The sequence below is a fragment of the Erythrobacter sanguineus genome (assembly GCF_900143235.1).
GTDB lineage: Bacteria > Pseudomonadota > Alphaproteobacteria > Sphingomonadales > Sphingomonadaceae > Erythrobacter > Erythrobacter sanguineus.
Genome location: NZ_FRDF01000012.1, coordinates 57,102 through 111,825 on the forward strand (window position 1 = coordinate 57,102; position 54,724 = coordinate 111,825).

A 54,724-nucleotide genomic window follows, 5' to 3' on the forward strand; every position below is an offset into this window, starting at 1 on the left:
GATCGCGGCGGGTCGCGCTGCCGCTGAACCGCTGACCGGCCGTCTTTCCGCAAAACGCCGCTGGCCCACCACCAGCGGCGTTTTCGGTTGTCAGCCGCCCGTCACCATCCGGGCGCACGGCGGCCATTGTTCCGGCCTTCCCCGATTGAAGCGCGCAGGCTGTGCTGGTAGCCTCGCAGTCATGATTTTCCTGACACTTCCCCCCGCATGACCCGCCCCGCTGTTCTGGTAACAGGCGGGGCCACCCGTATCGGCGCGGCCATCGCCCGCACCTTTGCCGCTGCGGGCTGGCACGTGGTGATCCATTACCGCACCTCCGCCGCGCAGGCCGATACCCTTGCCGCCAGCCTGCCTTCGGCCGAGACGGTAAGCTTCGACCTTGCCGATGATGATGCTGCCGTGGCGGCAATCCGCAATCTGGCCAATCGCCTTCCCGACTGGCGCTGTCTCGTCAATTCAGCCTCGGTGTTTCACTATGACCCTGTAACCGCGCTGGACCCGGCAACGTACCGGCAAGCGATGCAGGTCAATGCGCTCGCCCCGGCCCGGATGGCCCAGACCTATCTTGCCCATGCGGCAAGCGCGGCCACGCGCACGGTGATCCAGATCACCGACATGAAGCTGGCCAATCCCAACCCCGATTTCTTCAGCTATACCATGTCGAAACACGCGCTGGCCGCGACCATCGCAATGCTCGCCAAGGGCGCGAGTTCGCCGGATGACCGGGCCTATGGCCTTGCGCCGGGCGCGATCCTTGCCAGCCATGACCAGCGCGAGGAGGAAACGGATATCTCGCACCGCCTCAACCTGCTGGGCCGCAAGACCGGGGCGCAGGAAATCGCCGATGCCGCGCTGTTTCTGGCGGGCGGGTCGCTCAAAAGCGGCGAGACCCTGTTCATCGACAGCGGCCAGCACCTGCTTGACCAGCCACGCGATGTGATCTGGCTGGCGCGCGAGCTGGCCGCAGCCGGGCGCAGCGCATCATGAAACACCGGCTGTCGACCCGCCTGTGGCACTGGATGAACGCGATCGTGATCGTGGTGCTGTTCATGAGCGGGCTGAACATCTCCAATGCCCATCGCTATCTTTACTGGGGCAATTACGGTTTCGATCCGGCTGATGCCTGGGCTAGGGTGGTCCGCTTTCCCGCCTGGGCGACCATCCCGCAGCGTTACGATCTGGCCGAAGCGCGCGACTGGCACAGTCTGGCGGCATGGCCTTTTGCGCTGGGCCTGCTGCTGATCTGGGCGGCGATGCTGGCCAACGGCCATTTCCGCCAGCGCCTCAGCACCCGGCCCGCCGACTGGACGCCGCGCGCCTTCATCGCCTCGCTGCGCGCCCATGCCAGAGGGGCCGGTGATGTCGATAGCGGTTACAGCCCGGTGCAAAGGATCCTCTACGGCATGGTCCTTGGCGTGCTGCTGCCTGCCATGGTGCTGACGGGCCTTGCGATCAGCCCGGGGATCGAGCCGGCGATGCCGTGGCTGGTGGACATCCTCGGCGGTCGGCAAAGCGCGCGTTCGCTCCATTTCATCGCCGCGTGGGGCCTGTTCGGCTTTGTCGTCATCCATGTGGTGCTGGCGCTGACGGACTGGCGGCGGATCGGCGCAATGGTGACGGGCGGCCGCCGCAAGGAGGGTATCGATGGTTGAAATCGGCCGCCGCGGGCTGCTCGCCGGGCTGGCTGCGCTGGGCGCAGGCGCGTGCTCCAAAATCGCCGATAGCGAGACGGGGCGCAGCATCTTCAACGCTGCCGAGGGCTGGCACCGCGCCGCCCACCGCGCGCTGGCGGGGAAGCAGGGCCTCGCCCCCGAATATGCGCCCGAGGACCGCTCGCCCGGCTTCCGCGGCAATGGCTCGGTCACGGTCGACAGCGATTTCTACCGCGGCGAGATGGCCAGCGGCTTTCCCGCATGGCGGCTGATGATCGGCGGGCTGGTCGACCAGCCGCTTGCGCTCAGTCTGGCCGATCTGCGCGCCCTGCCCCAGCGCAGCCAGATCACCCGCCATGATTGCGTCGAAGGCTGGAGCGCGATCGGCGAATGGACCGGGCCGCAGCTTGCCACCCTGCTGGATGCAGCCAAGCTGCGCGAGGAGGCGCGCTTCATCATCTTCCGCTGCGCCGATACGCTTTATGGCAGGCCCTATTACGAGAGCATCGACATGGTCGATGCCTTCCACCCGCAGACCATCATCGCCCATGCGCTGAACGGCGAACCCCTGCCCGAGAAGAACGGCGCCCCCTTGCGCGCCCGGATCGAACGGCAGCTGGGCTACAAGCACGCCAAATACCTGACGGGGATCGATGCGGTCGCCAGCCTTGACGATATCGGCGCAGGCAAAGGCGGCTTCTGGGAGGATTTCGCCGGTTACCAGTGGTATGCGGGGATCTGATCGGCAATATCCCGCGCTTGGCCGATCCGCCCTGAAGAGGTTATGACGCACCGCAAGGAACAATTGCGACCATCAAAAGGAGCCCCATGAGCAAGGCACTCCTCGACCGCTTCCTCTCCCGCGCCGTGAAACAGGGGTGCCTCGGCGTGGTGTTCGCCGATGGCAGCGCCAGCACCTATGGCACCCCTGCCCCCGGCTTTCCCGAAATCGTGCTGCGCTTTGCCGATGACAGGGTGCCGCGCGATATCCTGCTTGATCCGCGGCTGGGTGCGGCAGAGGCCTTCATCGACGCCCGCCTGCTGATCGAGGAAGGCGACGTGATGGGCCTTGTCACCCTGCTGCGCGCCAATAATGCATGGGACAAGGGCCGCGATATCGGGCGGCCGGGGTGGTTGAAACGGCTGGTGGGCCGCGCCAGCTTCGCTGCCGAACAGGTGAACAACCGCGTCGGTTCAAAACAGAACGTCGCGCATCACTATGACATCGGCAACGAACTTTACGCGCTGATGCTGGATGAGGATCACTGGCAATATTCCTGCGCCTATTGGGATACCGAACGGTTGGGCGAGGATATGACCCTGGCCGAGGCGCAGGGCGCAAAACTGGCGCATATCGCCAAAAAGCTGGTGCTTTTGCCGGGGCAGGAGGTGCTCGATATCGGCTGCGGGTGGGGCGGCATGGCGATCCACCTTGCCCGCCATCACGATGTCCGCGTGACCGGCATCACGCTGTCCGAGGAACAGGCCGCCTTCGCCCGCGAAAGAGTCGCTGCCGCAGGGGTGGCGGACAAGGTCGATATCGTGCTGCAGGACTACCGCGACACCGCCGCTGCGGGCCGCAAGTTCGACCGGATCGTGTCGGTCGGCATGTTTGAACATGTCGGGCGGGCGCAGTTCGAAACCTTCTTCCAATCCTGCGCCGCGCTGCTGAAAAGCGACGGCGTGATGCTGCTTCACACCATCGGGCGCATGGGGCGGCCTGGCACCACCGATGCCTTTACCCGCAAATATATCTTCCCCGGCGGTTACATTCCCGCCCTGTCCGAGACGCTGGCGGCATCGGAGAAATTCCGCCTGATCGCCGCCGATGTCGAGACCCTGCGGCTGCATTACGCGAAGACCATCCGCCAGTGGTATGCCAACTGCATGGCCAACCGCGACGCGATCATCGCGCTGCATGACGAACGCTTCTTCCGGATGTGGACCTTCTATCTCGCCGGCGCGGCGACGGTGTTCGAACATGGCGGCATGTGCAATTACCAGATCCAGTACGTGCGCAGCCGCCACGCGCTTCCGATCACGCGCGATTACCTTTATGGCTGATGCCGTGTTTCCGGGGGGGCTTTACAATGACGGGAAACTGGCAGGCGGAGGCAGGCGTTTTCGCGGCGACATCTGCGGGCATGGTCCACGCGCAGGCAATCGATCCCCATCCGCGCTTCTGGCTGGAGGCCGGGGTCTATATGCCGAAGGCCGAGACTGAACTCTCGCTTTCGCTGCCCGATGCCGCCAACGGCACGCGGATCTCGCTGGAGGACGATCTCGGATTCACGACCGACGCGACCAGCTTTGACGTGACGCTGGGCGCCAAGCTCGATGATGACTTCTTCCTTGAAACGAGCCTGTTCGACATAGCCCGCACCAGCACCGCAGAGCTCGCCGGGCCAATCACCGTCGAGGACGCGACCTACGACGTGGGCGCCAGCGTGGATTCGCATTTTGCGTCGGATATCCTGCGGGTTTCGGCCGTTACCGGATCGCCGCGAAGCAGGAATGGGATCTTGCCGTGCTGATCGGCGCGCATGTCACGCAATTCGATTTCGCGATCGATGGCGAGGCACGCGTTAACGGCCAGACCGCAACCACCTTGCGCCGCGAGCGCGATGTGCTTGCGCCCCTGCCCACCATCGGCGTGCAGGCGCAATAACGCCCCGCCAGATGGCTGCAACTGCGCGCAAGGGCCGATTATTTCGAACTTGATATCGGCAAATATGACGGGCGGCTGACCAATCTCGAAGTCTCGGCGACAACGGCGGTGACGCGCAACCTCGCGCTTGGCGCGGCATGGCGTTCGACCGAATACCGGCTCGGCGTCGATGATGAGAACTATGCCGCGCAGGTTCAATACCTGCTCGACGGGGTGCGCCTGTTTGCACGCCTGACGCTTTAACGCGGCGCGACTCTCGTCCATTGCCTCGCACGGTCGGCGCTGATACGGGCGCGCGCAGTCTTACGCCTGCATTGCTCTCCAAGGATTCCTGCCCATGGCCCAGCCCCAGAAAGTCGTCCTCGCCTATTCCGGCGGGCTCGATACCAGCGTCATCGCCAAGTGGCTGAGCGTGGACCGCGGGCTGGAGGTCGTCACCTTCACCGCCGATCTTGGGCAAGGCGAGGAAATCGAACCCGCCCGCGCCAAGGCGAAAGCGATGGGCATCCCCGACAATCACATCTTCATCGAGGACCTGCGCGAGGAATTCGTGCGCGATTTCGTGTTCCCGATGATGCGCGCCAATGCCCGCTATGAAGGCGATTACCTGCTCGGCACCAGCATCGCGCGCCCGTTGATTTCCAAGCGTCTGGTCGAAATCGCGCATGAAACCGGCGCCGATTTCATCGCCCACGGCGCGACCGGCAAGGGCAATGATCAGGTGCGGTTCGAACTATCGGCCTATGCGCTTGATCCCGATATCAAGGTGATCGCCCCCTGGCGCGAATGGGATCTGACCAGCCGCACCGCCTTGATCGCCTGGGCCGAAGCGCACCAGATCAACGTGCCAAAGGACAAGCGCGGCGACAGCCCGTTTTCGACCGATGCGAACCTCTTGCACACCTCGTCAGAAGGGAAGGTGCTGGAAGACCCGTGGGAGGAAACCCCGGATTACGTCTATTCGCGCACGGTCAATCCCGAGGACGCGCCCGATGTGCCCGAATATATCACGATCGATTTCGAACGCGGCGACGGCGTAGCGCTGAATGGCGAGGCGATGAGCCCCGCCACGCTGCTGACGGCGCTCAATGAACTGGGTCGCAGGCATGGCATCGGGCGGCTCGATCTGGTCGAGAACCGCTTTGTCGGCATGAAATCGCGCGGAATGTACGAAACGCCGGGCGGGGAAATCTACGCCCGCGCGCATCGCGGGATCGAGCAGATCACGCTGGACCGCGGCGCAGCGCATCTGAAGGACGAGTTGATGCCGCGCTATGCCGAACTGATCTATAATGGCTTCTGGTTCGCTCCCGAACGCGAGATGCTGCAAGCCGCGATCGATCACAGCCAGGACAAGGTGACCGGCACGGTGCGGCTGAAGCTCTACAAGGGGCTGGCCAGCGTGGTGGGCCGCAAATCGCCCCATTCGCTCTATTCCGAAGCTCACGTCACCTTTGAAGATGACGCCGGAGCCTATGACCAGAAGGACGCAGAAGGCTTCATCAAGCTGAACGGGCTGCGGCTGCGGCTGCTGGCCCGCCGCAATCGCGACGCCTGATCCGGCTTGATCCGCGAGTCGCTGCGTCACAAGGTCATCGCATCGCCGCAGGCCTGACCATTTCGGGACGGTTTCGTTCCCGCTGAAGCACGCCAATCGCAACAAATGCGATGAAGCGTTGACTTATCCACGTCCGTCCACAGCCGATCCGGCCAAAAGTGGAAAACTCGCCGATGCGGATGTTGCCAGAAAGCGGGTTGAGGCGCACCTTCAACTTGTCTTCGGGACACAAACCAACCGGAACGGAAAGCCGCAAGGCCTTGAAGTTCTGAAGGTTTTTATCCCAAGGATGGCGGTGGCAGTTGTCCACGCCCCTGTTGAGAGACGACATGCAGGAGGCTTCGGCCAAATGCAAGTTGGCTTGTTTGAGACAGGAGCGACGCTGAGCCACCGGACAGGCCGCGACCTGGCCGGATCGGGTGATAGTGAAGGACGCAAGTCCGGAACTGCCGCAAGCCCGGATCGGTAAAGGGACACGGTCTCGGCCAAGCGACTGCGCAAGGCAGCGGCCATCGGAGACTTCGGGCTTCGGAAGGACGCAGCCGGGCAGGGACGAAAGCCGGATGCCGGTGCGAGCGCCGGTGAGCAATCCCGGTACAAAAGGTCGCCAGACCGGACGTGCAGGGGCCAGACATCGGGCGCCAAGTATGCCCCGCAGCAAACATGATGGAAGGTTCGCCGGAAGTCATGGGAGCAAAGGGTGTCCACGCGCTGGTGAAAGTGGGGTCGGCAGCAATGCCGGCCCCATTTGCTGTGCATGGCGCCCACGAGGCGTCCGGCGAGATCCCGCACCGAGTCGCAGGTGGATCGCAAACCTGGTTCCATCTTACCTCTACCCCATTCAATCTGCCCCAGCGTTTCGCCGCAAATTCAGGGCGTCTCATGCCGCAACAGCACTTTGGCGGCGACGACACGTTGCCGCCGTTTGCCTTTCGCAAGGCTGCGCACCTAGACCCAGACCCGATGCGGAGGGGAATGCGCATGATCGGTCTCAAGACCTCCAGCCTGAGCACTGCCGCGGTTGCGGCCATGCTGGGCATGGCCCCGCTGGCCGCTTCGACCGCGGCCACCCCGGACACTCCCGCCGACAGCGCCATCCCGCTCCAGACCGGCACCGCCCCGACCGAGTTCGCCGCCGAAATCATGCCAATGCCAGAGGCCTCGCTTCCCGAAGCCGCCAGCGATCCGGCTGAAGTCCAACCCGCCGCCACTCCGCTTGGCCGCGGCACCGCCTCCTATTACGGGCGCAAGTTCCACGGTCGCCGCACCGCCAGCGGGGAAGCGTTCGACATGGGCGCGCTTACCGCCGCCCACCGCACCCTGCCCTTCGGCAGCCTCGTGCGCGTCACCAACCCCGCCAATGGCCGCAGCGTCACCGTGCGCATCAATGATCGCGGCCCCTTCACCCGCGGCCGCGTGATCGACGTCAGCCGCGCCGCCGCGCAGCAGCTCGGCCTCATCACGCGCGGCCATGCCACAGTCGAACTCGAACTGATCGAGAGCTGATACCCGCCCGTTTTCCCGCCGCCTCTTGCGAAGGCGTACCGGCAGGCTAGAGGGGCTGCTGCGCCGGGACGGACCATCCGGCAAGAGCTTTCGCAACCGGGGGGCTGGTTTGACATTCACGCTCGCGCTGATCCTGCTCTATGTCCTTGCGCAGCTGCTGATCGCGGCCTGGGCCGGGCGCGGGGCCACCTCCGATGCCGACTACCTCGTCGCCGGACGCAGCCTCGGCCCCCTCGCGGTCGGGGTGAGCCTGTTCGCCACCTGGTTCGCTTCCGAAAGCCTCATCGCCACCTCCTCCGAAGTCGCCAATGACGGGCTGGCGGGCGCCCGCACCGAACCCTTTGCCTACGCGCTCGGCATCCTTGCCATCGCGCTGTTCTTTGCCCACCGGCTGCGCCGCGGCGGCCACATCACCATTGCCGACTTCCTGCGCGCCCGCTTCGGCGAGGGGACGGAGGGCCTCGCCGCCATCGTCATCGCGCTCAGCGCCACCACCTGGTCGGCCGCCCAGCTCTATGCCTTCGCCACCATCATCGCCGCCGCCTCGCCCTTCGACTTCCCCACCGCGCTGGCCGGAGCCACGCTGCTGGTGCTCACCTACACCCTGTTCGGAGGGCTCGCGGGCGATGTGCTGACCGACATGGTGCAGGGCGTCATCATGGTCGCAGGCATGCTGGTGCTGGCTGTCCTGATGTTCGATGCCCACGGCGGCATCGCCCCTGCCATCGCCAGCGTTCCGGCGCAGGCGTGGGGCTTTGCCATCCCGGACGAGAGCTGGGCCACGCGGGCAGAGCTGTGGCTGATCCCGATCGCGGGCACCATGGTCAGCCAGGAGGCGCTGGCCCGCACGCTCGCCGCCCGCTCGCCAGAGGTGGCGCGGCGCGGGGCCTTGCTGGGCGCGGGCCTGTATCTGGTCATCGGCCTGATCCCGGTCAGCTTCGGCCTGTTCGGCCCCGGCCTTGCCCCGGTGCTGGGCGTCACCTTCGGCGCGGACGAGGCCTTCCTGCCTTCGCTGGCGCAGTCGCTGTTCCCGCCGTGGCTGCACATCGTCTTCACCGGCGCGCTGCTGTCGGCGATCCTCTCCTCGGTGGACTCCGCGCTGCTGGCGGTGTCTGCCGCGGCGACCACCAGCGGGTATCGCCGGATCGACCCCAACGCCTCCCCCCGCGCCAAGCTGCGCGCCGCTCGCGGAGCGACCATCATCGCCGGGATCATCGCCGCGCTGGTCGCGGCCTCGGGCGAGTCCCTGCGCGATCTCGTGCTCGATGCCGGAGCCATCGCTGCCGTGCTGGCCGTGCCGATCATCATGGGGCTGGCCGGACGCGGCCTCCACACCCGCGCCGCGCTGGCGGCGATCATCGTGCAGATCGCGGTGCTGGGCGTGCTCGACTGGGCGCTGGGGGTGGAGGGCGCGTTCCTGTGGATGATCGCCAGCGGGCTTGTCACCTTTGCCGTGGTCGCCGCCCTGCCCCGCTGGCGGGCGGGCGCGGCGGCTGTTGGAGACACATGAGACACTGTCCAAGGGGCAAAAACCGCCCCCCGTTCAGCGCCCCCTAGCCCGCCGGATCATCGCGGTCGTCGCCCGCGCCATACTCATCCGCGCCATCCTCATCCGCGCCGCCCTCATCAGCATAGCCCCCTTCCCCATAGGCATCATCACAGCCCTCATCACCGTCCTCATCATCATCGTCATCATCATCCCAGTCGATGATCGCGGGCGGATCGAGCAAATGCGCCAGCCGCTCATCGAAATCGCGCGCGGCGATGTGGACCGCATGGGTCGCCCCCATCCGATCCAGCCGCCCGAGATGGGCGAGCAGCAGGCGGCTGTCATAGCGGGTGCGGGTGGCGACTTCCTCGCCGTGGTAGAACACCGTCTCCTGCACGCCGTTCAAGGCGCGGTCGGCGAGCACCTCCTCGACCTGCGGCCGGGCGAGCACCAGCGCGGCATCCCAAAGCTTGCGAAACTGCGGCGAGGCGCGCCGCATCCGGTAGAGATGCGCGCGGCTGACCCCGACCTGCTGCGCCGCCGCCCGGACATTGCCCCACTGCGCGAGCGTCTGGACAAAGGCGACCTGCGTGGCCGGCGTGAGATCGGCGGAGAGATTGGCCGGATCGACAACCGAGGTCTGCGCAACAGGCGCGGCGGTGGCGGTAGTGGCGGCGGGCGTGGTCAGGGCGGTTTGGGTAGTATCGTGCGACATGACGGACGCGGCTCCTTGGCGAAAGGCGAGGGAGTCGCGGGGGTTACGGGGTGTGGGGGGTGTAGGAAAGGGGGGGGGTTGCGGCTAGGGTACCATTTGATTGCCAACGACTTACAGCGGGGGAGGCTGGCGAATGCCATACGTAGGGCTGGGGATAGATGATCTTACGGTAAATCCGGCCAATGATCGGCACGGAGAGCTTGCGAATGAGACTTCTGCGATAGCCGAATTGTTCAGGTTGCGTGAGGCTCATATGAAGAAGCTCGCAACGGATATTGTCGAAGAAGGCGTAGTTTACGATCCTCCTTTGGTTCTGCGCGACGGCGACGACATGATCGTTTTCGACGGCAACCGTCGGGTTACCTGTCTCAAGTTGATCCGAAATCCGGACTTAGCTCCGAGCCAAGATCTGCAGAGGTTTTTTCGAGAACTGAGAGATCGTTGGGAGGGCACGCTACCAGACGAGATCGAGTGCCAAGTCGAAACTGACCGTGAAGTTGTCGATAGCATTATCTTTCGTCGCCATACTGGTGCCCAAGGGGGCGTTGGGCAATCAAACTGGGACGATCGAGCGAAGCACAATTTCGTCGAGCGTACTGGCCGAGGCGGAAGGATAGATGTCGCAGTGCAAATCGAGAATTTACTCCGTGAGCGCGACCGACTGCCAGATCAACAGTTGCCAAGATCAACACTCAATCGATTGCTCTCGTCCGAAGTCTTCCGCAACCGAGTCGGAGTTTCCGTACAAGATAATCAATTCACCTTCACGCATGAGCCAGACGTGACCATTGAAGGCCTGGCTCGCATAGCCGAGGACCTTGCGGAGCGCCGTGTGGTTCTAGGAGACCTCTGGAATAACACGGGAAAAACGGCCTACCTAAATCGACTGGACGTTGAGGGGCTTCTGCCTACCGAAGAGCATTTGATCGGGGTAGAGGACGAGCCTCAAACGCGCCGTCAGCCAAGACGACGAGGTCGCCCGCCAATGGAGCGGCGCTCACAGACAATCATAGATGATCAGGAAAACGAAATACCGTGGAGGTCTGATCAAGCTCGGATCCGTGCCGTTTGGCACGAACTCCAAACACTTGATGTGAACCAATTTCCCAATGCGATCTCTGCATTACTGAGGATCTTGGTCGAATTATCAACCGAGAGCCTATTACGGAATGCGGATATAGATCTAGCACAGGGACTAGCAGCCAATTTCCGAAGAGCCACGACTCATTTGAGAGACAATAATCATATCGAAGCAGCATACTTTGACGAGCTTGAGCGTATGCGGCAACACACTGAGTTGCTCTCGATCCCTAGTATGCAACGGTATGTTCATTCGCCCCAGTTCGCACCATTGCCAGACGAACTTTCGACGATTTGGATTAGATTGCGAATTTATGTGATCGCATGCCTAACACATTAGTTATTTTGAAGTTTATTTCCTGAGAACCTTCGTGCTTTCAGCTAACATAAAATTTGTACCCTTGCCCAATTCCTCCAGTACCTCCGCCAAATACCTCCTATTAAACGACCACTCCACCCTCAGCCATCCTTCGACCCCGGCCTGCGCCGGGGCAGGCAAGCTCAGCACATGCCTTCGGCTACCCCCTCCCCTGAAAGGAAAAGCCGCAATCTTGGCCTCTTGGCGGCTTGGCGCGAACCATCATGAGGCCCCCGCCTGCGCGGGGGTGCGCTTGAGAAGGGGAGCGAGATACTGCCCGGTAAACGACCGTGGCTCTTTGACGACCTGTTCCGGCGTCCCCACCGCCACAATCTCCCCGCCGCGCACGCCGCCCTCCGGCCCGAGGTCGATAATCCAGTCCGCGGTCTTGATCACGTCGAGGTTGTGCTCGATCACGACAACGGAATTGCCGCCCTCCACCAGCCGGTGCAGCACTTCCAAGAGTTTGCGCACATCCTCGAAATGCAGGCCGGTGGTCGGCTCGTCGAGGATGTAGAGCGTCTGGCCGGTGCTGCGCCGCGCGAGTTCCTTGGCGAGTTTCACCCGCTGCGCCTCGCCGCCTGACAGGGTCGTCGCCTGCTGGCCGACCTTGACGTAGCCGAGGCCGACCTCGTTCAGCATCCGCATCTTCTCGCGGATCGAGGGCACGGCCTTGAAGAACTCCTCCGCGTCCTCGATCGTCATGTCGAGCACGTCGGCGATGCTGAGGCCCTTGAACTTCACCTCCAGCGTTTCGCGGTTGTAGCGTTTGCCGCCGCATTCCTCGCAGGTCACATAGACATCGGGGAGGAAGTGCATCTCGATCTTGATGAGGCCGTCGCCCTGGCACTTCTCGCAGCGGCCGCCCTTGACGTTGAAGGAGAAGCGCCCCGGCTTGTACCCGCGCGCGAGGCTTTCAGGCAGGCCGGCGAACCAGTCGCGGATCTGGGTGAAGGCGCCGGTGTAGGTGGCGGGGTTCGATCGCGGCGTGCGGCCGATGGGGGACTGGTCGATCTCGATCACCTTGTCGCAGTACTCAAGCCCGGTGATGGCGTCATGCGCCCCGGCGATCACCCGTGCGCCGTTAAGCACCCGCGCCGCGCCGGCCTGCAAGGTGTCGATGGTGAGCGAGGATTTGCCCGAGCCGGAGACCCCGGTGATGCAGGTAAAGGTGCCGAGCGGGATCTTCGCCGTCACGCCCTTGAGGTTGTTGGCGCGCGCGTTCTTGACCGTGATGTGATGCCCGTTGCCCTTGCGGCGCTTGGCCGGAACCTCGATCTTGCGCCGCCCGGTGAGGTAATCGGCGGTGAGCGATCCCTTGGCCTTGAGGATATCCTTGAGCTTGCCCTGCGCCACGATCTCGCCGCCATGCACGCCCGCGCCGGGGCCGAGATCGACAATGTGGTCGGCAGCGCGGATCGCGTCCTCGTCATGCTCGACCACGATCACCGTGTTGCCGAGATCCCGCAGGCGCTTGAGCGTCTCCAGCAGCCGGTCATTGTCGCGCTGGTGGAGGCCGATGCTGGGTTCGTCGAGGACGTAGAGCACGCCCGACAGCCCGCTGCCGATCTGCGAGGCGAGGCGGATGCGCTGGCTTTCCCCGCCCGACAGCGTGCCGGAGGTGCGATCAAGATTGAGGTAGTCGAGGCCCACGTTGTCGAGGAAGCCGAGGCGTTCGTTGATTTCCTTGAGGATCGCCTTGGCAATCTGGCTCTGCTGCGAGGTCAATTGCGCGTCCAATGCGAGGAACCACGCCTTGGCATCCGCCACGCTCATGGCGACGGGGGTGGCGATGTCGGTGTTGGCGATGCGGACGCTCAGCGCCTTTTCGTTGAGCCGCTTGCCGCCGCACGCCTCGCAGGGCTGCGCTGTCTGGTACTTCGACAGCTCCTCGCGCATCCAGGTGCTTTCGGTCTGCATCAGCCGGCGGTTGAGGTTGCCGATCACGCCTTCGAACGCCTTGTTGACGGTGTATTCGCGGCGGCCATCCTTGAAGGTCAGCGGCACCGGCATCCCGCCTGTGCCGTGGAGGATGATCAGCTTCTGATCCGGCTCCAGATCGGCCCAAGGAGTGGTGAGGTTGAAGCCATACGCCTTGGCGAGGCTGGCGAGCACCTGCATGTAATAGGGCGACGGCGGGTTGGACTTCGCCCACGGCACCACCGCGCCCTGTTTCAGCGTCAGCGCCTCGTTCGGCACCACCAGTTGCGGATCGAACAGCTGCTTCTCGCCGATCCCATCACACGCGGCACACGCGCCTTGCGGGGCGTTGAAGGAGAACAGGCGCGGCTCGATCGCCTCCAGCGTGAAGCCGGAGACCGGGCAGGCAAATTTCTCGGAGAAGACGATGCGGTTCGGCGGGAGGCCTGCGCCCTTCATCTTTTGCCCTTGGGCTCCGCCTTGCGCCTCATCCTCGCGCCCCGGCACCACGCCATCGGCCAGATCGACATAGGCCAGCCCCTCGGCCAGCTTCAGCGCCTGTTCGAAGCTGTCGGCCAGCCGGGTTTCGATGCCCTCCTTCACCGCGATCCGGTCAACCACCACTTCGATGTCGTGCTTGTATTTCTTGTCGAGCGCGGGTGCGTCTTCGATCGGATAGATCTCTCCGTCGATCCGCACGCGGGTGAAGCCGGTGCGCTGCCATTCGGCCAGCTCCTTGCGGTATTCGCCCTTGCGCCCGCGCACCACCGGGGCAAGCAGGTAAAGGCGTGTGCCTTCGGGCAGGGCCATCACCCGGTCGACCATCTGGCTGACGGTCTGGGCAGAAATCGGCAGACCGGTCGCAGGCGAATAGGGCGTGCCCACCCGCGCCCATAACAGGCGCATATAGTCGTAAATCTCGGTCACCGTCGCCACGGTCGAACGCGGGTTGCGGCTGGTCGTCTTCTGCTCGATGCTGATCGCCGGGCTGAGGCCGTCGATATGCTCGACATCGGGCTTCTGCATCATCTCGAGGAACTGGCGCGCATAGGCCGAAAGGCTCTCGACATAGCGCCGCTGCCCCTCGGCATAGATGGTGTCGAATGCGAGGCTCGACTTGCCGCTGCCCGACAGGCCTGTGACCACGATCAGCGCATCACGCGGCAGATCAATGTCGATACCCTTGAGGTTGTGTTCGCGCGCACCGCGAACGGATATTGTGGTGAGGCTCATGGGCGTGATCTGTTCCGGAAATGTTCGTGAAGGTCAAGGCGGCGGCACGTGGTTGCGGCGCGCTGTCACCAGATGGTCGGCCGACTTGCGATTTGCAACGGGCCGGGGGCTGTCCGGGTTCCGGCGACACCGCACGAAAACCGCGCTGCGGGTGCGACAGGTTCCGGGGGGCGTGGTCCGGGAAAAGACGGGTTGTGCGCCCCGGGCTGATGGCGACACTGGCAGGCCGGGTTCGCGATCGATGCAAAAAAGGATGTTGCGCCATGTCCAGCCACCCCGCACCCGTGATGGCCGCCGCTGCCGTCGCCCTGGCCTGCCAGCCCGCACCGGGGCTTGCGGCGCAATCGGCACAATCGGGCGACCAGCCGTCGGGCAACCCCATTTCCATCCCCGTCACCCCGGCGCAGGCGCGTGCCGAGGTCGCGCTGACCCGCAGGCTCAACCGCGAACAGGCCGCCTTTGCCGAACGCCAGCTGGCCGAAAACGCAGCGGCCAAACGCGCCCGTGAAGCAGCCGTGGCAGAGCGCGCGGCGACCATTGCCCGCCAGCAATCCGAATACGAAGCGGCGCTTGCAAGCTTCGAGTCGGAACGGGCCCGGCACGCGCGCGAACATGCCGCGGCAATGGCCCAATGGCGTGCCGATGTCGAAGCCTGCAAGGCCGGTGACATCAGCCGCTGCGCGCCCATAACGCGCAGTTACAGGCCCGAAACAGGATGATTCATAAACCTTAAAATATTGATATTACAGTATTTTACTTTGACTCTGACCGACCCTACAGAAAAACTGAAGTCGCCAGACATGCGGCTTAACGGCAGATAGGAAGCCTCTTTACCAGTCTCCGGCCGGGTCCCTTGCAGGGTCGCAACCTGGCTTCCCGACGGGAAGAAGACGGGCCGGGATGCGCAGCGCTGCAAAGGCTTACCCCCAAAGCCTGCCCACAGCCTGAATGTGCATCCCGGCCTAACTCCGTCAAACCCCGCTGGCTTGGGGGTTTCCGCTGACCAGCGCCCGCGCGCCCGGCTGGCCAAGCCAATGTGCCGCCACGCCCCAGACCCGGCCGATCACATCGGGTGACAGCGCTGTGGCGGGCGGGCCATCAGCCACCACCGTGCTCTCCAGGCGCCCACCATCCCCCTTGGCGTCCAGCACCAGCACCCGGTCGGCATGGTTCATTGCCAGCGCGAGATCATGCAGCACCACCGCCACGCCCTGCCCTGCCTGCGCGCAGGTCTTGAAATGCGCGATCAGGCTGAGCTGGTGGGCCAGGTCGAGCGCGGCCAGCGGTTCATCGGCGAGGATCCAGCGCGGTTCTCCGGCCAGCACACGGGCCAGCAAGACCCGTGCGCGTTCGCCGCCTGAAAGGCGGCTCGCCGGGCGGCGGCGCAGCGGTTCAAGCGCGAGCGCGGCAATCGCGGCCTCCACCGCGGCGGTGCCGCGATCGCGCCACGGCAGGCGGCCGAGCGTAACAAGGTTCTCCACCGCCACGTCCCACGCAATATCGGGCACCTGCGGCAGATAACCGATCGCTTGCGCGCGCTGGCGCGGGGGCATGGCGGCAAGGTCGGCCCCGTCCAGCGCCGCCCGCCCGGAAGTGGGCGCAAGCAGCCCGGCAAGGGCCAGCAGCAGGCTCGATTTGCCTGCACCATTGGGGCCGACAATCGCCGTGATCTGGCCGGGAGCGAGCGTGGCAGAGATGCCGGTCACCACCTGCACCCCGCCGCGTGTCAGCGAAAGGTTTTCCGCCGCCAGCATCACAGGCTCCCCCGCCGCATCCGGATCAGCAGCCACAGGAAGAACGGCGCACCGATCAGCGACAAGGCAATGCCCAGCCGCAGCTCTGTCACCAGCGGCAGGATGCGCAGGATCGAATCGGCAGCCAGCACCAGACAGGCGCCTGCCAGCGCGCTGGGGCCGATCAGGCTGGAAGGCAGGCGGTCAGTCAGCGGGCGCACCAGATGCGGCACCACCAGCCCGACAAAGCCGATGATCCCCGCCACCGCCACGCCAGCCCCCACCGTCAGCCCGACACCCACCACCAGCAGCCCCAGCAGCCGCCCCGGATCAAGCCCCATCGAACGCGCCGCCTCCTCCCCCAGCGTCAGCGCATCCAGACTGCGCGCGGCAAGCCCCAGCACTGCAATCCCGGCAGCGACCAGCGGGGCGGCAATCGCAGCCTCGCGCCATGAACGGTCGGTCAGCGCGCCGTTGAGCCACATGACAATCTCCGACAGGGCAAAGGGATTGGGCGCGAGCGTGATGGCAAGCGCGGTAAGCGCGCCTGCAAGGCTGGCGATCATCAGCCCGGCAAGGGTGAACAGCGCAATCCCGCCACCTGCCCCGCCGCCGAACCCGCTTGCGCCGTCGCTCGACGTGCGCCCGGCGATCAGCGCGAGCGCCGCCATGCCCGTGCCCGCCCCGATCAGCGCGAGCAGCGGCAGGCTCCATCCGGCCCATGCAGGCGGGATGATGGCGCCAAGCCAGAAGCTGGCCACCGCGCCCAGCGCCGCCATCGGCGCAATCCCGAACAGGCCGGGATCGGCCAGCGGATTGCGCAGATAGCCCTGCATCGCCGCCCCCGCCGCGCCCAGCCCCGCGCCCACGACAATCGCCAGCACAGCGCGCGGCAGGCGCAGTTCGGCAAGGATCAGCGCGGCATTGGCCACCCCGCCGCCCGCAACATCAAAGGGATTGATCCACACGCGTCCGGCCAGCAAGGACAGCGGCAGCAGCACCGCCAGCAGCGCGGCAAAGACAAGGTTTGCACGGTTCACGGCAGCCGCGCCCGCAATGTCTCAAGCCGCATTCCCAGCCCGACCACGCTCCGCCCGCCGCAGAACAGCAGACGCGGGTCGAGCATCTCCACCCGCGTATCTTCCAGCCGGGCGAGCAGCGGATGGCGCTGCGCGGCGCTGTCGCCTGCCACCAGCAGCAATTCGGGCGGGTCGGCCAGCACGGTTTCAAGCGCGACGAAATCGGCCTGTCCCAGCCCCATCGCCGCGGCGTGATTGGCAAAGGATTTGGCCCGCAGCATTTGCGCCACCAGCGTTGCCTCGCCCGGCACGATGCCGCCCGGTTGCCACAGCAAGGTGGAAACCGGGCGCGCGTCGGCGACAGGTTCGGCGGCCCGGCGCATCTCCTGCACAAGCGCCTCACCCTCCGGCCCGCGGTGCATCAGCCGGGCGGCCTTGCGCACCTGCGCGATGCTTTCGTCCACCGTGGTCGGGCTGCCGAAGGTCTCGACCCTGATCCCCGCCCGTTCGAGCGCGCTGCGGGTGGTGGGCGCGATGAAGCTGGACGCCAGCACAAGATCGGGCGCCAGCGCGATCACCTCCTCCGCCGTCCCGCCGGTGACGCCGAACCGCGCGGCGGTGGCGGCGGGTATCGAACTGGAACGGGGATCACGGCTGTAATGCGACAGGGCCAGCACCTGATCGGGCGCGGCGACCTCTGCCAGGATCGCATCAAGGCAGGGGTTGAGACTGATGATGACGGGGCCTTGCGCGGCATCCCGAGGCGGGCCAGGGGACGGGGCAGTGGACGGGGCAGCGGGCGCGCAGGAGGTGAGCGCGCAGGCGGCGGCCAGCAGCGCCAGCATTGGGGCCAGCCAGCCGCCCGTGCGTGTGACGCCAGTCCTGTCCCGATCCCACAGCATGTCCAGTGACAGGCGATAGGGCCGCGCCGCCAAGCGCGCAAGCTCCGCTGCGTGGTCATATCCGAGGCTGCGGCTGTCCGGTTTCGGGACGCGGGGGTGCGGCACGCTCGCCCGGGGCAATCGGGCGCGCTAGGGCGAGGATGACGTCATGCCCCTTGCCCGCCCCCCTCTTGCGTTGATCGCCTCGCTTGCTGCCGCTGTCCCGGCAGGCAACATCTGGCGCAAGCGGCTGGCGGTGCTGGCCGCCGCCATCGCGGTGCCGGCCCTCGCCGCGCCGGGAAGCCTCGTTGCCCTGCCCGGCCCGGCGGCAGAGCCCGAAGCAGCGCTCGCCACGCGGCAGGCCGCCGCCGCGGCGCTGGCGTTTGAACGACCGGGGATGAGCTTTCCGGGATCGGCCTTCTATTACCTCGCCGATCCGCCCGGTGCCGCGCTGGTGGCCTTGCCCAGAGCCGATCCGCTGTCCCCCGGCGCAGAAGAAGGGCGCGAACTGGGCGCGCTGATCGATGTCGGCGCACCGCCCAAACCGTTCTTTTCCGCGGGCGTCGGCCTCACTCACGCCCGCGCGGTTGAATGCCTTGCGCAAGCCGTGTGGTACGAAGCCGCCAGCGAAAGCGAGGCGGGACAGCGTGCGGTGGCGCAGGTGGTGCTCAACCGTGTTGCCCACCCTTCATGGCCCGCAAGCGTGTGCGGGGTTGTCTATCAGGGGTCGGAACGCAAGACCGGCTGCCAGTTCACCTTCACCTGCGACGGCAGCCTTGCCCGGCGCCCGTCGGGCGCGACCTGGGCCGGGGCGCAAAAGGTGGCCGAACAGGCGCTGTCGGGCAGCGTCTATGCGCCCGTGGGCCATGCCACGCATTACCACACGCTCTGGGTCAATCCCTACTGGGCCGGAACGCTTGACCATATCGGCACGATCGGCGCGCACCGGTTCTACCGGCTGCGTGGCGGCGCGGGGGAAAAGACCGCGTTCTCGATGGCCTATGCCGGGCTGGAAAGCGCCCGCGCCGTGCCCGGCGCAGCCACCGCGTCGCTGACCGAGGCCAACGCTGCGCGCCCGATGATCGCCTATGATCTGGCCCCGCGGACGGACAGCAGGCCTGCCGCGGCAAAGCCTGCGGACGCGGCCTCGATGCCCGCCAGCACGCCCCCGGTCGCAGGCTATGGCGGCGCAGGACAGGTCGCGGGGCAGGTCAAGGCCGAATATGCCCGCGCCGGTCAGTGGAAAGCGCGCCCGGATATGCCCGCTTTACCCGCAGCGACGGAATAACCGGCTCCCCGCAATCGCGAAATCACGGTTAAGCTGCGCGAAACCCTGTTCGGGCACCAAGAGTTCAGGCGCGCGGCGCTATCCGGCGGCCATCGTCAGAACGGTGCGCCAGTCCCTGCTGGTCACCCACCGCAGCAGGAACCACGCCTTATGTCGATCCGCCTTGCCCCCGCCCATGATCATGCCCGCACCGCGGGACGGCACGCTGCCGGGCGCGGACTGGTGGCGCGGGTGCGGGTGATGGCGGCCAATGACAATGGCGACCAGCCCGGCCGCGATGCCCCGGGCGCCTTTGACCCGGTGCTGGTCGCGGCGCTGCATCACTTTGCCCGCCACGGGCTGGATTCGGCGCGCATGGCCCATGCCGAGGCGACCCGCGCCCGGCTGGAAGGCAACGCACCCGGCGCGGCAGAATGGATCGCGATCACCGGAATGTTCGACCGCCGCCTTGCCGCCAGCGCAAATCGCGAACCGATCCCCGCCTGACCCGTGACCGATTGCGCTACGGCGTTTCCCTGATGGCTTGGCCGGAAATCATTATTGCAATTGCAAACTGTTTGCAAAGATAGTTACGGCATCCGCCCTTTTGGCGGTTGCAATCGTGTTTTGAGCGGCCTACCGCGCCTGTTGTAACGGGTGCCTTGCCGCTTGGGACGGGGGTCGGCACCAGCCATAAGTGCATCGCTTTTCGTCCCGATGGATCAGGGAAGGAAGTTTCGAATAATGGCCCGCACCAAGATTGCGCTGATCGGCGCCGGTAACATCGGTGGCACGCTCGCCCACCTCGCCGCTATCAAAGGCCTTGGCGACATCGTGCTGTTCGACGTGGCTGAGGGCATGCCGCAAGGCAAGGCGCTCGATCTCAGCCAGTGCGGCCCGGTTGAAGGCTTCGATGCCAGCATCACCGGATCGAACGACTATGCCGACATCGCAGGCGCTGACGTGGTGATCGTCACCGCGGGCGTGGCGCGCAAGCCCGGCATGAGCCGCGATGATCTGCTCGGCATCAATCTCAAGGTGATGAAGGCGGTCGGCGAAGGCATCCGCGACAACTGCCCCGATGCTTTCGTGATCTGCATCACCAACCCGCTCGACGCGATGGTCTGGGCGCTGCGCGAGTTTTCGGGGCTTCCGGCGAACAAGGTCGTCGGCATGGCCGGCGTGCTGGATTCGGCGCGCTTCGCCACCTTCCTCGCATGGGAATTCGGCGTCAGCGTGAAGGACGTGAACGCCTTCGTGCTCGGCGGCCACGGCGATACGATGGTGCCGGTGCTGAGCTACTCGACCATCAACGGCATCCCTGTTGCGGACATGGCCAAGATCAAGGGCATCTCCGAAGACCGCTTGGGCGAAATCGTCCAGCGCACCCGTTCGGGCGGCGGCGAGATCGTTGCGCTGCTCAAGACCGGCTCGGCCTTCTATGCGCCTGCCACCAGCGCCATTTCGATGGCCGAAGCCTATCTCTACGACCAGAAGCGCATCCTGCCCTGCGCGGTTGAGGTCAACGGCAAGTACGGCGTTGACGGCCTCTATGTCGGCGTGCCGGTGGTGATCGGCGCGGGCGGCGCGGAGGAAGTGATCGAGATTTCGCTGACCGACGAAGAGAAGGCCAACCTCGGCGTCAGCGTCGATGCGGTCAAGGAACTGCTCGACGCGTGCAAGGCGCTGGATAGCTCGCTGGCGTAACTTCGATGTCAAAGTCTGTGATCTTCACTATTCACTTTGCTGCGCTGATCATAGGATCGGGACTTGGCGCATTGGGGTTGTTCGGGCTGCTGATACTGATTCCCTTCGCGCTAGCTGCCGGATTTATCGTTCTGGGGGCGAAAGCTCTGGGAATGCCGAAGCAGGACACTCCAGGTTGGATCATCTTCTTCGGTGGTCCAGTAATTGCAGCTGGCATGGGATGGTTGATCGCCGCGTTCGCCTACTACGGACGCGAAGGGATATCTGTTGTTTAATCGGCCCGCGCTCTTGATTGGAGGGTTTCTACTTCTGGCCACAGGAATAAGCTTCCTGATTGGTTCATGGGCTGGAAGTGGGACCGATCGAGCAAGTTTTGGTCCGCTTATTTGGGCAGTCTCACTAGGGCTTAGTCTTGGAGCTTTTGGCGTGATTGTGAACAATCTAGAGATGATGTCAAAGCCCCAGTCGCAACGACGAATCCGCCCCCACCCTATGTTCTTGCTCCCGCTGGCTGGCGTCTTAGCCGGAGCTCTTCACGGATATTTGAACAAAGTCTGAAAGGCATCTCGATGAGCATCCTCGTTAACAAAGACACCAAGGTTATCACGCAAGGCATGACCGGCAACACCGGCACCTTCCACACGCAGGCCGCGCTCGATTACGGAACGCAGATGGTCGGCGGTGTGACCCCCGGCAAGGGCGGCACCACCCATATCGGCCTGCCGCAGTTCAACACCGTAGCCGAAGCCAAGGCCGCGACCGGCGCGACTGCGAGCTGCATCTACGTCCCGCCGCCGTTCGCCGCTGACGCGATCTGCGAAGCGATCGATGCCGAGATCGAGCTCATCATCTGCATCACCGAAGGCATTCCGGTGCTCGACATGGTCCGCGCCAAGCGCGCGCTTTCGGGTTCCAAGTCGCGCCTGATCGGCCCCAATTGCCCCGGCGTGCTGACGCCCAACGAATGCAAGATCGGCATCATGCCGGCCAATATCTTCAAGAAGGGCAGCGTCGGCATCGTCAGCCGTTCCGGCACGCTCACCTATGAAGCCGTGCACCAGACCACGATGGCTGGCCTCGGCCAGACCACCGCTGTCGGCATCGGCGGCGATCCGGTCAACGGCACCAACTTCATCGACATGCTCGACCTGTTCCTTGATGATCCGGAAACGGAAAGCATCATCATGATCGGCGAAATCGGCGGCAGCGCCGAAGAAGAAGCCGCCGCCTTCATCAAGGCCGAACGCGCCAAGGGCCGCGCCAAGCCGATGGTGGGCTTCATCGCCGGCCTCACCGCCCCTCCGGGCCGCCGCATGGGCCACGCTGGCGCCATCGTTTCTGGCGGTCAGGGCGGCGCGCAGGACAAGATTTCCGCGATGGAAGATGCGGGCATCCGCGTCAGCCCCTCGCCTTCGGAACTCGGCACCACGCTCGCCGCGATGCTGAAAGAGATGGCCTGACAGCCGTATTGAATATCGGCCCTCCGCATTAGCGGGGGGCCATCCTTCCTCCTCCCCAGGAGTCCCCCGATGGGCAACGAACCGCAGAACTTCATTCCCGCCTTCTCCGATCAGGAAGGCCCGCAGCCCGGCCCTTCGTGGGAAAAGCGCGGCTGGCTCGATGCGATTTCGGACAGCGCGTCCGATCTTGTCGCGGCGATGGACCCGACCGAGATGAAGCTTGCGGTGGCCAAGGCGGCCAAGGATGCGGGCAAGGCGATGGACCCCAAGGCCATCGAAAAAGCCGCTGCACTCTCCATCGCGGCGATGACGCTGGTGCGCCTGTATCGTGTGCGCGGGCACATGGCCGCCGACCTCGATCCGCTGGGCCTGTCGGACCGCGAAGGGCCGGAAGACCTGACGCTGGCATGGCACGGGCTGGCCGGCAAGGAGACCGAGGATGTCTATGTCGGCGGTGTGCTCGGCATGGAATGGACCACGGTGGCCAAGCTCCACCAGCGCCTGCGCGAGGTCTATTGCGGCAAGGTCGGCCTTGAATACATGCACATCGCCGACACCGCAGAGCGCCGCTTCCTGCAGGACAAGTTCGAAAGCCCGGGCGACACGATCCAGTTTACCCCCGAAGGCAAGAAGGCGATCCTTGCCGCCGTGCTGCGCGGGGAACAATATGAGGAATTCCTCGGCAAGAAATATGTCGGCACCAAGCGGTTCGGCCTTGATGGCGGGGAATCGATGATCCCGGCGCTCGAAGCCGTGATTAAGCATGGCGGCTCGTCAGGCGTGCGCGAGATCATCTACGGCATGGCCCACCGCGGCCGGTTGAACGTGCTCGCCAATGTGATGGCCAAACCCTACCGCGTGATCTTCCACGAGTTTTCAGGCGGCTCGGCCAACCCCGATGATGTCGGCGGATCGGGCGATGTGAAATATCACCTCGGCACCAGCACCGACCGCGAATTTGACGGGATTTCGGTGCACATGAGCCTTGTGCCCAACCCCAGCCACCTTGAAGCGGTGAACCCGGTGGTGCTGGGCAAAAGCCGCGCGCAGCAGGCGATCCGCGATGATCTGGGGAACAAGGATCAGGTGCTCCCCGTGCTGATCCACGGCGATGCCGCCTTTGCGGGTCAGGGCGTGGTGTGGGAAAGCCTCTCGCTCTCGGGCGTGCCGGGTTACGATACCGGGGGCTGCATCCACTTCATCATCAACAACCAGATCGGCTTTACCACCTCGCCGAAATTCGCGCGGTCGTCGCCCTACCCCAGCGATGTCGCCAAGGGCGTGATGGCGCCGATCCTGCATGTGAACGGCGATGATCCGGAAGCGGTGACCTTCGCCTGCAAGCTCGCGGTCGAATATCGCCAGACCTTCCACCGCGACGTGGTGATCGACATGTGGTGCTATCGCCGCTTCGGCCACAACGAGGGCGACGAGCCCAAGTTCACCCAGCCGCTGATGTATGACAAGATCCGCGCCCATCCCAAGGTCTCGACAATCTACGAAGGCCGGTTGGTCGAAGAAGGCGTGGTCCAGCCCGGCACCCGCGCGGCGATGGCGGATGAATTCGTCCGCCTGCTCGAAGAGGAATTCGAGGCGGGCAAGAGCTACAAGCCCAACGAAGCCGACTGGTTCGGCGGGCGCTGGGCGGGGCTGAACAAGCCGGCCGACCCGGAAACCTCGCGCCGCAATGTCGACACCGCAATCGAAGCCAAGGCGTTCGATTCGCTCGGCCGCGTGCTGACCGAGGTTCCCGGCGATCTCGATGTGCACAAGACACTGGACCGCGTGCTCGCCGCCAAGCGCGAGATGTTCCAGACCGGCGAAGGCTTCGACTGGGCCACCGGCGAAGCGCTCGCCTTTGGTAGCCTCGTGATGGAAGGTTACGGCGTGCGCCTGTCCGGGCAGGATTCCGGGCGCGGCACCTTCAGCCAGCGCCACGCCGTGTGGGTCGACCAGAAGACAGAACGCAAGCATGTGCCGCTCAGCACCCTGCCCCACGGCAAGTTCGAAGTGCATGATTCTACCCTGTCGGAATATGCCTTGCTCGGCTTCGAATACGGGTTTGCGATGGCCGATCCGCGCACGCTGGTGCTGTGGGAAGCGCAGTTCGGCGATTTCGCCAATGGCGCGCAGATCATGATCGACCAGTTCATTGCCAGCGGCGAGGCCAAGTGGCTGCGCGCCAACGGTCTGGTGATGCTACTGCCGCATGGTTACGAAGGGCAGGGGCCGGAACATTCCTCCGCGCGGCTCGAACGCTTCCTGCAATTGTGCGCCAACGACAATATCCAGGTCTGCAACATCACCACCCCGGCCAATTATTTCCACGCCCTGCGCCGGCAGATGCTGCGGCCGTTCCGCAAGCCGCTGGTCATCATGAGCCCCAAGTCGCTGCTGCGCCACCCGCTGGCCAAGAGCGCGCGGGCCGATTTCCTCGGGGATTCGCAGTTCAAGCGGATCCTGTCGGACACCACCGAGATTGCCGATGACACGGTGCGGCGCGTGGTGCTGTGTTCGGGCAAGGTAGCCTATGACCTGATGGAAGCGCGCGACGCCGCCGGGATCAAAGACGTGTCGATCATCCGGATCGAACAGCTCTATCCCTTCCCCGGCGATCCGCTGGCGCTGCGGCTGGGCCGCATGGCCAACCTCGAAGACGTGGTCTGGTGTCAGGAAGAACCCAGGAACAATGGTTCGTGGTTCTTCGTCCAGAACCAGGTCGAGGATGCGCTGACCGCCGCCGGGCATCAGGGCAAGCGCCCGATCTATGCCGGGCGCGAAGCCGCCGCCTCGCCCGCCACCGGGCTCGCCAGCCGCCACAAGGCCCAGCAGGAAGCGCTGATCGCCGAGGCGCTGGGGCTGTAACCGGATAGCAAACCATACACCGTTCGTGTCGAGCGAAGTCGAGACACCCCGCATGAATGGTTCTCGACTTCGCTCGAACCGAACGGAATAGAATTCAGGACTCAGGAACCCGCTCACATGGCCACCGAAATCACAGTCCCCGCTCTGGGCGAATCCGTTACCGAAGGCACCATCGCCGAATGGCTCAAGCAGCCCGGCGATGCGGTCGCCGCAGACGAGCCGATTTGCAGCCTCGAAACCGACAAGGTCGCGGTTGACGTGCCATCGCCCGTCGCTGGCGTCATGTCCGAACATCGCGTCGCGGTGGGCGATAATGTCGAGGTCGGCGCGGTGATCGCCGTGATCGAGGAAGGCGCGACGGCGTCTGCGTCCTCGCCCGCCCCCGCTGCCGCCAAGGCCGACAGCGCGCCGCCTGCCGCACCTGCCGCGACCGAGGAGCTGCTCGCCGCTGCGCAGACCATGTCGCCCGCGGTGCGCCGCGCGGTGCTGGAACACGGGGTCGATCCGTCCACCATCAAGGGCACCGGCAAGGATGGCCGCCTGACCAAGGAAGATGTGCTCGCCGCCGCCGAAGCCCGGGCGAAAGGCCCCGCGACCCCGGCACCCACTCCGGCCCCCGCGCCCACCGCAGCCCCCGCACAGGCCAGCGGCGCGCGCGGCGAAGAGCGCGTCAAGATGACCCGCATGCGCCAGACCATTGCCAAGCGTTTGAAGTCTGCGCAGGACAATGCCGCCCTGCTCACCACCTTCAATGATTGCGACATGACTGAGGTCATGGAAGCGCGCGACAAGTACAAGGACCTGTTCGCAAAGAAGCACGACATCCGCCTCGGCTTCATGGGCTTCTTCGCCAAGGCTGCCTGCCTCGCACTGAAGGACGTGCCGAGCGTCAACGCCTACATCGAAGGCGATGAGATCATCTATCACGATTACGTCGATATCTCGGTCGCGGTGTCTGCGCCCAACGGCCTCGTCGTCCCCGTCATCCGCGATGCGGACAAGAAGGGCTTTGCCCGGATCGAACAGGACATCGCCGATTTCGGCAAGCGCGCCAAGGAAGGCACGCTCAAGATGGAAGACATGACCGGCGGCACCTTCACCATCTCCAACGGCGGCGTGTTCGGCTCGCTGATGTCGACACCGATCATCAACCCGCCGCAAAGCGCGGTGCTGGGCCTCCACCGCATCGAGGATCGCCCGGTTGTGCGCAACGGCGAGATCGTGATCCGCCCGATGATGTATCTCGCCCTGTCCTACGACCACCGCCTGATCGACGGACGCGAGGCGGTGACCGCGCTCAAGATCATCAAGGACGCGATCGAGGATCCCACTCGGATGCTGATTGATTTGTAAGTTTACGCAAGTGCTCGTCACCCCGGCGCCAAAGAACCTTGGGGCCGGGGCCCAGAGCGGCACATCCTGTCCCCGGAGGCCCTGGATCCCGGCCTTCGCCGGGATGACGGAGAAGAAAAATGGCTGAGAATTACGATTACGACGTCCTCATCATCGGTGCAGGCCCCGGCGGCTATGTCGCGGCGATCCGTGCGGCGCAGCTCGGGCTGAAGACCGCCTGCGTCGAGAGCCGCGCCACGCTCGGCGGCACCTGTCTCAATGTCGGGTGCATTCCATCCAAGGCGCTGCTGCACGGTTCGGAACTGTTCGACGAAGCGCAGAACGGCCACTTCGCCACCTGGGGCATCACCGCCACCCCGATGCTCGATCTGGCCAAGATGATGGCCGAAAAGACCAAGGCTGTGGGCGAGCTGACCGGCGGGATCGAATTCCTGTTCAAGAAAAACAAGGTCACCTGGCTGAAAGGCCATGCGGCTTTCGAAGACGCGCACACGGTCAAGGTCGGCGATGACACCGTCACCGCCAAGGACATCGTGATCGCCACCGGGTCGAGCGTCACCCCGCTCCCCGGTGTCACCGTCGATAATGCAGGCAAACGGATCGTGGACTCGACCGGCGCGCTCGACCTCGACGAAGTGCCCGAACATCTCGTGGTGATCGGCGGCGGGGTGATCGGGCTGGAACTCGGCTCGGTGTGGCGGCGTCTCGGCGCGAAGGTCACCGTGGTCGAATTCCTCGATCAATTGCTCCCCGGCCTCGATGGCGATGTGCGCAAGGAAGCGGGCAAGATCTTCAAGAAGCAGGGCATGAATATGATGCTCGGCCACAAGGTCACCGGCGCGAAAGTGGATGGCAAGAAAGTCACCCTGACGATCGAGAAAGCCGCAGGCGGGGACGAACAGACGCTCGACGCCAGCCACGTGCTGGTCGCCATCGGTCGCCGCCCCAACACCGAAGGGCTGGCGCTGGACAAGGCGGGGCTTAGCGTCAACGCGCGCGGGCAGGTCGAGATCGAGCATGATTTCCGCACCGCCGTGCCCAATATCTGGGGCATTGGCGACGTCGTCCCCGGCCCGATGCTCGCGCACAAGGCCGAGGATGAAGGCATCGCGGTGGCCGAAAATATCGCCGGGCAGACCGGTATCGTGAACCATGATGTGATCCCCAACGTCGTCTACACCGCGCCCGAAATCGCCGGTGTCGGCATCACCGAGGAACAGGCCAAGGAACGCGGGCTTGCCGTGAAGATCGGCAAGTTCCCGATGATGGCCAACAGCCGCGCCAAGGCCAACCGCGACACCGACGGTTTCGTCAAAGTCATTGCTGACGCAGAAACCGACCGCGTGCTGGGCGTGTGGATCATCGCCAGCCTTGCAGGCACGATGATCGCCGAAGCTTGCGTGGCGATGGAATTCGGCGCGACGTCCGAAGACATCGCCTACACCTGCCACGCCCACCCCACCCACGCCGAAGCGCTGAAGGAAGCGGCCATGGCGGTGACGGGCAAGCCGATCCATATGTGAATTGCCCCCTCTCCCGGCTTTGCCTAAAGCGCACAGCCGAGAGGGGAAATCACACATGGCCTATCCGCAACTGACCGACAAACCCGGCGCGCTCGCCACTGCGGCGGCGATTCGCGAAGGGCGGCGCAGCGTTGCCCAAACGGTCGATGCGGCGATCGTTCGGATCGAGCAGCTCGATTCCAGCGTCGATGCGCTCGCCGTTCCCGATTTCGAGCGGGCTTATGAGACCGCCAAGGCGATGGACACCGCTGGCCCCGGCCGCGACCAGCCCTTGTTCGGCGTGCCGATGACGATCAAGGAAAGCTTTGACGTTGCGGGCCTGCCGACCACTTTCGGCCACGCTGCCTATCGCGACACTCTCGCCCCGCGCGACGCGCTGCTGGTTCGGCGCCTGAAGGCGGCGGGCGCGGTGATCATCGGCAAGACCAACGTGCCGGTGGACCTCACCGACTGGCAGAGTTTCAATCCGGTCTATGGCCGCACGTCAAACCCGCATGATCCCGCGCGTTCGCCCGGTGGATCGTCGGGCGGCAGCGCGGCCGCCGTGGCAAGCGGGATGGTGGCCTGCGACTACGGCACCGACATCGGCGGATCGGTGCGCGTGCCGGCGCATTTCTGCGGCGTGTGGGGGCACAAGACGTCGCATGGCCTGATCTCCAAGCGGGGGCATGATCACCCCGCCATGTCGCGCGCGAAGGGCTTCATCGCCGCGCATGACAGCCCGCTCAGCATCGCCGGGCCGCTGGCGCGCAATGCCGCCGATCTGGCCGTGCTGACCGAGATCGGCGCAGATGTGCCGCTTCGCCGCCATGCAAAGCCGCTGAAGGACTGCCGCTTGCTGGCGATCACGCAATTGCACGGCGCACCGGTCGATGCCAGCGTGATGGAGCCAACCGAAGCCGCGCTTGCAACCCTTGCCCGCGCGGGCATCGCCATCGACCGGGCGAGCGACCTGCTGCCTGACACAGCGCAGCAATATCGCCACTATCTCAAGATGATGAACATCGTCATGGCGCGCGGTGCCCCTGCCCCCGATGGCAAGCGCGCTTCGGCGACCGACTGGTTCGACCTGCTCGACGCGCAGGCCGCAGCCATCGCCCAGTGGGACGCATTGTTCGAAACCTACGACTTCGTGCTCGCCCCGCCCGCCCCGGTGCTGGCCGTGCCGCACAGCGACAAGGCAGTGTTCCGCGGCACGATCACCATCAACGGCGTGGAGGAACCGGGCGGCAATGCGCTGGCCTGGGCCGGGATCGCGACCTTCCCGAACCTGCCCGCCACGGTCCTGCCGATTGGCAGCGGCACCTATCTTGGCAGCACCCTGCCGTGCGGAATGCAGGTGATCGGCCCGCGTCTGGCCGATCTGGATTGCATCGCGGCGGCAGAGGCGATCGGGAACATCTTGCACCGCTGACCCGGCTTCGCCATGGCGCGGAACATGGCCCGCAAACCGTTCATGCTCACGCTTGCCCGATGGCACATCTGGCTTGGCTGGCTGGTGGGCGTGCCGATCGCGGCATGGCTCGCCACCGGCCTGTTCATGACCTTGCGCCCGATCGAGGAGGTGCGGGGCGACCATCTGCGCAGCCAGACGCCAGCACAGCCGCTGGTGATCGAGGGCAGCACACTCGCCGCGCCTGACGCGGGCCTCAGGGACATGCGAGTCACCATGCAACAGGGCCGTGCCGTGGCGATCCTTACCGGGCTGGACGGCAGCGTGCGACGGGTGGATTTTGCCAGCGGCACGCCCCTCCCCCCGCTTGATGCCGCCGCCGCGCGCGCAATCGTGGCTTCCCGCATCACCGGCGGCGAGAATGTGCGCAAGCTGACGCTGTTTGCGGCTGAGGATGCCCCTTTCGATTTCCGCCGACCGCTGGCGGCATGGCAGGTCGTGCTGGAGGATGGCACCCACATCTATGTCGGGCGCGATACCGGCGAGATCGAGGCGGTGCGCACCCGCTGGTGGCGCTGGTTCGATTTCGCCTGGGGGCTGCACATCATGGACCTGTCGGAACGCGAGGATACCAGTCATCCGCTGCTGATCGGCTTCGCCGCGCTGTCGCTGATCGGCGCGCTGATCGGCTGCGTATTGATGTTCCGCCGGCGCCGTGCGCGGCCAGCCGGGCCGCCCGCGCCATGACCCCGGCTGTTCTCACCCCGATCCTCGACTGGCTCGACCTTGCCGGCATTGCGGTCTTCGCCCTGTCAGGCGCGGTGCTGGCGGCGCGGCTGCGGCAGACCTTCGTGACGATGGCCTTCTTTGCGCTGGTAACGGGTGTCGGCGGCGGAACGGTGCGCGACCTGTTGATCCGCGCACCAGTGTTCTGGATCGACGATCCGTGGGTTGCCGCCGTCTGCCTTGCCACCGCGCTGATCGCGTGGTTCACCCCGGTCAGGCTGTGGGAGGGCAAGGGCTTTGCCTATGCCGATGGCGCGGGGCTAGCGGCTTATGCCGTGCTCGGCAGCGCCAAGGCGCTGGCCTATGGCGTCCCGCCCATTCCGGCGGCGCTGATGGGGGTGATTACCGGCTGCGTCGGCGGGATCATCCGCGATGTGGTGGCGGGCCGCCCTTCGATCATCATGAGCCCCGAACTTTACGTCACCCCCGCCGCGCTGACTGCGGGGCTGACAGTGGCGGGGATGCTGGCCGCACCGCTGGCGGGCTTCGACAAGCAATGGGCGTGGGGCGCAGGCTTTGCCTGTGGCTTTGCCCTGCGCGCCGCCGCAATCCGCTGGGAATGGGGCCTGCCAAGCTATGGCGGCAAGCCGGAAACCTAAAGCGCTTTTCAAGCCGGGTGGAACACCCGGCGACCCGGAAAACGCGGCAAACCAGACACCTGGAGCGGATGATCCGATGCCACCGGATCAACTGTTCTAGCCGCCGATATCACCATCGATCGTGTCGGGGATTGCCTCTCCGGGGATCGGCCCGCCGGGATAGGCCGGCATCCGATCCGTCACGAACGGAGCCTGAGCCGGACGCGCCGCGGCGAAGCTCTCGGGCGCGGCAAGGCTTTCGGGCGGGGCTGCCTGCGGGGCTGCCATGCCGCCCATCGCCAGCCGCGCATCGGCATAGCGCGTATCGCTCCACTGCCCGTCAGCCCGGGCCGCATAGATGGTCGCCGGCGCGCCGCGCCAATCGCCATCGCGCTGGCCGCTGTCTGAAAAGCCGCCGTTGAAATCGACCCCGTCGATCCGCCCGTCATTGCCGATCCGGCACTGGAAGGGCGAGCCGTTGAACAGCGCGCCGCTGACCATCCAGCCACGTCCCGTGCGCTCGACATTATCGACGCTGTCGACCCGCACATCGCGCTCGATCCGGGTCAGGCACTGATCCACGGCACTTTCCAGCCCGGAGGCGCCAGTGCTGCGCCGTTCGACCCGGCGATCATCGAAGCGGCGATCATCATCGCGGCGGTCGCGCAGATTGTCGTCACGCACCACCACCACATCGCGGTCGCGCTGGCGGCGGTTGTTGGAATTGGCGATGGCAATTGCCCCGCCAATGATGGCCGCGCCAATCAGCACATCTCCCCCGCCAATGCGGTTGCGGCGCCAGCCGCCGCCCCATCCGCCGCCCCAGCCCCGGCGGCCCCAGCTACGGCAGCGCCAGCCCCGGCAGCGCCAGTCGGCAGTGTCGGCAGCAGGATCGAAACGGCTGTGATCAAAGACCCCGGCATAGGTGCCCGCAGATGCAGGCGTGGCGGGCAATTCGGCAGCGCGCGCCGGTGCAGGCGCAAGCACGGTGGTCAAAGCAAGCGCGCCAGCGAGTGCCAGCGCAGGAATATGAAGAGCCATTGACGCTCCCTCCTTACTACAGCGAGCGCCCACCAAACGCCCTGATGCCTGACAGACTAGACGGTTCAGGCTTTCATCTGCCTGAACCGCCGAAACCTTGCGAGCCTGCAGGATTACCGCAGGCCGCGGATGCCGTCAAAATCGATCCGCGGTGCGCCGCGTCCATCAAGGCGGCAGGTGAACCGGCCGCGGTCGAAATCACGCCCGCGAAAGCCGCGCTGGCCTTCCACCTGGATCCGGCCACGGATCCGGAAGCCGGAGCGCGTGCGGTCAACATCGCGGATGTCGGTCACGTCGGCAAAACGGTAGCCGCCAAAGCGCCGGGCCTGATTTTCGGCGGCGCGCACGCAACGCTGTACTGCGCCGCGCGATCCGCCGCGAAAACCATCACCGCGCCAGCCGCGCCGGTCGCCGCGATCCCAGCGGCCGCGGTCACCATCAAAGGCGCCCGCCAGCGCCGCAATGCCGCCGATCACCACCGTACCGGCGATGATCTCGCCTGCGCCGATCCCGCCGCGATCGCGGCGGTCATCAGCCATTGCCGGGGTTGCCGAAGCGAAAGCCAGCGCGCCCGCCGCGAAGGTGCCGAGCGTGGTTCGGGCCAGTCTCGTGGGGAAGGTGGTCATGGGTCTTGTCCTCGCTTGGCACCGGGGCGGGATAGCCCCGGTGTTGAAGCCAAGATGGACGATTCGCGCTGAGACGAAGCTGAATTGCGATGACAGGGTTTGTTAATCTAAAGTGCTGCTGGGATGAACGGACGCACTCAGCCTTCGAGCGCCGCCAGCACATCGCGGGTGAAGGCGGCGATATCGAAACGGGCACCGACCGGATCTTCGCCCCGGCGCACGATCACCACGTTGCGGGACGGGACGATCACGACATATTGCCCGCGATTGCCGAAGGCGGCGAAGGTATCGGACGGCACGCCTTCGGACTTGTTCATCAACCAGAATCCCGCGCCATATCCGAACGGCCCATCGGGCTGCGGGCCGCTGGGAGTGGAGACGTAGTCCACCCATCCTTCGGGGAGGATGCGGGTGCCGTTCCAGACGCCATCCTGCAGATGCAACTGCCCCATCTTTACCAGATCACGCGCCGTGGTCCACGCTTGGCTCGACAGGATATATTGCCCGCGCCAGTCTGCTTCGGCAACAGTGTGCGTCATACCGAGCTTCGCGAATAATGCAGCCGGCGGGTTGGCTTGGAGGCTAGGCATGATGGCCTGGACTGCAGCGAGCGTATCGTTGTTTGCGTAGCGATAGGTAGAACCCGGCTCGTTGATCAGCGGCCAATGGATGGCCCGCTCCCGAACCCCTGCCCCGCCCCAATAGATCGGGTCGGTGCGGTTTCCCGCCGTATCGGAATATCGCCCGGACGCCATCCGCAGGAGGTGATCGATCGTGATGGCGCGGCGGGGATCACCTCGCGTGTAGCCAAGTCCCGCCGACGCGTTCACATCGGCCTCGCCCCGCTGCACCGCCGCTCCGATCAGAGTTGCGGCGATGCTCTTGGCAACGGACCATGTGCGTTGCGGGGTCGCGGGGTCAAAGCCATTGGTGTAGCGTTCACCCACGATTCCGCCATCGCGCTGGACCAGCACCGCTGTAGTGCGAGCGTTGGCTCCATAGCTGCCTTCAAAAGCGCCCTCGAAGGTCTCCACCAACTCCTGTGGCGGAGCAGTCACGCGCGCCACGGCTCGTTCTCGGCTCGAAGGCCGATTTGCCGGGCGACCATAGAATTCAGGCGGGCCGCCAATGGGATTGAGCGCGCAGCCTTTGTCGTTGTCGAGATGAATGGCGGAGCGCGGAAACATTCCATCGGCCCATGAGACGGAGACGCGCTCCACCGTACCGTTGTCGTGACGCACGACATCATAGGCCAGATCGCGCACCAATTCATCAAGCGGTGCCTGAATGCCTGCCAATTCCCACTGCGCGACACTCTCGGGCGTGCGGGTGGTGCCATTGGCCTCGGCATTGGCAATCGCGCTGCACAGGAACAGCGCCTTGTATCCCGCCGCCAGCGCACGGTCGTAGCGGGCGTCGAGCGCCTCCTGCTGGGTCTGGGAGAAGGCCGGTGCGGCGGCGAGCAGCAGCGCGGTAGCTGCAAGAGCGTTGCGGATCATGGGGCGCAACCTAAAGCGCGCGCATCAAAAGAAAAGAGGGGCCAAAAGGAAAGGGCCGGAAGCGTTCCCGCCCCGGCCCTGTCTTGTCCTGTTGCGCTCCTGCAAAAGCAGGAACGCATGGGTTCCTGCCTTCGCAGGAACGCACGCAACTGAATTACGCGTCTTCGTATTCGTCTTCCGACTGCACCGGGCCGGAATCCTGACCGCGGGCGCTTTCATCGCGGTCGACCAGCTCGATGATCGCCATCTGCACGGCGTCACCAGCGCGAACACCGGCGCGCAGCACGCGGGTGTAGCCGCCTTCGCGGTCGGAATAACGCTCACCAAGAACTTCAAACAGCTTCTTCAGCTGCGCTTCGTCGCCCAGACGGGCCATCGCCAAACGGCGGTTCGACAAGCCGCCGCGCTTGGCCAGCGTGATCAGCTTTTCGATGTAGGGGCGCAGTTCCTTCGCCTTGGGCAGCGTGGTCTTGATCTGCTCGTGCTTGATCAGCGCGGCGGCCATGTTGCGGAACAGGGCGGTGCGGTGACCCGACTTGCGGCCCAGCTTGCGGCCCGAAATACCATGACGCATATTCTTTACTCCGTTCGAAAAGGGCCCGTGTCAGGTAGCCCAGTGCCGGTGGCCATTGTGGGCCGCCACCTTCGCCCAAAGTGTAAGCCCCTGCTTTCGCAGGGGCTTACAGATCGCTTAGCCCAAAAGCTCCTGCTCAAGCTTCTTGGCCATTTCCTCGATGTTCTCAGGCGGCCAGCCCGGAATATCCATGCCGAGACGCAGGCCCATGCTGGACAGCACTTCCTTGATCTCGTTCAAGGACTTGCGACCGAAATTCGGCGTGCGCAGCATCTCGGCTTCGGTCTTCTGGACCAGATCGCCGATATAGATGATGTTGTCGTTCTTGAGGCAGTTGGCCGAACGCACCGACAATTCCAGCTCGTCGACCTTCTTGAGGAGGTAGCGGTTAAGCTGGTTGGCGTCGCTTTCTTCCGGCTGCACGGCATGGCCGATCATCGCGCTTTGCGGCTGCGGGATGCCGTCCTCGAAGTGGACGAACAGGGTCAGCTGATCCTGCAGGATGCGCGCGGCATAGGCCACGGCATCTTCGGGGGTGACGGTGCCATCGGTTTCGACCGTGAGGCTGAGCTTGTCGTAGTCAAGCTCCTGCCCGACGCGGGCATTCTCGACCTTGTAGCTCACCTGACGGACAGGCGAATAGAGCGAGTCGACCGGAATAAGGCCGATCGGCGCATCGACCGGGCGGTTCTGGACGGCGGGCGAGTAACCCTTTCCGGTGTCGGCGGTCAGCTCCATGTTGAGCGTCGCGCCTTCATCGAGCTGGCAGATCACCAGATCCTTGTTCATGACCTCGATATCGCCGGTCACGGCAATATCACCGGCCTTGACTTCGCCCGGCCCGGTTGCCGAAAGCTGCAGCCGCTTGGGGCCTTCGCCTTCCATCTTGAGCGCGATCTGCTTCACGTTGAGGACGATATCGGTCACGTCTTCGCGCACGCCGGCAAGCGACGAGAATTCGTGCAGCACGTTCTCGATCTTGATCGAGGTGATCGCCGCGCCCTGCAGGCTGGAGAGCAGCACCCGCCGCAGCGCGTTGCCGAGAGTCAGGCCAAAGCCGCGCTCAAGCGGTTCGGCGACAAAGGTCACCTTGCGCTGACGATCGCCGCCATCCTTGATTTCGAGGGTGTTGGGTTTCTTGAGTTCCTGCCAGTTCTTCGTGTTGACGGACATGGATTTCCCCTAATTCGCCCTTGGCGGGCGGTTCAAATTCTGGGCGGGCCGGATGCTCTGCGAGGCGACGCGGCACCGGACCCGTTCGGGCAGCGACGGCAAGGATTGCCGCCGCCATCCCGGCGGATCAGACGCGGCGACGCTTGGACGGACGAACCCCGTTGTGCGGGATCGGCGTCACGTCACGGATCGAAGTGATGTTGAAGCCCACGGCGGCAAGACCGCGCAGCGCGCTTTCGCGACCCGAACCCGGGCCCTTCACTTCGACTTCGAGCGTACGCACACCATGTTCGGCTGCCTTCTTGCCGGCATCATCGGCGGCAACCTGCGCAGCATAGGGAGTCGACTTACGGCTACCCTTGAACCCCATCATCCCGGCGCTGGACCAGCTGATCGCATTGCCCTGTGCATCGGTGATGGTGATCATGGTGTTGTTGAAGCTGGCGTTGATATGGGCAACGCCGCTGCTGATGTTCTTCTTGTCACGGCGCCGGATACGGCCTGGTTCGCGTGCCATCGTTAAATGTCCTTTAGCTCGTCAGAAGGAAAAAGCAGGCAGATGCCAGCTTACTTCTTCTTGCCCGCGATGGGCTTGGCCTTGCCCTTGCGGGTGCGGGCATTGGTGTGAGTGCGCTGGCCGCGAACGGGCAGACCGGCACGATGGCGAAGGCCGCGATAGGCACGCAGATCCATCAGGCGCTTGATGTTCATCGCGGTGCCGCGACGAAGATCGCCTTCGACGGTATGGTCTGCATCGATCGTTTCACGGATCCGCAGCACTTCCTCGTCGGTGAGGTCCTGCACACGCGCGCTGTGCGCAATGCCGAGCTTGTCGGCGATCTTCACAGCCGTGGTGCGACCGATACCGTGAATATAGGTGAGCGCGATGATCACGCGCTTGTTGGTGGGGATATTGACCCCGGCAATACGAGCCACTTATTTCTCCATGCTCCACAGGGTCTGGCAAACCATACAGCCCACCCCCCTATCTCAACGCTTATTCACCGACTTGCCCGGCTGCCGCGGCTGCCTACCTGATGGCAGATACGCAAACGGCAAAAGTCCGGTCGGCACGCGCAAAGGCTGTGCCTGCCGAACTTGGTTCGAGCATGTCGAATGAGCGGCGCGCATAGGATGATTCGGCGACCGGGTCAACAGCCCGCCGCGCGCTACGCCGGATGATCCGGATAATTACGGGTCTCTCTTGCTGAACCAGCCCTGCCGCCGCGGTCAAGGCAGCGATGGCCGGTCATCCCCCGTCCGGATGGCTGATCTGCTCAGGGCTTGTCCTCATCCGCGAGGTCGCCGAACACATCATCGACCGATGGTACCCTGATACCCTCAGGTTTGCCACCATCGGGTTTGCCAGCACCGGGTTCGCCGGCATCCGGTTCAACCTGCAAGGCGGCGCTGGCATCGTCGGCCAACAGGGCCGCGCTTTTAGTGGCGGTCACCACCGGGCCAAGCAATCCGGCCAGTGCGGTAAGCTGCGCGCCCATCACCCCGTCCACCGCCTTGGATATCACCGGCACCTCGTAACGCATCGAACCGCCGACATTATACTCCCACACGATCCGGGTGCCTTGCGGGGCCTCGCTGATGGCAATGGTCAGGATGCCTGTAACAGGCTCGCTCTGGAGCGGGCCGAGTGCGCCCTGCATCCGCAGCGCCCGTTGGGGAGAGGCCTGGATCACACGCATATGCTCGACACTGCCTTCGAGGGTGAAGCCACCCGGTTCGTCAACCTCGGGAATCTTTTCGCAAAAGCACCCGCCAGCCTGCGGGGTGAGCGTGAGATTGGCCGCATCGCCCGACCAGGTGTGTTCCGCCCGCCACCAGCCCGCCGGCGAGATCAGCGCGAGCCACACCTCTGTGGGTGTGGCCGAAACCACCGCCTCGTGACGCGAGACAAAGCCGTTGTCGCTACTGCCGGTGACATCGGCAGCGGCCGGTGCTCCGCTCACCAGCGCAAGCGCCGCAGCGCCAATCGGCAGACGGATTTTCGGCATCGTGGCAAGCTCCCTTGTATGAGAGGTGCTCTAGGCCAAACGCCGCAAGGGTGAAAGAGCGGAGCCTCAGCTGCGCAAAATGGCGTCGATCGCGTCGGCCACCGCATCGATCGCGGCCATGCCATCAACCCGGCTGACAATGCCGCGCGCTTCGTAACCCGGCAGGATCGGCGCGGTCTTGGCGCGATATTCCTGCATCCGCATCCGCACGGTTTCCTCGTTGTCATCCGGTCGGCGCTTGAATTCCGTGCTGCCGCATGAATCGCACACGCCCGGATTGGACGGTGGGTTGGCGGTGTCATGATACAGCGCGCCGCACTTGGCGCAGGAGAACCGCCCGGTGATGCGTTCGACCAGCGCATCCTCATCGACTTCCAGCTCGATCACATGAGCCAACGACCGGCCATTGCGGGCAAGGATCGCATCGAGCGCGTCGGCCTGGGGTGCAGTGCGCGGATAGCCATCGAAGATCGCGCCGGTCTCTGGCCCCATCGCGGCGAGTTCGGCATCGATCAGATCGGAGACGATTTCGTCCGAGACCAGCTCGCCCCGCTCCATCACTTCCTTGGCCTTCAATCCGACCGGGGTCCCGGCCTTGACCGCAGCACGCAGCATGTCGCCGGTCGAAAGCTGGCGCATGCCATGGCGTTCGACCAGACCGGCGCTCTGCGTGCCCTTGCCGGCACCGGGAGGGCCTAGAAGAATGATGTTCACGAACCGTCCCCCATTATCGCCGCCGGTCGTTGCCAACGGTTTGCTTTCAGACTTGCGGGTTCAACCAAGCGCGGCCTCGCGTCAAGCAGACTTGTGTCTGATATCAGCGCATCCGGCCCTTGAGCTTCGCCTTCTTGATGAGATCGCCATATTGGTGGGCGAGCAGGTGCGACTGGACCTGGCTGATCGTGTCGACCGTGACGTTGACAACAATCAGCAGGCTGGTGCCGCCCAGAAACAAAGGAATGCCGGTCTGGGCGATCATGTATTCCGGAATGACACAGACCAGCGTCAGGTAGATCGCGCCGACCACCGTGATGCGGGTGAGGACATATTCAAGATAATCCGCGGTCCGCTTGCCCGGCCGGATGCCGGGAATGAACCCGCCGTTCTTCTTGAGGTTATCCGCCGTCTCCTCGGGGTTGAACACCACCGCCGTGTAGAAGAAGCAGAAAAAGATGATCCCGATCGCATAAAGCGCCATGTAGATTGGCTGGCCATGGGCGAGATACTGGTTGAGCGAGACGATGGCGTTGCCAAAGGTGCTGTCGCCATCGACCGAGGTGCCCGCGAATTGCGAAATCGTCAGCGGCAGCAGCAGCAGCGAACTGGCGAAGATCGGCGGGATCACGCCTGCGGTATTGATCTTGAGCGGCAGGTGCGAACGATCCGCCTGCATCATGCCGCGCTGGGTCGCGCGCTTGGGATACTGGATCAGCAACCGGCGCTGTGCGCGCTCCATGAACGAGATCAGCAGGATCAGGATCACCACCATCGCAATGAAGCCGATGATGATGGTCGGTGCGATCGATCCGGTGCGCCCACCTTCGAACAGGTTGGTGGCAAAGGTCGGGAACTGCGCGACAATGCCGGCCATGATGATCAGCGACACGCCATTGCCGATCCCGCGGCTGGTGATCTGCTCGCCCAGCCACAGCAGGAACATGGTCCCCCCGACAAGGTTGATCACCGCGACAATGCGGAACATGTAGCCGGGGTTGACCACCGCCTGCAGCCCGCTTTGCGCGCCGAAACTTTCGAGGCCCACGGCGAGGAAATAGCCCTGGATCGCGCACAGGAACACCGTGCCATAGCGGGTGTACTGGTTGAGCTTCTGCCGCCCCGACGCGCCTTCCTTTTTCAGCGCAGACAGCGTGGGATGCAGCGCCGAGGCCATCTGCACCACGATCGAGGCGGTGATATAGGGCATCACGCCAAGCGCAATGAGGCTCATGCGTTCAAGGCTGCCACCCGAAAAGGTGTTGAACAGGTCGAGGATGCCGCCGCGGGTCTGGTCATACAGCTCGCTGAGGATCAGCGGGTTGACGCCCGGCAGCGGGACAAAGCTGAGGAACCGGAAAACGATCAGCGCCCCGATGGTGAACCAGATGCGCTGCCGCAGCTCGGTCGCCTTGGCAAAATTGCCGAGGTTGAGGTTGCTCGCGATATTGTCGGCGCGTGATGCCATGTCGTCTCGTCGATCCTAGCTCTTGGTCCCGGCTCGGTGCCTGTATGGCACCATCATCGCGGAACATCCCTTGCACGCCGTATCGAAACCACTGGGCCCTTCCGGAAAAGAACCAGCCAATGCGCGCGAGAGCTTAAATAGGAAGCGCGGGGGCTCTTGTCGAACCCCCGCGCATCGCCTTTTGTCGATTACTTCGCGCGTGCTGCCTTATTGGCCTCGCGGCGGGCAAGCTTTTTCTCATGCTCGGGCACCGGAGCCGGAGCCACGTCAACCTTGCCGCCGGCCTTTTCGACCACCGCGATGGCGCCCTTGGTCGCGCCGGTCACGGCGATGGTCGCCTTGGCGGTGAAATCACCCTTGCCAAGCAGACGCACGCCATCCTTGCCGCCGCGCACCAGACCCGCCGCACGCAGCGCTTCCTCGGTGATGGTGGCCTTGGCATCGAGCTTGCCGGCGTCGATGAACTTCTGGATCATGCCAACATTCACTTCGGCATAATCCTTGCCGAAGGGGTTGTTGAAGCCGCGCTTCGGCAGGCGCATGTGAAGCGGCATCTGGCCGCCTTCAAAGCCCTTTACGGCAACGCCCGAACGGCTCTTCTGGCCCTTCTGACCGCGTGCCGAGGTCTTGCCCTTGCCCGAGCCGATACCGCGGCCCACGCGGATCCGGCCCTTGCGGGCGCCGGCATTGTCGCGGATGTCATTCAGTTTCATGTGTCTGCACTCGCTTTCGCTTTTGTCGCGCTGGAAAATGGCAAGGCCCCGACGCTGCGGGGCCCGCCGGATACTTAGTCGATCACCTGCACCAGATGCGGGATCTTGGCGATCGCGCCGCGCACTTCAGGGGTATCCTGACGCTCGACGATCTTGTGCATCTTGTTGAGGCCCAGACCGATAAGGATCTGGCGCTGGCTGGCGGGACGACGGATCGGCGAACCGACCTGCTTGATCTTGATGGTTGCCATCTGTCGTTACTCCACGATCGCAGCGGCGTCGGCTTCCGCCTCGGCTGCACTCGATCCGCCGCGACCAAGCAGGTCTGCAACCTTCTTGCCGCGACGCTGGGCGACCGACTTCGGCGAAGTCTGCTCGGTCAGCGCGTCGAAGGTGGCGCGGATCATGTTATAGGGGTTCGACGTGCCGACCGACTTGGTCACCACGTCGGCGACGCCGAGGCTTTCAAACACAGCGCGCATCGGACCACCGGCGATGATGCCGGTGCCCGGAGGCGCCGTGCGCAAGGTCACCTTGCCCGCGCCGAAACGGCCATTGCCGTCATGGTGCAGGGTGCGGCCTTCCTTGAGCGGGACGCGGATCATCTTCTTGCGTGCGGCAGCGGTTGCCTTGGTGATGGCTTCCGGCACTTCGCGCGCCTTGCCGTGGCCAAAGCCGACGCGGCCCTGGCCATCGCCAACCACGACCAGCGCTGCAAAGCCGAAGCGCTTGCCGCCCTTCACGGTCTTGGAGACGCGGTTGATGTGCACCAGCTTTTCGATGATGCCGTCATCTTCTTCTTCGCGCTTGCCACGGTTGTTGTCGCGGCCTCCGCGACCCCGACCACGGTCCCCGCCTTCGCGGTTTCCGCCGCGGCCACGACCACGGCCCTGACGCGGAGCGCCATCTTCGGCCTGCGCCGGAGACTGGGTTTCGGCAGCTTCCGAAGGCGTGGTGGCCACTGCGGGCACCTCGGCCGGGGTTTCGGTGTTCTCGGTGTTTGCGTTGTCAGCCATCATCAGAACTCCAGCCCGCCTTCGCGGGCGGCATCGGCCAGCGCCTTGACGCGGCCATGGAACAGGAACCCGCCGCGATCGAACACGACCGTGGTCACGCCCGCCTGCTTGGCGGCTTCGGCGATCTGCTTGCCGACCTCGGCAGCAGCCACGATATTCGCGCCGCTGTTGCTGACGCCCAGCGTCGAAGCGGCGGCCACGGTGCGGCCGGCAGCATCGTCGATGATCTGCGCATAGATGTGACGACCGGTGCGGTGCACCGAGAGCCGCGGCTTGCCGCCGGCACGCGCGCGGAGCGCAGTGCGGACGCGGCGGCGACGGCGTTCGAACAGGGAAAGCTTTGCCATCTTACTTCTTCTTCCCTTCCTTGCGGAAGATGTACTCGCCGCGATAGGCGATACCCTTGCCCTTGTAGGGTTCAGGCTTGCGCCAGCGGCGGATTTCGGCGGCGAACTGGCCGACGGCCTGCTTGTCGATGCCCGACACTTCGATCGTGGTCTGATCCGGGGTCTTCACCTCGAGACCTTCTGGCACCGGGAGATCGACATCATGGCTGTAGCCAAGCTGCAGCTTGAGGTTGCGGCCCTGCGCGTTGGCACGGTAACCGACACCCTTGATGTCGAGCGTCTTGGTGAAACCCGCCGTCACGCCTTCAACGAGGTTCGATACCAGCGTGCGCTGCATGCCCCAGAAGGAGCGCGCCTGCCTGCTGTCATTGGCCGGCTTGACCGAAATCTCGCCCTCTTCGACCTTGTAGTCGATCAGGTCCGACAGGCCCAGCGTCAGGGTGCCCTTGGGACCCTTCACGCTCAGCGTGCCATTGTCGATGGTGGCCGTCACCCCGCCAGGGATCGCCACCGGCTTCTTGCCGATGCGGCTCATCAGAACACCTCCGCCAGCACTTCGCCGCCGACATTGTGCGTGCGTGCCTCGCCATCCGAGAGCACGCCGCGCGGCGTCGAGACGATGGTGATGCCAAGGCCGTTGCGGACGGTCGGAAGCTCCTTGGAGCCCGAATAGATCCGGCGGCCGGGCTTCGAAACGCGGGCCACGTGCTTGATCGCGGGCTCGCCTTCGAAATACTTCAGTTCGATCCGCAGCGCCTTGTGCTTGCCCGAATTGTCCTCGGAATAGCCACGGATGTAGCCTTCACGCTGAAGCACTTCGAGCACGCTGGCACGCAGGTTGCTGGCGGGAGTCAGGACAGAATCCTTCTTCGCACGCTGGCCGTTGCGGATGCGGGTGAGCATGTCACCCAGGGGATCGGTCATAGCCATCTATGTTGTCCTCACCAGCTCGACTTGGTCAGACCGGGAATCATCCCGCTGTTGCCGAGTTCGCGCAATTCGATCCGGTTGATGCCGAACTTGCGGTAATAGCCGCGGGGGCGGCCGGTGGTGGCGCAGCGATTGCGCACCCGGGTCGGGTTCGCATTGCGCGGCAGTTCCGCCATCTTGAGCCGGGCGACCAAACGCTCGGTCTCGTCAAGCGAGGTGTCATTCGCAACCGCCTTCAGCTTCTCGTACTTCGCAGCATACTGCTTGACGAGCTTCTTGCGGCGTTCGTTCTTGTTGATCGAACTCAGTTTCGCCATGGACTTAAGCTCTCTTCTTTCGTGTCTCTACAAGGGAGCGGCTCACGCCGCTTCCTGCTGCTCGGGCGTTTTCGCACTGGGGGCTTCGCCCTGGAAGGGGAAGCCGAACAGACGCAGCAACTCGCGCGCCTCTTCGTCGGACTTGGCGGTGGTGGTGACAATGATGTCCATCCCCCGCACCTTCTCGATCCGGTCGTAGCTGATTTCCGGGAACACGATCTGTTCCTTCAGCCCCATCGCGTAATTGCCGCGACCATCGAACGAGCGCGCATTCAACCCGCGGAAATCGCGGATGCGTGGCATGGCGACAGTCACCAGGCGATCGAGAAATTCGTACATGCGGTCACGGCGCAAGGTAACCTTGCAGCCGATCGGCATGCCTTCGCGCAGCTTGAACTGGGCGATCGACTTCTTGGCCTTGGTGATGACCGGCTTCTGGCCGGCGATCAGCGCCATTTCCTCGGCGGCGGTCTGGACCTTCTTCTTGTCCTGGCTCGCTTCGCCGACGCCCATGTTGAGCGTGATCTTCTCAAGCCGGGGCACCTGAAGGCGATTGGTGTAACCGAACTTCTCGGTCATCGCCTTGACAATCTCGGCCTCGTAACGGGCCTTCATCCGGGGGGCATAATCAGCCATCGATGGTCTCCCCACTCTTCACGGCGACGCGCACTTTCTTCCCGTCCTTCACTTCGAACCGGACGCGGGTGGGCTTGCCATCCTTGGGATCGGCCAGCGCAACCTTGGAAATGTTCATCGGGGCCGGGAACCGGTCGATGCCACCTTGCGGATTGGTCTGGCTGGGCTTGCGGTGACGCGCGACGATGTTGACACCGTCGACAACGACCTTGCCGTCCTTGGGAATGACCTGGGCGACCGTACCGGTGCGCCCCTTGTCCTTGCCCGACAGCACGACGACGCTGTCACCCTTCTTGATCTTTGCAGAAGCCATCACAGCACCTCCGGTGCAAGGCTGATGATCTTCATGAAACCGCGACCGCGCAGTTCGCGCACCACCGGGCCAAAGATACGGGTGCCGATCGGCTCCTCGTTCTTGTTGACCAGCACTGCGGCATTGCTGTCGAAGCGGATCACGCTGCCATCGGGGCGGCGCACATCCTTGCGGGTGCGCACAATCACTGCGCGGTGAACGTCGCCCTTCTTGACCTTCGCGCGCGGCTGCGCCTCCTTGATGGAGACGACGATCACGTCGCCGACACCCGCGGTACGACGCTTCGACCCGCCCAGCACCTTGATGCACTGGACGCGCTTGGCGCCGCTGTTGTCCGCGACGTCGAGATTGGATTGCATCTGGATCATTGATCCGGTTCCTTCTCACTGGCTTTCCGGGACGCCCAATACGACTGGGGCCCGGTAGTTCCGTTTACGCCTAATTCAGTTGCCAGCTTCCGCGACGTCGAGATCAGCCTCGACCGCCTGCGTGCCGCCCGCGACGACCCGGTCCTTGACAGCCCAGGTCTTGGTCTTGGAAATCGGGCGGGTCTCTTCGATCCGCACGACATCGCCCACGGTGAATTCGTTGTTCTCATCATGCGCGTGATACTTCTTCGAGCGCCGGATGATCTTCCCGTAGAGCGGGTGCTTCACCTTGCGTTCGACCTTCACGGTCACGGTCTTGTCAGTCTTGTCGGAGGTGACAGTCCCGACGAGGATGCGCTTCGGCATTGTCTACTCCTCAAGCCTTCTGAACGGCGGCTTTGGCCGCGCGCTCGGATTGCAGCGTCTTGATCTGCGCGATGCTCCGGCGCACCTGACGGATGCGCGACGGGGCTTCGAGCTGGTTGGTCGCAGCCTGGAACCGCAGATTATACTGCTCGCGCTTGAGCTCGTTGAGCTCGCCGGCAAGCTGATCATCGGTCTTGGTGCGAAGATCCGCGATATCGGCCATTATTCGCCTCCCAGGTGGCTGGTGTCACCCAGACGGGCGACAACCTTGGTCTTGATCGGCAGCTTCATCGCTGCACGCTCGAAGGCTTCGGCGGCCAGCGGGCCGGCAACGCCATCAAGTTCGAACAGGATGCGGCCCGGCTTGACCCGCGCAGCCCAGTATTCGACCGAACCCTTGCCCTTGCCCTGACGGACTTCGGCAGGCTTCTTCGACACCGGCACATCGGGAAACACGCGGATCCACAACCGGCCCTGACGGCGGATGTGACGGGTGATCGCACGACGCGCGGCTTCGATCTGGCGGGCGGTAATCCGCTCCGGTTCCAGCGCCTTGAGGCCATAGGAACCGAAGTTGAGGGTGGTGCCACCCTTGGCTTCGCCCTTGATCCGGCCCTTGAAGGCCTTGCGGAACTTGTGCTTTTTCGGTTGCAACATGGTCTGTTACCTCTAGCGGGCCGGCCGGACGCCGGAAGTCTGCGCTTCCATCATCAGGCGGTCCTGTGCGGTCGGATCATGCGCAAGGATCTCGCCCTTGAAGATCCAGCACTTGATCCCGATGATCCCGTAGGCAGTCAGCGCCTCGGCATCGGCGTAATCGATGTTGGCACGCAGCGTGTGAAGCGGCACGCGACCTTCGCGGTACCATTCGACGCGGGCAATTTCCGCCCCGCCCAGACGGCCACCGCACACGATCTTGATACCTTCGGCACCCAGACGCAGCGCCGATTGCACGGCGCGCTTCATCGCGCGGCGGAACGCCACGCGGCGCACCAGCTGATCGGCAATGCCCTGCGCGACCAGCTTGGCGTCGATTTCCGGCTTGCGGATCTCGACGATGTTCAGCTTCACTTCGCTCGGGGTCATGGTCGCAAGCTTGGAACGCAGCTTTTCGATGTCTGCGCCCTTCTTGCCGATGATGACGCCCGGACGCGCGGCATAGATCGAAACCCGGCACAGCTTGGCCGGACGTTCGATCACCACCTTGGAAATCGCCGCCTGCGGCAGGTTTTCCATGATGTACTTGCGGATCGCGAGGTCTTCCTTGAGCAGCTGCGCATAGTCACGCCCTTCGGCGTACCAGCGACTGTCCCAGGTGCGGTTGATCTGCAGGCGCAGACCGATCGGATTGCTCTTCTGGCCCATGGTTTACGCCTCTTCTGCTTCGCGCACGACAATCCGCAGCCGGCTGAACGGCTTGAGGATCCGCGTCGACTTGCCGCGGCCGCGGGTGTGGAACCGCTTCATCGTCACCGACTTGCCGACCGAGGCTTCCGCCACGACCAGCGCATCGACATCGAGATTGTGGTTGTTTTCGGCATTGGCGATTGCCGAAGCGAGCACCTTGCTCGCATCGCGCGCCATTGCCCGCTTCGAAAAGGCGAGAATATTCAACGCCTCTTCTGCCTTCTTGCCACGGATCAGGGCCGCAACGAGATTGAGCTTCTGCGCCGAACCACGGATCGTGGTGCCGACGGCCAGCGCCTCGTTATCGCCCACGCGGCGGGGTGCTTTTGCCTTGCCCATTAGCGCTTGCCCTTCTTGTCGGCAGCATGGCCGGGGAAGGTGCGCGTGGGCGCAAATTCGCCGAGCTTGTGGCCGACCATTTCTTCCGAAACCGAAACGGGAATGAACTTGCGTCCATTATAGACGTTGAAGGTCAGCCCGACGAACTGCGGCAGGATGGTGGAGCGACGCGACCAGGTCTTGATCGGCTTGGTGTTGCTCGCCTCCTGCGCTTCCTCTGCCTTCTTCAGCAGGCTCAGCTCGACAAACGGACCTTTCCAGACGGAACGTGCCATCGTCTTTTACCTCTTCTTCTTCGCGTGACGCGAACGGATGATCATCTTGTCCGTCTGCTTGTTATGGCGCGTACGGGCACCCTTGGTCGGCTTGCCCCACGGAGTCACCGGATGGCGACCGCCCGAGGTCCGGCCTTCACCACCACCGTGCGGGTGATCGACCGGGTTCTTCGCAACACCACGCGTCAGAGGGCGACGGCCCTTCCAGCGTGTGCGGCCTGCCTTGGCAAAGTTCTGGTTGCCGTTGTCGGGGTTCGACACAGCGCCCACGGTGCCCATGCAATCGGCGCGCAGGTAACGCTGCTCGCCCGAGTTCAGGCGAACGATCACCATCGCCCGGTCACGGCCGACGACCTGCACATAGGTGCCGGCCGAACGGGCGATCTGGCCGCCCTTGCCCGGCTTCATTTCGACATTGTGGCAGATCGTGCCGACCGGCATCTGGCCGAGCAGCATCGCGTTGCCCGGCTTGGTGTCGACCTTCTCGCCTGCGACGACCTGATCGCCCACAGCCAGACGCTGGGGTGCGATGATATAGGCCTGCTCGCCGTCCTCATACTTCACCAGCGCGATGAAGGCGGTGCGGTTGGGGTCATATTCCAGACGCTCGACCGTGGCCGGCATGTCCCACTTGCGACGCTTGAAGTCGATGAAGCGGTACTTCTGCTTGTGACCACCGGCGATCCCGCGCGATGTCACATGGCCCTTGTTGTTGCGGCCACCGGTCTTGCGCTTGCCTTCGGTAAGCGCCTTGACCGGCTTGCCCTTCCACAAGGCCGACTTGTCGACCAGGATCAGACCGCGCCGGGCGGGACTGGTCGGCTTGTAATTCTTGAGTGCCATTGTTCGTTTCCTGTCCCTTGGCCTCAGATACCGCTGGTGATGTCGATCATTTCACCCTCGGCGAGGGTGACGATCGCCTTCTTCACGTCAGAGCGGGTGTAAGCCTTGCCCTTCCAGCGCTTGGTCTTGCCCTTCATGATCAGGGTGTTCACGGCGACGACCTTCTTGTCGTAGATCGCCTCGATCGCTTCCTTGATCTGCGGCTTGGTCGCATCATTGGCGACCTTGAAGACCACGGCGTTGTTTTCCGACGCCAGCGTCGACTTTTCGGTGATGTGCGGCGCGATGATCACGTCATAGTGACGCGCATCGACGGTCTGTTTCTTAGCCATCAGTTTGCTCCTCCCGAGAGGGCGAAGCGCGCCTCCAGCTTTTCGACAGCGGCCTTGGTCAGCACCAGCGTATCGTGGTTGAGGATGTCATAGACGTTGGCGCCCATCGCCGGCATCACGTTGATGCCCGGAAGGTTCCCCGCAGCCTTCTTGAAGCCCGCATCGACCTGTTCACCGTCGATCACCAGCACCTTGCCCGAAAGTCCGGCCTTGGCGAGGTGGCCCTTGAGCACCTTGGTCTTGGCATCGGACAGTTCGAGGCTGTCGATCACCACAAGACCATCCTTGGCCTTGCTCGACAGCGCCATCTTGAGACCGAGCGCACGGATCTTCTTGTTGAGCGACTGCTCGAACTCGCGCTTGCGTGCGCCATGGGCCTTGCCGCCGCCGATGAAGATCGGGGCTGCGCGGTCGCCATGACGAGCGGTGCCGCCGCCCTTCTGCTTGCCGTGCTTCTTGCCGGTGCGGGCCACGTCCGAACGCTCACGCGTCGGGCGGGCAGTGCCGCGGCGATTTTCGAGCTGCCAGGTCACGACCCGGTGCAGGATATCGGCGCGCGGTTCGATTGCGAACACGTCATCCGACAGCTCGATATCTCCCGACGCCTTCCCGTCGATTTTCTGAACCTTAATCTTCATGGCTCAGCCTTCCCCATTTTCATTAGAGGCGTTTTCATCGGTGGCCGGAGCACCGGTTTCAACAGCCTCAACCGCGACCACGTCTTCAGCGGCCGTTTCGGCAACCGAGGGGGTCTCTTCAGCGACAGGCGCATGCTTCGACAGAACCGCGCCGGGGAACGGCAGGCCTTCGGGAAGCGGCAGCTTGACCGCGTCACGAACCAGCAGCCAGCCATTCTTCGCGCCGGGCACCGAGCCCTTGACGAACAGCAGGCCACGCTCGGCATCCGTACGAACGATTTCGAGGTTCTGCTGGGTGCGCTGACGGTCGCCCATGTGGCCGGCCATCTTCTTGCCCTTGAACACGCGGCCCGGATCCTGACGGTTACCCGTCGAACCATGGGCACGGTGCGAGATCGACACGCCGTGGGTGGCACGCATACCGCCGAAGCCCCAGCGCTTCATGGCGCCAGCAAAGCCCTTGCCCTGCGTGTGGCCGGTGATGTCGACCATCTGTCCGGGGATGAAATGTTCCGCGCTGATGGTCGAACCGACCGGCACGAGGCCGGATTCGTCTTCGACCCGGAATTCGGCAACGCGCTTTTTCAGGCCGACATCGGCCTTGGCGAAATGTTCACGCTGCGGCTTGGCAACGTTCTTCTGCTTGGCTTCGCCCGCGCCCAGCTGGACCGCGAAATAGCCATCGCGGTCAGCGGTGCGGTGCGACACCACCTGGCAATCTTCCAACGCCAGAACGGTGACAGGCACGTGCCGTCCGTCCTCGTGGAAGAGGCGGGTCATCCCGACTTTCTTTGCGATCACGCCGGTGCGCATCGTCTTGTACTCCTCAACAGAGGCACCCGCGGACCATCCACGGGTGCTTGGCGAACCACGGCACAAGTGCCGCAGCCCATCAGCCCGAATTGTCATGCATCGCCCCGTCCGGGCTGAGTACTCCTGCTGACCGGTTGGTCGCTGGAGCGAGACGGGGGACGCAGCCCGGATAATTATCCGGCGGTATCCACCCTATCGTCAGGCGGGGCATATATGGCCCCAACGATAGAGGCCCCTACCGAAGCAGGGGCATTTCGGCCGGCTTACGCCAGCTTGATTTCAACATTCACGCCAGCAGCCAGATCGAGCTTCATCAGCGCATCGACCGTCTGGGCGTTGGGCTGCACGATATCGAGCAGCCGCTTGTAGGTGCGCACCTCGAACTGCTCGCGCGACTTCTTGTCGACGTGCGGGCCGCGGTTCACGGTGAACTTCTCGATACGCGTCGGCAGCGGAATGGGGCCACGAATAAGAGCGCCAGTGCGGCGGGCCGTATCAGCGATCTCACCAGTTGCCTGGTCGAGCACGCGGTGATCAAACGCCTTGAGGCGAATACGGATATTCTGAGCTTCCATGTCCAACTACCGATGCGAAAGAGCCAAGGAGCAACCGGTGACCCGGCATTTCCCAAAAACAAAGGCCGGCCCCGCTCAATCCGGTTTCCCGAGAGCGGGCGGCCTTCTTCAAAACTCGTGACAGACGGGACGAATCTCGTCTGCGGATGCGCGCCTATACGGAGCGTGCGAGATTCTGGCAAGGGGCATTGGCAAGGAAATTGCGCGGGCCTGAAACGACTGCGCACCGCACACGAAAAGGCCCGGCTGCTCTTGCCGAGCGGCCGGGCCTCTTTGGCGTTCAATCAGCTCCCTTCGGGGAGCCAGACCTTACTTGGTGATCTTGGCAACGACGCCCGAACCCACGGTGCGGCCGCCTTCGCGGATCGCGAAGCGCAGGCCTTCGTCCATGGCGATCGGCGCGATCAGCTTGACGCCGATCGAGACGTTGTCGCCCGGCATCACCATTTCGGTGCCTTCGGGAAGGACCACTTCGCCGGTCACGTCGGTGGTGCGGAAGTAGAACTGCGGGCGGTAGTTGGCGAAGAACGGCGTGTGACGGCCACCTTCGTCCTTCGACAGCACATAGACTTCGGCTTCGAACTCGGTGTGCGGCTTGACCGAACCGGGCTTGCACAGCACCTGGCCACGCTCGACTTCTTCACGACCCACGCCGCGGATCAGCGCGCCGACATTGTCGCCCGCTTCGCCGCGATCAAGCAGCTTGCGGAACATTTCGACGCCGGTCACGGTGGTCTTGCGGGTGTCCTTAATGCCGACGATTTCGACTTCGTCGCCAACGTTCACGATGCCGGTTTCGATACGGCCGGTCACCACGGTGCCACGACCCGAGATCGAGAACACGTCTTCGATCGGCATCAGGAAGTCCTTGTCGACCGGACGGTCGGGCTGCGGGATGTGCGCATCGACGGCTTCGATCAGGGCAATGATCGATTCCTTGCCGATGTTGTCATCGCGACCTTCAAGCGCGGCCAGAGCCGAACCCTTGATGATCGGAATATTGTCACCGTCAAAGTCGTACGACGAAAGCAGTTCGCGCACTTCCAGTTCGACGAGTTCGAGGATTTCCTCGTCATCGACCTGATCGACCTTGTTCATGTACACCACCAGCGCCGGCACGCCGACCTGACGGGCGAGCAGGATGTGCTCGCGGGTCTGGGGCATCGGGCCGTCAGCGGCGTTCACCACCAGGATCGCGCCGTCCATCTGGGCGGCACCGGTGATCATGTTCTTCACGTAGTCGGCGTGACCCGGGCAATCGACGTGCGCGTAGTGACGCTTGTCGCTTTCGTACTCGACGTGCGCGGTCGAGATGGTGATCCCGCGCTCACGCTCCTCGGGAGCCTTGTCGATGTTGGCGAAATCGACAGCCGCGCCGCCATAGACTTCAGCCATCACCTTGGTGATCGCGGCAGTCAGCGTGGTCTTGCCATGGTCAACGTGACCGATGGTGCCGATGTTGCAGTGCGGCTTGTTCCGCTGGAATTTTTCCTTGGCCATTTCTCTGGTGTACCTTCTTGAATGAAACGATGTGTTCGCGGGAGAAAGGCGGCGCCCGCTGAATCAGGCGCCGCCCCTAGACCGATCGACCGGCTTAGGCAAGTTTCTCCTTGACCTCGGCTGCGACGTTGGCCGGAACCTCGTCGTAATGCGAGAACTGCATGGAGTACTGCGCGCGCCCCTGAGTGAACGAGCGCAGTTCATTGACGTAGCCGAACATGTTGGCGAGCGGCACGAAGGCCTCCACCGCCTGGGCATTGCCGCGCGTGTCGGTGCCCTGGATCTGACCGCGCCGGCTGTTGAGGTCGCCGATCACGTCGCCGAGGTAATCCTCGGGGGTGACGACTTCGACCTTCATGATCGGCTCGAGCAGCTTGATGCCCGACTTGGCTGCGACTTCGCGCATCGCACCGCGCGCGGCGATTTCGAACGCGATCGCGCTCGAATCGACGTCATGGTACGCACCATCGGTCAGCTTGATGCTGAAATCGATGATCGGGAAGCCGACAAGGTGACCGCTCGCAGCCTGCTCGCGGAAGCCCTTTTCGATCGCCGGGATGTATTCGCGCGGGATGTTCCCGCCCTTGATCACGTCTTCGAAGATCACGCCCTGGCCGCGCTCACCCGGAATGACAGTGACCTTCACGCGGCCGAACTGGCCCGAGCCGCCCGACTGCTTCTTGTGGGTGTAATCGACTTCGACCTCGCGGGCGAGATATTCGCGGTAAGCCACCTGCGGCGCGCCGACATTGGCCTCAACCTTGAATTCGCGCTTCATGCGGTCGACCAGAATGTCGAGGTGCAGTTCGCCCATGCCCTTGATGATGGTCTGGCCGCTCTCGTGATCGGTCGACACGCGGAAAGACGGATCTTCCTGCGCCAGACGATTGAGCGCGATGCCCATCTTTTCCTGATCGGCCTTGGTCTTGGGTTCGACCGAAAGCTCGATCACAGGCTCGGGGAATTCCATCCGTTCAAGGATGATCGGCTTGGCCGGATCGCACAGGGTATCACCGGTGGTGGTGTCCTTCATGCCCGCCAGCGCGACGATATCGCCGGCAAATGCCTCATCAATATCCTCGCGGTTATTGGAGTGCATCAGCAGCATGCGGCCGATCTTTTCCTTCTTGTCCTTCACCGAGTTCAGGACCTGACCCTTGGCCAGCCTGCCCGAATAGATGCGGGTGAAGGTGAGCGAGCCGACAAACGGATCGTTCATGATCTTGAACGCCAGCGCAGAGAACGGCGCATCGTCGCTCGAGGGGCGCTCGGCTTCCTCGTCGCTGTCGGGCAGCACGCCCTTGATCGCCGGAACGTCGAGCGGCGACGGCATATAGTCGACCACCGCATCGAGCAGGGGCTGCACGCCCTTGTTCTTGAAGGCCGAGCCGCACAGCACCGGCACGAAGGCCCGGGCCATGGTGCCCTTGCGGATCAGCGCCTTGAGCGTGGCTGCATCGGGGATGTTGCCTTCAAGATAGGCTTCCATCACGTCGTCGTCCTGCTCGACCGCAGTCTCGATCAGCCGCTCGCGGTATTCAGCCGCCTTGTCGGCCAGATCAGCCGGGATCTCGACGAATTCGTACTTCGCGCCGAGGCTTTCGTCTCTCCAGACGATGCCGCGGTTGTTGACGAGATCGACAACGCCCTCAAGCTGGCTTTCCGCACCGATCGGCAGATAAAGCACCAGCGGGTTTGCGCCGAGGCGGTCAATGATCGACTGCACACAGTAATAAAAATCCGCGCCTGTGCGGTCGAGCTTGTTGATGAAGCACATGCGAGGGACGCCGTACTTGTCGGCCTGACGCCATACGGTTTCGGACTGGGGCTCCACGCCGGCAACGCCATCAAATACGGCAACTGCACCATCCAACACGCGCAGCGAGCGTTCGACTTCGATGGTGAAGTCCACGTGGCCCGGGGTGTCGATGATGTTGATGCGGTGCTTGGGCATATCCGCCCGCAGCGCGTCCGGGTCCGACATCGGATCCATGGTTGCATCTTCGGCGGTCCAGAACGTGGTGGTAGCAGCCGAGGTGATGGTGATCCCGCGCTCCTGCTCCTGCTCCATCCAGTCCATCGTCGCCGCGCCATCATGCACTTCGCCGATCTTGTAGGACTTGCCGGTGTAATAGAGGATACGCTCGGTCGTGGTGGTCTTGCCGGCATCGATGTGAGCCATGATGCCGATATTGCGATAGCGCTCCAGCGGATACTCGCGGGCCATATTCGTTTCCTTAAGCGTCTGTCGGGGGCCGCCGGGTCAGCGGGTCGGCCCCCATATAGTGACGATTGTGACAGCCGGAAGACGCAGCTTCAGGCCGGTCCACAATCCGTTACCAGCGATAATGCGAGAAGGCGCGGTTGGCATCTGCCATGCGGTGGGTGTCTTCACGCTTCTTGACCGCATTGCCGCGGTTGTTGGCGGCATCCATCAGCTCGCCCGAAAGACGGGCAGCCATGGTGGTTTCCGGACGTCCGCGCGCCGCGGTGATCAGCCAGCGGATCGCCAGCGCCTGGGCACGCTCGGGGCGCACCTCGACCGGCACCTGATAGGTCGCACCACCAACGCGGCGGCTGCGGACCTCGACCTGCGGCTTCACATTGTTGAGCGCATCATGGAACAGCTGGATCGGATCCGCCTTGGCCTTGGCCTCGACAGTCTGGAGCGCCGAGTACACGATACCTTCAGCGACAGCCTTCTTGCCGTCATACATCAGGTTGTTCATGAACTTCGACAGGATCTGATCCCCGTACTGGGGATCGGGCAGGATGACCCGCTTTTCGGGACGACGACGACGTGACATTGTCTTAATTCCTTCGGAATGCGGCGAACCCGTCCGGGTTCGCCTTGCGGCTCCGGCCCGCTCCCCCGCCCGGCCACCCAGAGGCTATCCCGTAGGATGGCCGGGCGGAGGAGCGGACCGGAGCCGGTACCGCGTTAAGCCTTACTTCGGACGCTTGGCCCCGTACTTCGAACGCGACTGCTTGCGGTCCTTCACACCCTGCGTGTCGAGCACGCCGCGCAGGACGTGGTAACGCACGCCGGGAAGATCGCGCACACGCCCGCCGCGGATCAGCACGACAGAGTGCTCCTGCAGGTTGTGGCCTTCACCGGGGATGTAGCTGATGACTTCGCGCTGGTTGG

The 54,724-nt window shown here is 64.2% G+C and carries 65 protein-coding genes (2 of these 65 only partly in view); 24 read left to right on the plus strand and 41 right to left on the minus strand.

What is annotated here, in order from left to right; genetic code table 11:
* The 9 genes from BUA05_RS10735 to BUA05_RS10765 all read left to right on the plus strand — a co-directional run.
* Positions 1 to 27 carry the end of a glycine zipper 2TM domain-containing protein gene (locus BUA05_RS10735; RefSeq protein ID WP_072674999.1) on the plus strand. Its footprint begins 432 nt before the window's first position, so 27 of the gene's 459 nt are visible here — the last part of the coding sequence; its start codon lies off the left edge, out of view; it ends in the stop codon at positions 25 to 27.
* 180 nt (positions 28 to 207) lie between these two features.
* Positions 208 to 987 carry an SDR family oxidoreductase gene (locus BUA05_RS10740; RefSeq protein WP_072675001.1) on the plus strand — a complete coding sequence of 260 codons (780 nt, stop codon included), beginning with the start codon at positions 208 to 210 and terminating at the stop codon, positions 985 to 987.
* Complete coding sequence (locus BUA05_RS10745) at positions 981 to 1,652, plus strand: cytochrome b/b6 domain-containing protein (RefSeq protein WP_084662620.1); 672 nt, start codon at positions 981 to 983, stop codon at positions 1,650 to 1,652. Before BUA05_RS10740 ends, BUA05_RS10745 begins: the two co-directional genes overlap by 7 nt.
* The gene (locus BUA05_RS10750; protein WP_072675004.1) at positions 1,645 to 2,394 is read left to right on the plus strand and encodes a molybdopterin-dependent oxidoreductase; all 750 of its coding nucleotides are present in this window, start codon (positions 1,645 to 1,647) and stop codon (positions 2,392 to 2,394) included. The genes BUA05_RS10745 and BUA05_RS10750 overlap by 8 nt, the downstream gene beginning before the upstream one ends.
* Before the next feature lie 86 nt (positions 2,395 to 2,480).
* On the plus strand, positions 2,481 to 3,716 hold the full coding sequence (locus BUA05_RS10755) for an SAM-dependent methyltransferase (RefSeq protein WP_072675006.1): 1,236 nt from the start codon (positions 2,481 to 2,483) through the stop codon (positions 3,714 to 3,716).
* Positions 3,717 to 3,742: 26 nt separating this feature from the next.
* A complete protein-coding gene (locus tag BUA05_RS10760) occupies positions 3,743 to 4,186 on the plus strand; it encodes a hypothetical protein (protein ID WP_072675008.1) in 444 nt (147 codons plus the stop codon).
* A complete protein-coding gene (locus BUA05_RS14795) occupies positions 4,180 to 4,320 on the plus strand; it encodes a hypothetical protein (RefSeq protein WP_158093711.1) in 141 nt (46 codons plus the stop codon). Before BUA05_RS10760 ends, BUA05_RS14795 begins: the two co-directional genes overlap by 7 nt.
* Positions 4,321 to 4,428: 108 nt before the next feature.
* Positions 4,429 to 4,563 carry a hypothetical protein gene (locus BUA05_RS15035; protein ID WP_281247022.1) on the plus strand — a complete coding sequence of 45 codons (135 nt, stop codon included), beginning with the start codon at positions 4,429 to 4,431 and terminating at the stop codon, positions 4,561 to 4,563.
* Positions 4,564 to 4,657: 94 nt separating this feature from the next.
* Positions 4,658 to 5,878, plus strand: a complete 1,221-nt coding sequence (locus BUA05_RS10765) for an argininosuccinate synthase (RefSeq protein ID WP_072675010.1) — start codon at positions 4,658 to 4,660, stop codon at positions 5,876 to 5,878.
* A 34-nt stretch (positions 5,879 to 5,912) separates the two neighbouring features.
* On the opposite strand, the gene BUA05_RS14800 is transcribed toward BUA05_RS10765, so the two are convergent.
* The gene (locus BUA05_RS14800) at positions 5,913 to 6,467 is read right to left on the minus strand and encodes a hypothetical protein (protein ID WP_178139176.1); all 555 of its coding nucleotides are present in this window, start codon (positions 6,465 to 6,467) and stop codon (positions 5,913 to 5,915) included.
* Positions 6,468 to 6,859: 392 nt separating this feature from the next.
* Here BUA05_RS14800 and BUA05_RS10775 point away from each other — a divergent pair, with 392 nt between their 5' ends.
* The gene (locus tag BUA05_RS10775; RefSeq protein WP_245790175.1) at positions 6,860 to 7,384 is read left to right on the plus strand and encodes a septal ring lytic transglycosylase RlpA family protein; all 525 of its coding nucleotides are present in this window, start codon (positions 6,860 to 6,862) and stop codon (positions 7,382 to 7,384) included.
* 109 nt (positions 7,385 to 7,493) lie between these two features.
* Positions 7,494 to 8,894, plus strand: coding sequence for a sodium:solute symporter family transporter (locus tag BUA05_RS10780; RefSeq protein WP_072675013.1), 1,401 nt, complete (start codon positions 7,494 to 7,496; stop codon positions 8,892 to 8,894).
* A 43-nt stretch (positions 8,895 to 8,937) separates the two neighbouring features.
* Here BUA05_RS10780 and BUA05_RS14805 read toward each other — a convergent pair whose 3' ends face one another.
* A complete protein-coding gene (locus BUA05_RS14805; RefSeq protein WP_072675015.1) occupies positions 8,938 to 9,588 on the minus strand; it encodes a hypothetical protein in 651 nt (216 codons plus the stop codon).
* Positions 9,589 to 9,841: 253 nt separating this feature from the next.
* Here BUA05_RS14805 and BUA05_RS14580 point away from each other — a divergent pair, with 253 nt between their 5' ends.
* The gene (locus BUA05_RS14580; protein ID WP_143150302.1) at positions 9,842 to 11,008 is read left to right on the plus strand and encodes a hypothetical protein; all 1,167 of its coding nucleotides are present in this window, start codon (positions 9,842 to 9,844) and stop codon (positions 11,006 to 11,008) included.
* Positions 11,009 to 11,248: 240 nt separating this feature from the next.
* On the opposite strand, the gene uvrA is transcribed toward BUA05_RS14580, so the two are convergent.
* The gene (uvrA, locus tag BUA05_RS10795) at positions 11,249 to 14,179 is read right to left on the minus strand and encodes an excinuclease ABC subunit UvrA (RefSeq protein WP_072675018.1); all 2,931 of its coding nucleotides are present in this window, start codon (positions 14,177 to 14,179) and stop codon (positions 11,249 to 11,251) included.
* 263 nt (positions 14,180 to 14,442) lie between these two features.
* Between uvrA and BUA05_RS10800 the strand changes: the two genes are divergently transcribed.
* The gene (locus tag BUA05_RS10800) at positions 14,443 to 14,898 is read left to right on the plus strand and encodes a hypothetical protein (protein WP_143150303.1); all 456 of its coding nucleotides are present in this window, start codon (positions 14,443 to 14,445) and stop codon (positions 14,896 to 14,898) included.
* Between the two features lie 252 nt (positions 14,899 to 15,150).
* Here BUA05_RS10800 and BUA05_RS10805 read toward each other — a convergent pair whose 3' ends face one another.
* Genes BUA05_RS10805 through BUA05_RS10815 form a run of 3 tightly spaced genes read right to left on the minus strand, consistent with a single transcriptional unit; the run spans position 15,151 to position 17,938 of the window.
* On the minus strand, positions 15,151 to 15,933 hold the full coding sequence (locus tag BUA05_RS10805; protein WP_086616562.1) for an ABC transporter ATP-binding protein: 783 nt from the start codon (positions 15,931 to 15,933) through the stop codon (positions 15,151 to 15,153).
* Positions 15,933 to 16,952 (minus strand): FecCD family ABC transporter permease, encoded by a 1,020-nt coding sequence (locus tag BUA05_RS10810; protein ID WP_072675022.1) that lies wholly within the window; start codon positions 16,950 to 16,952, stop codon positions 15,933 to 15,935. Before BUA05_RS10810 ends, BUA05_RS10805 begins: the two co-directional genes overlap by 1 nt.
* Positions 16,949 to 17,938 carry an ABC transporter substrate-binding protein gene (locus BUA05_RS10815; protein ID WP_245790176.1) on the minus strand — a complete coding sequence of 330 codons (990 nt, stop codon included), beginning with the start codon at positions 17,936 to 17,938 and terminating at the stop codon, positions 16,949 to 16,951. Before BUA05_RS10815 ends, BUA05_RS10810 begins: the two co-directional genes overlap by 4 nt.
* A gap of 43 nt (positions 17,939 to 17,981) precedes the next feature.
* On the opposite strand from BUA05_RS10815, the gene BUA05_RS10820 reads away from it, so the two are divergent.
* The 11 genes from BUA05_RS10820 (at position 17,982) to BUA05_RS10870 (ending at position 30,765) form a co-directional block, all read left to right on the plus strand.
* Positions 17,982 to 19,100 carry a cell wall hydrolase gene (locus BUA05_RS10820; RefSeq protein ID WP_084662622.1) on the plus strand — a complete coding sequence of 373 codons (1,119 nt, stop codon included), beginning with the start codon at positions 17,982 to 17,984 and terminating at the stop codon, positions 19,098 to 19,100.
* A 150-nt stretch (positions 19,101 to 19,250) separates the two neighbouring features.
* Complete coding sequence (locus BUA05_RS10825; RefSeq protein ID WP_072675024.1) at positions 19,251 to 19,586, plus strand: hypothetical protein; 336 nt, start codon at positions 19,251 to 19,253, stop codon at positions 19,584 to 19,586.
* 237 nt (positions 19,587 to 19,823) lie between these two features.
* Positions 19,824 to 20,786, plus strand: coding sequence for a malate dehydrogenase (gene mdh, locus BUA05_RS10830; RefSeq protein WP_072675027.1), 963 nt, complete (start codon positions 19,824 to 19,826; stop codon positions 20,784 to 20,786).
* A gap of 5 nt (positions 20,787 to 20,791) precedes the next feature.
* A complete protein-coding gene (locus BUA05_RS10835) occupies positions 20,792 to 21,061 on the plus strand; it encodes a hypothetical protein (protein ID WP_072675029.1) in 270 nt (89 codons plus the stop codon).
* A gap of 294 nt (positions 21,062 to 21,355) precedes the next feature.
* The gene (gene sucD / locus BUA05_RS10840) at positions 21,356 to 22,246 is read left to right on the plus strand and encodes a succinate--CoA ligase subunit alpha (protein WP_072675031.1); all 891 of its coding nucleotides are present in this window, start codon (positions 21,356 to 21,358) and stop codon (positions 22,244 to 22,246) included.
* A 69-nt stretch (positions 22,247 to 22,315) separates the two neighbouring features.
* Positions 22,316 to 25,111 carry a 2-oxoglutarate dehydrogenase E1 component gene (locus tag BUA05_RS10845; RefSeq protein ID WP_072675032.1) on the plus strand — a complete coding sequence of 932 codons (2,796 nt, stop codon included), beginning with the start codon at positions 22,316 to 22,318 and terminating at the stop codon, positions 25,109 to 25,111.
* A gap of 117 nt (positions 25,112 to 25,228) precedes the next feature.
* Positions 25,229 to 26,464, plus strand: a complete 1,236-nt coding sequence (odhB, locus tag BUA05_RS10850) for a 2-oxoglutarate dehydrogenase complex dihydrolipoyllysine-residue succinyltransferase (protein WP_072675033.1) — start codon at positions 25,229 to 25,231, stop codon at positions 26,462 to 26,464.
* 119 nt (positions 26,465 to 26,583) lie between these two features.
* On the plus strand, positions 26,584 to 27,987 hold the full coding sequence (lpdA, locus tag BUA05_RS10855) for a dihydrolipoyl dehydrogenase (protein ID WP_072675034.1): 1,404 nt from the start codon (positions 26,584 to 26,586) through the stop codon (positions 27,985 to 27,987).
* A gap of 55 nt (positions 27,988 to 28,042) precedes the next feature.
* Positions 28,043 to 29,401 (plus strand): amidase family protein, encoded by a 1,359-nt coding sequence (locus BUA05_RS10860; RefSeq protein WP_072675035.1) that lies wholly within the window; start codon positions 28,043 to 28,045, stop codon positions 29,399 to 29,401.
* A 24-nt stretch (positions 29,402 to 29,425) separates the two neighbouring features.
* Positions 29,426 to 30,127: a PepSY domain-containing protein gene (locus tag BUA05_RS10865; protein WP_072675079.1), complete on the plus strand. Its 702-nt coding sequence runs from the start codon at positions 29,426 to 29,428 to the stop codon at positions 30,125 to 30,127.
* Entirely contained in the window at positions 30,124 to 30,765 is a 642-nt protein-coding gene (locus tag BUA05_RS10870) for a trimeric intracellular cation channel family protein (RefSeq protein ID WP_072675036.1), read from the plus strand. The genes BUA05_RS10865 and BUA05_RS10870 overlap by 4 nt, the downstream gene beginning before the upstream one ends.
* Positions 30,766 to 30,861: 96 nt before the next feature.
* Here BUA05_RS10870 and BUA05_RS10875 read toward each other — a convergent pair whose 3' ends face one another.
* From BUA05_RS10875 to rpsL, 35 genes are all read right to left on the minus strand, one after another.
* Complete coding sequence (locus BUA05_RS10875) at positions 30,862 to 31,785, minus strand: hypothetical protein (protein WP_072675037.1); 924 nt, start codon at positions 31,783 to 31,785, stop codon at positions 30,862 to 30,864.
* A gap of 113 nt (positions 31,786 to 31,898) precedes the next feature.
* Positions 31,899 to 32,411: a hypothetical protein gene (locus BUA05_RS10880; protein ID WP_072675038.1), complete on the minus strand. Its 513-nt coding sequence runs from the start codon at positions 32,409 to 32,411 to the stop codon at positions 31,899 to 31,901.
* Between the two features lie 137 nt (positions 32,412 to 32,548).
* The gene (locus BUA05_RS10885) at positions 32,549 to 33,910 is read right to left on the minus strand and encodes a serine hydrolase domain-containing protein (protein ID WP_072675039.1); all 1,362 of its coding nucleotides are present in this window, start codon (positions 33,908 to 33,910) and stop codon (positions 32,549 to 32,551) included.
* 154 nt (positions 33,911 to 34,064) lie between these two features.
* Entirely contained in the window at positions 34,065 to 34,484 is a 420-nt protein-coding gene (gene rplQ / locus BUA05_RS10890; protein ID WP_072675040.1) for a 50S ribosomal protein L17, read from the minus strand.
* 117 nt (positions 34,485 to 34,601) lie between these two features.
* Positions 34,602 to 35,657 (minus strand): DNA-directed RNA polymerase subunit alpha, encoded by a 1,056-nt coding sequence (locus tag BUA05_RS10895; RefSeq protein WP_072675041.1) that lies wholly within the window; start codon positions 35,655 to 35,657, stop codon positions 34,602 to 34,604.
* 127 nt (positions 35,658 to 35,784) lie between these two features.
* Positions 35,785 to 36,174 carry a 30S ribosomal protein S11 gene (gene rpsK / locus BUA05_RS10900; protein WP_068352863.1) on the minus strand — a complete coding sequence of 130 codons (390 nt, stop codon included), beginning with the start codon at positions 36,172 to 36,174 and terminating at the stop codon, positions 35,785 to 35,787.
* Positions 36,175 to 36,224: 50 nt separating this feature from the next.
* Positions 36,225 to 36,593, minus strand: coding sequence for a 30S ribosomal protein S13 (gene rpsM, locus BUA05_RS10905; protein ID WP_072675042.1), 369 nt, complete (start codon positions 36,591 to 36,593; stop codon positions 36,225 to 36,227).
* Between the two features lie 341 nt (positions 36,594 to 36,934).
* A complete protein-coding gene (locus tag BUA05_RS10910; RefSeq protein WP_072675043.1) occupies positions 36,935 to 37,666 on the minus strand; it encodes an SRPBCC family protein in 732 nt (243 codons plus the stop codon).
* Positions 37,667 to 37,732: 66 nt separating this feature from the next.
* Positions 37,733 to 38,380 (minus strand): adenylate kinase, encoded by a 648-nt coding sequence (locus BUA05_RS10915; protein ID WP_072675080.1) that lies wholly within the window; start codon positions 38,378 to 38,380, stop codon positions 37,733 to 37,735.
* 103 nt (positions 38,381 to 38,483) lie between these two features.
* Complete coding sequence (secY, locus tag BUA05_RS10920; RefSeq protein ID WP_072675044.1) at positions 38,484 to 39,848, minus strand: preprotein translocase subunit SecY; 1,365 nt, start codon at positions 39,846 to 39,848, stop codon at positions 38,484 to 38,486.
* Positions 39,849 to 40,036: 188 nt separating this feature from the next.
* On the minus strand, positions 40,037 to 40,561 hold the full coding sequence (gene rplO / locus BUA05_RS10925; protein ID WP_072675045.1) for a 50S ribosomal protein L15: 525 nt from the start codon (positions 40,559 to 40,561) through the stop codon (positions 40,037 to 40,039).
* A 74-nt stretch (positions 40,562 to 40,635) separates the two neighbouring features.
* A complete protein-coding gene (gene rpmD, locus BUA05_RS10930) occupies positions 40,636 to 40,812 on the minus strand; it encodes a 50S ribosomal protein L30 (protein ID WP_072675046.1) in 177 nt (58 codons plus the stop codon).
* A gap of 6 nt (positions 40,813 to 40,818) precedes the next feature.
* A complete protein-coding gene (gene rpsE / locus BUA05_RS10935) occupies positions 40,819 to 41,580 on the minus strand; it encodes a 30S ribosomal protein S5 (RefSeq protein WP_086616560.1) in 762 nt (253 codons plus the stop codon).
* Entirely contained in the window at positions 41,580 to 41,924 is a 345-nt protein-coding gene (gene rplR / locus BUA05_RS10940; protein ID WP_072675047.1) for a 50S ribosomal protein L18, read from the minus strand. Before rplR ends, rpsE begins: the two co-directional genes overlap by 1 nt.
* A 1-nt stretch (position 41,925) precedes the next feature.
* On the minus strand, positions 41,926 to 42,459 hold the full coding sequence (gene rplF, locus BUA05_RS10945; protein ID WP_072675048.1) for a 50S ribosomal protein L6: 534 nt from the start codon (positions 42,457 to 42,459) through the stop codon (positions 41,926 to 41,928).
* Complete coding sequence (gene rpsH / locus BUA05_RS10950; RefSeq protein WP_072675049.1) at positions 42,459 to 42,854, minus strand: 30S ribosomal protein S8; 396 nt, start codon at positions 42,852 to 42,854, stop codon at positions 42,459 to 42,461. The genes rplF and rpsH overlap by 1 nt, the downstream gene beginning before the upstream one ends.
* 11 nt (positions 42,855 to 42,865) lie before the next feature.
* On the minus strand, positions 42,866 to 43,171 hold the full coding sequence (gene rpsN, locus BUA05_RS10955) for a 30S ribosomal protein S14 (protein ID WP_072675050.1): 306 nt from the start codon (positions 43,169 to 43,171) through the stop codon (positions 42,866 to 42,868).
* A 42-nt stretch (positions 43,172 to 43,213) separates the two neighbouring features.
* Entirely contained in the window at positions 43,214 to 43,807 is a 594-nt protein-coding gene (gene rplE / locus BUA05_RS10960) for a 50S ribosomal protein L5 (RefSeq protein ID WP_072675051.1), read from the minus strand.
* Positions 43,800 to 44,120 carry a 50S ribosomal protein L24 gene (gene rplX / locus BUA05_RS10965; RefSeq protein ID WP_036797004.1) on the minus strand — a complete coding sequence of 107 codons (321 nt, stop codon included), beginning with the start codon at positions 44,118 to 44,120 and terminating at the stop codon, positions 43,800 to 43,802. Before rplX ends, rplE begins: the two co-directional genes overlap by 8 nt.
* Positions 44,120 to 44,488: a 50S ribosomal protein L14 gene (gene rplN / locus BUA05_RS10970; RefSeq protein WP_072675052.1), complete on the minus strand. Its 369-nt coding sequence runs from the start codon at positions 44,486 to 44,488 to the stop codon at positions 44,120 to 44,122. The genes rplX and rplN overlap by 1 nt, the downstream gene beginning before the upstream one ends.
* Before the next feature lie 75 nt (positions 44,489 to 44,563).
* Entirely contained in the window at positions 44,564 to 44,854 is a 291-nt protein-coding gene (gene rpsQ / locus BUA05_RS10975) for a 30S ribosomal protein S17 (RefSeq protein WP_072675053.1), read from the minus strand.
* Between the two features lie 10 nt (positions 44,855 to 44,864).
* Complete coding sequence (gene rpmC / locus BUA05_RS10980; RefSeq protein ID WP_072675054.1) at positions 44,865 to 45,077, minus strand: 50S ribosomal protein L29; 213 nt, start codon at positions 45,075 to 45,077, stop codon at positions 44,865 to 44,867.
* Entirely contained in the window at positions 45,077 to 45,511 is a 435-nt protein-coding gene (gene rplP / locus BUA05_RS10985; protein WP_036797012.1) for a 50S ribosomal protein L16, read from the minus strand. The genes rpmC and rplP overlap by 1 nt, the downstream gene beginning before the upstream one ends.
* A 12-nt stretch (positions 45,512 to 45,523) precedes the next feature.
* Positions 45,524 to 46,219: a 30S ribosomal protein S3 gene (gene rpsC / locus BUA05_RS10990; protein ID WP_072675055.1), complete on the minus strand. Its 696-nt coding sequence runs from the start codon at positions 46,217 to 46,219 to the stop codon at positions 45,524 to 45,526.
* 3 nt (positions 46,220 to 46,222) lie between these two features.
* A complete protein-coding gene (gene rplV / locus BUA05_RS10995; RefSeq protein WP_072675056.1) occupies positions 46,223 to 46,600 on the minus strand; it encodes a 50S ribosomal protein L22 in 378 nt (125 codons plus the stop codon).
* The gene (gene rpsS, locus BUA05_RS11000) at positions 46,600 to 46,875 is read right to left on the minus strand and encodes a 30S ribosomal protein S19 (RefSeq protein WP_072675057.1); all 276 of its coding nucleotides are present in this window, start codon (positions 46,873 to 46,875) and stop codon (positions 46,600 to 46,602) included. Before rpsS ends, rplV begins: the two co-directional genes overlap by 1 nt.
* Positions 46,876 to 46,881: 6 nt before the next feature.
* Positions 46,882 to 47,718 (minus strand): 50S ribosomal protein L2, encoded by an 837-nt coding sequence (gene rplB, locus BUA05_RS11005; RefSeq protein ID WP_072675058.1) that lies wholly within the window; start codon positions 47,716 to 47,718, stop codon positions 46,882 to 46,884.
* Between the two features lie 23 nt (positions 47,719 to 47,741).
* Positions 47,742 to 48,050: a 50S ribosomal protein L23 gene (locus BUA05_RS11010; protein ID WP_072675059.1), complete on the minus strand. Its 309-nt coding sequence runs from the start codon at positions 48,048 to 48,050 to the stop codon at positions 47,742 to 47,744.
* Positions 48,050 to 48,688, minus strand: coding sequence for a 50S ribosomal protein L4 (rplD, locus tag BUA05_RS11015; protein ID WP_072675060.1), 639 nt, complete (start codon positions 48,686 to 48,688; stop codon positions 48,050 to 48,052). Before rplD ends, BUA05_RS11010 begins: the two co-directional genes overlap by 1 nt.
* Positions 48,689 to 48,691: 3 nt before the next feature.
* A complete protein-coding gene (gene rplC, locus BUA05_RS11020) occupies positions 48,692 to 49,501 on the minus strand; it encodes a 50S ribosomal protein L3 (protein WP_072675061.1) in 810 nt (269 codons plus the stop codon).
* A gap of 263 nt (positions 49,502 to 49,764) precedes the next feature.
* Positions 49,765 to 50,076 carry a 30S ribosomal protein S10 gene (gene rpsJ / locus BUA05_RS11025; protein ID WP_017665146.1) on the minus strand — a complete coding sequence of 104 codons (312 nt, stop codon included), beginning with the start codon at positions 50,074 to 50,076 and terminating at the stop codon, positions 49,765 to 49,767.
* A gap of 309 nt (positions 50,077 to 50,385) precedes the next feature.
* Complete coding sequence (gene tuf / locus BUA05_RS11030) at positions 50,386 to 51,576, minus strand: elongation factor Tu (protein WP_072675062.1); 1,191 nt, start codon at positions 51,574 to 51,576, stop codon at positions 50,386 to 50,388.
* Positions 51,577 to 51,670: 94 nt separating this feature from the next.
* Positions 51,671 to 53,803 carry an elongation factor G gene (gene fusA, locus BUA05_RS11035; RefSeq protein WP_072675063.1) on the minus strand — a complete coding sequence of 711 codons (2,133 nt, stop codon included), beginning with the start codon at positions 53,801 to 53,803 and terminating at the stop codon, positions 51,671 to 51,673.
* A 109-nt stretch (positions 53,804 to 53,912) separates the two neighbouring features.
* Entirely contained in the window at positions 53,913 to 54,383 is a 471-nt protein-coding gene (rpsG, locus tag BUA05_RS11040) for a 30S ribosomal protein S7 (RefSeq protein WP_072675064.1), read from the minus strand.
* Between the two features lie 141 nt (positions 54,384 to 54,524).
* Positions 54,525 to 54,724, minus strand: partial view of a 30S ribosomal protein S12 gene (rpsL, locus tag BUA05_RS11045; protein ID WP_006831873.1) — the 3' portion only. 172 nt of this gene lie beyond the right edge of the window; only the last 200 of its 372 coding nucleotides appear in the window; its start codon lies beyond the right edge, outside the window; its stop codon occupies positions 54,525 to 54,527.

Coding starts and splice junctions, on each gene's coding strand:
- odhB (WP_072675033.1), top strand. CDS start 25,229: ATGGCCACCGAAATCACAGTCCCCGCTCTGGGCGAATCCGTTACCGAA.
- BUA05_RS10760 (WP_072675008.1), top strand. CDS start 3,743: ATGACGGGAAACTGGCAGGCGGAGGCAGGCGTTTTCGCGGCGACATCT.
- tuf (WP_072675062.1), bottom strand. CDS start 51,576: ATGGCCAAGGAAAAATTCCAGCGGAACAAGCCGCACTGCAACATCGGC.
- BUA05_RS10885 (WP_072675039.1), bottom strand. CDS start 33,910: ATGATCCGCAACGCTCTTGCAGCTACCGCGCTGCTGCTCGCCGCCGCA.
- sucD (WP_072675031.1), top strand. CDS start 21,356: ATGAGCATCCTCGTTAACAAAGACACCAAGGTTATCACGCAAGGCATG.
- BUA05_RS10805 (WP_086616562.1), bottom strand. CDS start 15,933: ATGCTGGCGGCGGAAAACCTTTCGCTGACACGCGGCGGGGTGCAGGTG.
- rplC (WP_072675061.1), bottom strand. CDS start 49,501: ATGCGCACCGGCGTGATCGCAAAGAAAGTCGGGATGACCCGCCTCTTC.
- BUA05_RS10870 (WP_072675036.1), top strand. CDS start 30,124: ATGACCCCGGCTGTTCTCACCCCGATCCTCGACTGGCTCGACCTTGCC.
- rpsH (WP_072675049.1), bottom strand. CDS start 42,854: ATGGCTATGACCGATCCCCTGGGTGACATGCTCACCCGCATCCGCAAC.
- uvrA (WP_072675018.1), bottom strand. CDS start 14,179: ATGAGCCTCACCACAATATCCGTTCGCGGTGCGCGCGAACACAACCTC.
- rplX (WP_036797004.1), bottom strand. CDS start 44,120: ATGGCTTCTGCAAAGATCAAGAAGGGTGACAGCGTCGTCGTGCTGTCG.
- BUA05_RS10880 (WP_072675038.1), bottom strand. CDS start 32,411: ATGACCACCTTCCCCACGAGACTGGCCCGAACCACGCTCGGCACCTTC.
- rplE (WP_072675051.1), bottom strand. CDS start 43,807: ATGGCTGATTATGCCCCCCGGATGAAGGCCCGTTACGAGGCCGAGATT.
- BUA05_RS10800 (WP_143150303.1), top strand. CDS start 14,443: ATGTCCAGCCACCCCGCACCCGTGATGGCCGCCGCTGCCGTCGCCCTG.
- BUA05_RS10740 (WP_072675001.1), top strand. CDS start 208: ATGACCCGCCCCGCTGTTCTGGTAACAGGCGGGGCCACCCGTATCGGC.
- rplP (WP_036797012.1), bottom strand. CDS start 45,511: ATGTTGCAACCGAAAAAGCACAAGTTCCGCAAGGCCTTCAAGGGCCGG.
- rpsS (WP_072675057.1), bottom strand. CDS start 46,875: ATGGCACGTTCCGTCTGGAAAGGTCCGTTTGTCGAGCTGAGCCTGCTG.
- rplO (WP_072675045.1), bottom strand. CDS start 40,561: ATGAAACTGAATGACATCCGCGACAATGCCGGCGCCCGCAAGGGCCGG.
- rplD (WP_072675060.1), bottom strand. CDS start 48,688: ATGAAGATTAAGGTTCAGAAAATCGACGGGAAGGCGTCGGGAGATATC.
- BUA05_RS10765 (WP_072675010.1), top strand. CDS start 4,658: ATGGCCCAGCCCCAGAAAGTCGTCCTCGCCTATTCCGGCGGGCTCGAT.
- BUA05_RS10835 (WP_072675029.1), top strand. CDS start 20,792: ATGTCAAAGTCTGTGATCTTCACTATTCACTTTGCTGCGCTGATCATA.
- rpsK (WP_068352863.1), bottom strand. CDS start 36,174: ATGGCACGCGAACCAGGCCGTATCCGGCGCCGTGACAAGAAGAACATC.
- fusA (WP_072675063.1), bottom strand. CDS start 53,803: ATGGCCCGCGAGTATCCGCTGGAGCGCTATCGCAATATCGGCATCATG.
- BUA05_RS10910 (WP_072675043.1), bottom strand. CDS start 37,666: ATGCCGAAAATCCGTCTGCCGATTGGCGCTGCGGCGCTTGCGCTGGTG.
- rplQ (WP_072675040.1), bottom strand. CDS start 34,484: ATGCGTCATGGTATTTCGGGCCGCAAGCTGGGCCGCAAGTCGGGTCAC.
- rpsC (WP_072675055.1), bottom strand. CDS start 46,219: ATGGGCCAGAAGAGCAATCCGATCGGTCTGCGCCTGCAGATCAACCGC.
- BUA05_RS10895 (WP_072675041.1), bottom strand. CDS start 35,657: ATGTCCGTCAACACGAAGAACTGGCAGGAACTCAAGAAACCCAACACC.
- BUA05_RS11010 (WP_072675059.1), bottom strand. CDS start 48,050: ATGGCTAAGAAACAGACCGTCGATGCGCGTCACTATGACGTGATCATC.
- BUA05_RS10845 (WP_072675032.1), top strand. CDS start 22,316: ATGGGCAACGAACCGCAGAACTTCATTCCCGCCTTCTCCGATCAGGAA.
- rpsG (WP_072675064.1), bottom strand. CDS start 54,383: ATGTCACGTCGTCGTCGTCCCGAAAAGCGGGTCATCCTGCCCGATCCC.
- rpsE (WP_086616560.1), bottom strand. CDS start 41,580: ATGATGGCTGACAACGCAAACACCGAGAACACCGAAACCCCGGCCGAG.
- BUA05_RS10750 (WP_072675004.1), top strand. CDS start 1,645: ATGGTTGAAATCGGCCGCCGCGGGCTGCTCGCCGGGCTGGCTGCGCTG.
- rpmD (WP_072675046.1), bottom strand. CDS start 40,812: ATGGCAACCATCAAGATCAAGCAGGTCGGTTCGCCGATCCGTCGTCCC.
- BUA05_RS10865 (WP_072675079.1), top strand. CDS start 29,426: ATGGCCCGCAAACCGTTCATGCTCACGCTTGCCCGATGGCACATCTGG.
- BUA05_RS10775 (WP_245790175.1), top strand. CDS start 6,860: ATGATCGGTCTCAAGACCTCCAGCCTGAGCACTGCCGCGGTTGCGGCC.
- rpsJ (WP_017665146.1), bottom strand. CDS start 50,076: ATGGAAGCTCAGAATATCCGTATTCGCCTCAAGGCGTTTGATCACCGC.
- BUA05_RS10875 (WP_072675037.1), bottom strand. CDS start 31,785: ATGGCTCTTCATATTCCTGCGCTGGCACTCGCTGGCGCGCTTGCTTTG.
- rplB (WP_072675058.1), bottom strand. CDS start 47,718: ATGGCACTCAAGAATTACAAGCCGACCAGTCCCGCCCGGCGCGGTCTG.
- rplN (WP_072675052.1), bottom strand. CDS start 44,488: ATGATCCAGATGCAATCCAATCTCGACGTCGCGGACAACAGCGGCGCC.
- lpdA (WP_072675034.1), top strand. CDS start 26,584: ATGGCTGAGAATTACGATTACGACGTCCTCATCATCGGTGCAGGCCCC.
- BUA05_RS10825 (WP_072675024.1), top strand. CDS start 19,251: ATGTCGATCCGCCTTGCCCCCGCCCATGATCATGCCCGCACCGCGGGA.
- BUA05_RS14805 (WP_072675015.1), bottom strand. CDS start 9,588: ATGTCGCACGATACTACCCAAACCGCCCTGACCACGCCCGCCGCCACT.
- rpsN (WP_072675050.1), bottom strand. CDS start 43,171: ATGGCGAAACTGAGTTCGATCAACAAGAACGAACGCCGCAAGAAGCTC.
- rpsQ (WP_072675053.1), bottom strand. CDS start 44,854: ATGCCGAAGCGCATCCTCGTCGGGACTGTCACCTCCGACAAGACTGAC.
- rplF (WP_072675048.1), bottom strand. CDS start 42,459: ATGAGCCGCATCGGCAAGAAGCCGGTGGCGATCCCTGGCGGGGTGACG.
- rplR (WP_072675047.1), bottom strand. CDS start 41,924: ATGGCAAAGCTTTCCCTGTTCGAACGCCGTCGCCGCCGCGTCCGCACT.
- secY (WP_072675044.1), bottom strand. CDS start 39,848: ATGGCATCACGCGCCGACAATATCGCGAGCAACCTCAACCTCGGCAAT.
- rpmC (WP_072675054.1), bottom strand. CDS start 45,077: ATGGCCGATATCGCGGATCTTCGCACCAAGACCGATGATCAGCTTGCC.
- BUA05_RS10860 (WP_072675035.1), top strand. CDS start 28,043: ATGGCCTATCCGCAACTGACCGACAAACCCGGCGCGCTCGCCACTGCG.
- rplV (WP_072675056.1), bottom strand. CDS start 46,600: ATGGGCAAGGCAAAAGCACCCCGCCGCGTGGGCGATAACGAGGCGCTG.
- BUA05_RS14580 (WP_143150302.1), top strand. CDS start 9,842: ATGAAGAAGCTCGCAACGGATATTGTCGAAGAAGGCGTAGTTTACGAT.
- BUA05_RS10755 (WP_072675006.1), top strand. CDS start 2,481: ATGAGCAAGGCACTCCTCGACCGCTTCCTCTCCCGCGCCGTGAAACAG.
- mdh (WP_072675027.1), top strand. CDS start 19,824: ATGGCCCGCACCAAGATTGCGCTGATCGGCGCCGGTAACATCGGTGGC.
- BUA05_RS10820 (WP_084662622.1), top strand. CDS start 17,982: ATGCCCCTTGCCCGCCCCCCTCTTGCGTTGATCGCCTCGCTTGCTGCC.